This window comes from Streptomyces sp. NPDC005574 (genome assembly GCF_040605435.1).
Taxonomy (GTDB): domain Bacteria; phylum Actinomycetota; class Actinomycetes; order Streptomycetales; family Streptomycetaceae; genus Streptomyces.
The window spans coordinates 1-55,920 of sequence record NZ_JBEXCW010000036.1; the positions used below are offsets into that span (position 1 = coordinate 1).

The window sequence follows — 55,920 nt, forward strand, 5'->3', positions numbered from 1 at the left end:
GCGTCGTCGGTGGCGGCCACGCTGGTGGCGGGTGAGCGGGCGCTGAAGGTGGTGGCGCTGATCGCCCGGATCGAGGAGGAGGGCACGGCGCTCGCCTCGGTGGTCCGCGGGGTGATGGAGGTCATCCGGGGCGTCGAACGGGCGCTGAAGGCGCTGAAGGAGATCCGGGGCGTCGCGTCGGTGGCCAAGATGGCCAAGGAGGGCGCGAAGTTTTCGGCGTTCGCGACGCTCCTGGAGGACCCGGGCGCGTTCAAGGACCCGGAGAAACTCGCCGGCATCCTGGCCGAGGGCGCGGTCATGGGCGTCGGCCTCGGCATCCTCGGCAAGGCCCTCGGCAAGGGCCTCAAAGCCCTGAAGCCCAGCGAACTGTCCAAGCTCGCCAAGGCATTGAAGTTGGACGGCTCTGGCTTGTCCCGCCTTACGCTGCGTCCCTCAGAAGTGGATGAACTACCTGCCTCCATCCGGTCGATGCTCAAGAAGTGCGACCTCGACCCGATCGATGTCGCAACCGGCGACATGTTGCTGCCACAGGTCGACGCCCGACTACCCGGGGCACTCCCCTTGGTGCTGGGACGAACGCACCTGTCCTCATACCGCTGGGGCGGCTGGTTCGGCCCCACCTGGGCCTCCGTGCTCGACCAGCGTCTCCAGGCCGATGACGGCGGCGTCATCTACGCTGCGCCCGACGGCGCGCGTCTGATCTTCCCCCTCCCCGCAGCCGACACCACAGAGCCCGCATTTCCGAAAACCGGCACTCGGGTGACATTGGCCTGGGACGCCGAAGTCGACGGAGCACTGCGCCTGACAGATCCTGATACCGGACTCGCCCACGTCTTCCATTCACCGCAACCCGTCACCGAGGGGGACGCGGTCGACCTGCCGCTGCAGTTCATCGAAGACCGCAACGGGCAGCGGATCAGCATCACTTACTCAGTGGACGGCTCTCCGACCGAGATCGTTCACTCGGGTGGCTATCGCATAGCGATCGAGCACCACACTCGCCTGCCGCGGATCGCGGCGCTCCATCTCCTCGACCCCGAACACCCGCATGCAGCGGGCACGCGGCTCGTTTCCTTTGGCTACAACGCCGCGGGTCATCTCACCGAGGTCACCAACTCCTCGGACCAGCCCATGCGGTTCACCTACGACGAGGCAGGACGGATCACCTCCTGGACCGACCGCAACGAAACCGTTTACACGTACACGTACGACGAGTATGGCCGTGTGGTTCGTACCCGGGGCAGTGGAGGCTTCCTGTCAGGCGCTCTCGCCTACGATGAGGCGACCCGCACCACCACGGTCACCAACTCCCTGGGACACGCAACCCGGTACGAGCACAACGAGGCGCTGCGCCTCATCCGAGAAACAGACGCGCTCGGCCACACCACGCTCCGGGAATGGGACGCCAGCCACCGGCTGGCGGCAATCACCGACCCCCTTGGACACACCACCCGCTTCTCCTACGACGAGTACGACCGGGTGATCTCCATCGTGCGCGCCGACGGCCGCGAGGCCCGCGCCGAGTACAACCGGTTCGGTCTGCCCACCACGGTGACCGGTCCCGACGGTGCGACATGGCACCAGGAGTACGACGAGTGCGGTAACCGCACTACTGTGACCGACCCCATCGGCACGACCACCCGGTTCTCGTACGGGGCCACCGGTCACCTCGCTGAGCTGACCGATGCCCTGGGCAACACCACCCGCATACGGTGCAACCTCGCCGGGCTACCCATCGAGGTCACCGATCCTCTCGGCGGGGTGACGCGCTACGAGCGCGACATATTCGGCCGTCGTACCGCCATCACGGACGTCCTGGGCGCCACAACACGCCTGGCCTGGACGGTCGAAGGTCATCTGATCCGCCGGGTTGCCCCGGACGGCGCCACCGAGTCGTGGACCTACGACGGTGAAGGGAACCTCGCCTCCCAAGTCGATGCCATGGACGCTGTCTCCCGCATCGAGTACACGCACTTCGACCTGGCCACGGCTCGCACCGGCCCGGACGGAACCCGCTACGCATTCGCCTACGACACCGAGCGACGCCTGATATCGGTCACCAACCCACAGGGTCTGGCCTGGAACTACGACTACGACCCCGCAGGACGCCTCGTCTCTGAGACGGATTTCGACGGGCGAACCATCACCTACACATACGACCCGGCAGGCCGACTCACCTCCCACATCAACGCCTTGGGGCAGACCGTCAGCTACCAGCGCGACGCATTGGGCGACGTTGTACGCAAGGACGCCGCAGGAGCCGTCACGACCTACGCTTACGACCCCGCAGGACAGCTGATCCAGGCAAGCTGCCCGGATGTGGTTTTGGACCTCACGCGCGATCCGCTCGGACTCGTGGTGGCGGAGACCGTCAACGGCCACACGACTACCAACGCGTACGACGTTCTCGGACGCCGCACCCGGCGGATGACCCCCGGTGGCGCCATCAGCAGTTGGAGTTACGACGCGGCAGGTCGGTGCACGACGCTCACCGCCGGCCGACACACCATAGGCTTTGACCATGATGCCGCGGGCCGTGAATCGGCTCGCCATATCGGGGCAACCCTCACGCTGGCAAACTGCTTCGACCTCCGAGGCCGTCTGACGGCCCAGGCGCTCACTGACGCCGAGGGGCGCAGCGTTCAGCGGCGCGACTACGGGTACCGGCCCGACGGCAGCCTGGTGGGTCTCGACGACCAACTGAACGGCAGTCGCCGCTTCGACCTCGACCTCGCGGGCCGTGTAATTGCGGTTAACGCCGACAACTGGACCGAACGCTACGCCTACGACGAGGCGGGCAATCAGATCGAGGCTTCGTGGCCCGAAGGGCATCCAGGCCACGAAGCCGCCGGCACTCGCACCTACAACGGCACCCGCATCACGCGTGCCGGAAGTGTTCGCTACGAACACGACGTCCTTGGGCGTACCACTCTGCGCCAGAAGACCCGGCTATCCCGCAAGCCGGACATGTGGCGCTATGTCTGGGACGTCGAAGACCGCCTCACCTCCGTCATCACTCCGGATGGCACACGCTGGCGTTATGTCTACGACCCGCTCGGCCGTCGCATCGCGAAACAACGCCTGGAAGAGGCCGGTGAGTCCGTCGTCGAGGAGGTGCGCTTCACCTGGGACGGCAACACGCTCTGCGAACAAACCACTGCCGCTGGCGACTCGCCGAACACCGTCACGCTCACGTGGGACCACCGGGGGCTGCATCCCATTGCCCAGAGCGAGCGTATTACCGCCGACGAAACGTGCCAGAGCGAGATCGACTCGCGCTTTTTCGCGATCGTCACCGACCTCGTCGGCACGCCCACCGAACTCGTGGACGAGGTCGGCGACATCGTCTGGCGAACGCGCAGCACGCTCTGGGGCACTACCGCCTGGACCTCAGGCAGCAGCGCATACACACCCCTTAGATTTCCTGGGCAGTACTTCGACCCCGAGACGGGCCTGCACTACAACCACTTCCGCCATTACGACCCCGAGACCGCCCGCTATCTCACCCCTGACCCCCTCGGCCTCTCCCCAGCCCCGAACCCCGTTGCCTACGTCCACAATCCCCACACCTGGGCGGATCCCCTCGGGCTGAAGTGCACCAGCCTGCCGGAGGGGCACACCTCACAGCCGGCCTTCACCAACGACCCCTACAACCCGCGCGTCGTCGATCAGCGGATCCAGGACATGCGCAAGTTGTACGGGATCAAAGAGCCCCCTCCCGCGCCCTCCTCCGGAGGAATGATCGGCGTCAACGGTACGCAGGTGACGAGCAAGACAATGTGGAACCATGGGCCATACCGAATCGATGTGGAGAATCCCAATCCCGGCCAGCGAGCGGGACAGCTTCACTTCCAGGACCAGAGCAATCCCACCGCCAAGTATCAGTACGATTTCGGCACTGGAAAATTCGAGGGACTCCCGCGTTCGATCGAGAAGGAAGTCGGAAAGAACGCCGGGTTCCTGGCGGGGATAGACAAGGGGCTGCGCATGCTGGGGGAAGAGCGACCGTGAGGACCAACATCAGGATGTCCCAGTTCCTCGAAGCGGTGCAGCCGCGCGCCCGGGACGAGGACGTGCCCGACGCGTTCCGCTCCATCGTCCGTGCGGGCTGGACGACGGACGGCGACGCGCAACTCCTGGCAGCCCTGCGTTCCGGCTACTCCGGGGGTGGCCGCACGGAGTTCGACGACGCCATCCACTACGAGGCCACGGTGAACGGCCGGGGCATGATGGATTACGACCTCCCGACGTCGGGCCCGGAGCGGCTTGAAGAGCTGCTGCGTCGGTCCCTCGGCTACGTCTGCACGGGTCTGTTGGCTGTGCCCCCGACGCTGCCGTGGCCGATGCTCGGATACGTTTCCCTGGCAGCGGGAGGGCTGGAGGACGACGTACTCACCGCGCACGTCACTTTCTGCTCCCGACGTCCGGATCAACTTCCCTACGTCGGCGACGTGGATGCCTATACGCACGAGGCGTTGCTGGAGGTTTCCCAGGAAGAAGCAGTAACCCTCCTCGGGAATGGGAGATGACCCCTCGTCGCCGCCGCCCGGGAGCCTCGGCACCGGTCCCCGAGTGCACGAGACGGGGCAGCGAGCGCTACGCCGCCGCGATCGGTGGCGGACCCTGGGATCTGCAGGACTGGCTCTATCAGGCCGACCCCGAATCCGACTCCCGTGGCTGGGCCTGGTGGGACCTGACGCAGACAGGCGAAAGGGAGGCGCGTATCTGGGTGGACTCGTGGGGAGAGTCCTTCTTCGCCTGTGACGAACTTCGATGGCTTGCCTACGTGTCCGGCGGTGAAGACGTGAGTGGCCCCACCCTCGTGCGAGTCAGCGACTGGGTTGCTGGGACTGCGTCGTGACGTCTCGACGCCCCGTCCACGCACACTCAAACGTGCCGGGAAGTGTTGTGCTCAGCGTCCTGGAGGTCTTCCCGGTTCGGGACCCGCACACCCGCGTATGTGTGGTGCGGTGCATCGAGGGGACGGCTGCGCTGGGTATGGAATTCCTGGTCGTTTTTCCCGGGGAGGAAAGGGTGGAGGACCCGCCTCGGTCGAGGTTGGAGAAGATCGAGTGGTACGGCAAATCTGTGGAGCAGTTGGACACCGTGCACTCCGGGAAAGTCACCCTGCTCGGCTACTCGGCCGAACTGCTGGCCCCTGGAAGTATGCTGAACCATTTCCAGGTGGACGACCAGGTCGACGCTGGAGCGCTAACGGTATGACCGTTGAGGATCACCTTGTCAATCCCGAGGCGCTCCGTTCGCTCTACGAGCACCCCTTGGACTGGAGTCAGGTCAGAATCCGGTCGATCAATCTGAACTGGCGCGGACCGACGGTTGCCCTACGTGTCGACCTGCCCGCTTTTCCGGTTTCCCCGCCGGTCGAGTGGATCGAGGCGGGTGTGGACACCGTGCAGTGCCAGCTCCAGTTCCTGGCGGTGGAGGGCATCAGTCTGACCGAGTGGACGACGCCCGCTGTCGGCAGCCTGGACGTGGCGCCGTGGGGCACAGAGCGACGTATGCGGGTGACTTTCCGAGGCCGTGGGGCGGCGGTGCAATTCGACTGCAACGAATCGGTCCGCATCGGCCACGTGAGCGCCTTCGAGTCCCACCCGGACGGATCGGACGATGTTCCTCACCTCTTCGTGAGCAAGGTCGACGCCCGACGCTTCTCCGCCCTCCCCGCGACCCATGAGAAGACCTTCTATGCCCGCTGACTGGACACGACTCCTCGCATCACCGGAATTCCTCGGACCGCTGTACGACGGGAATCCACCGCCGCCGGAGGTCTGCGACCTCTTCTATGTGCACATCGATGAACGCGCGCATTCGGTGACGCTGGGTTTCGATACGCGGGTGTTTCCGTCGATTCCCGCTCCGGGGTGGGAGGAGCAGGGGCTCAATGCCTTCGAGTTCCACCTGGTCTTCACCGGAGTCGAGCGGCTTCGGGTCACAGGGTGGGGTGCCGGTGAAGCGCGATCGATCGACCTCTCAGTCACCGCAGACGGAGGTCTCCGGGTGCTTCTCGGGACGGAGAGCTCAGGCGTCACGTTCCGAGCCGAGACGCTGCGTATGGCGAAAACTCGCGCCTACCCGGCCTCGGACATTCCGTGAGGCGGACGATGGCGACGGGCCGAGGACATGAGCAAAGTCGAACCACAGGCGGGCTGACCATGACCTTCCGTAAATGGGAGACGCGCTACTTTCCCGCTGGGGAGCTCGTCAAGGCTGCCGAGCCGATCACCGGATTCGACGAGCCGGAGGACCGCCTGCTCGCTGACCACCCGCGAATGCGCCGCATCCTGGTGCGCGGACGCCCTGGTTGGCCGCCGCATGGCTATTACCTGCACTGGAGCGATGGATCCGACCTGGATGCCCTCGACAGACGCGTGGCTTCAGGTACGGCGACCGAAGCGGACTTCGCCGGCGCCGGCGGCGGGGAGCCTCTCGATGTCACGCATCCGGCCTGTGGCACTGACCTCCGCGTGGTCGCTCTCGATGTCGTTCTCCCCCTGTTCCCTGACGGCACAAAGCGCTCGCGCGCCCACTCGTATCGAACGGCGTGTCCGGTGTGCGGAAACCGCCTCACCGGCAACGTACTTGAGTTCATCGCGCCCACAACGCCGTGAGTCCAGGCGTCCGGTGCCAGGGCAGGGGGAGTCATGTACCGGTGAGGAGAGTTCCACGAACGCGTCGACCTTCAAGGCGGCCGTACGCGAGCAGCAAGGTCACGTCGACGACCTGACCGCCCCCACCCACACCGTGGGCGGAGGCGGTCGCCGGGCCGCCGTTACGGCAGTGCGTGCACGTGTGGGCCCACCGTGTTGGACCACGCACTGCCCGCCGTCGCGTCCCAGTTCGTGGACCAGGTCATCGCGCCCCGCAGGCCGGGGTACGTCTTGGACGGCTTGAACGAGCCGCAGCCCGTGCCCTTCGTCAGGCAGTCCAGGGCGTTGTTCACGACGGTCGGGGAGACGTAGCCGCTGCCCGCGCCGCTCGTGGAGGCCGGCAGGCCGAGGCCCACCTGGGACGGGGCGAGGCCGCCCTCCAGCTGGATGCAGGCCAGGGCGGTCAGGAAGTCCACCGAGCCCTGGCTGTACACCTTGCCGTCGCAGCCGAGCATCGAACCGCTGTTGTAGTACTGCATGTTGACGACCGTGAGGATGTCCTTCACGTTCAGCGCGGTCTGGAAGTACCCGTTGGACGTCGACTGCATGTCGATCGTCTGCGGAGCCATCGTGAGGACGAACGACGATCCGGCCTTCCCGGCGAGGGAGCGCAGCGCCTGCGTCATGTACGTCGGGTTGAGCCCGTTCTCCAGGTCGATGTCGACGCCGTCGAAGCCGTACGTCTGCATCAGGGAGTACACGGAGTTCGCGAAGTTCGTCGCCGACGTCGTGTCGTTGATGGACACCGTGCCGTTCTGGCCGCCGACCGACACGATGACCTTCTTGCCCGCCGCCTGCTTCGCCTTGATGTCCGCCTTGAACTGGTCGACGGTGTAGCCGCCCAGCCCGGCGGAGTCCAGGTTGAAGGTCACGGCCCCCGGCGTCGTCGTGGCGTCCGCGAAGGCCACCGCGATGATGTCGTACTGGGAGGACACGGCGGAGATCTTCTGGACCGTCGCCCCGTTGTTGAAGTTCTGCCAGTAGCCGGTGACCGCGTGCTTGGGAACCGTCCCGCCGCCGCCCGTGCCGGTCGCGGTCGTCGTCCCCGTCACCGCGGCCGACTTCGCCGACTCACCGGCCGAGTTGGTGGCGGTGACCTGGAAGGAGTACGACGTGGACGCGGCGAGTCCGGTCACCGTCGCCGAGGTGCCCGACACGGCCGTCACCTTCGTGCCGTTGCGGTACACGTTGTACCCGGTGGCGCCCGAGACCGTGTTCCAGGCCAGGGAGACGGAGGAGGAGCTGGTGCCCGACACGTTCAGGCCGCCCGGGACCGCGGGGACCGTCGGCGCGGGGTCGCCGCCACCGCCGCCGTCGGGGCCGTACACCGACAGGTCGTCGGCGTAGTAGGCGGCCTGCCCGTACCAGCCGTGCGTGTAGACCGTCACCGACGTCGTCGAGGCGCCCGTGCTGAAGGACGTCGTGAGCTGCTTCCAGGAGGAGGAGTCCGGGGTCCACGTCGACACGTCGGTCGTACCGGTGCCGGTCGCGCCCAGGTAGGCGTACCCGCCCTGCACCCACGCGCTCAGCGTGTACGTCGAGTTGGGCTTGACGGCCACCGTCTGGGTGCACTGGGCGTTGTCCTGCCCGGCCGGAGTCGCCTTCAGCGCGGCCGAGCCGCCGTGCACGGGCGAGGACACCGTCGCGCCGCTGCCCGCGGTGCAGGTCCAGTTGCTCAGGCCGGACTCGAAGCCGGCGTTCTTCGCGTTGTTGACGTCCGCGGCGGACGCCTGGCCCGTGCCGGCCATGGAGAGGGCGAGGGCGGCGGTGACCGCCCCCGCCCACAAACGGGCGCGTCTGGGTATGCCTGGTGCGCGGTCCACAAGGGCCTCCGGAGGTGGGGGAGGGAACGAGGACGGTGGCCACCGCTGGCGCCATAGTTGGTCCAGACCAATTCCCTTGTCAAGGGGTGCAGTTCACCTCACTTGTCACCCCATCTGGGGTGGAATCCGCCTCTTTCGAATTTCCAAGAGGGGCAGGAAGTCAAACAAACGCTGTTCTCCGGTCACAGGGGCGTGGTTACAGTGCTGAGGTAGTCACGCAGTGAAGTCATCGGTGCGTGCCGGAGGAAAACCGGCGCGGACCGTCGGGCATGGAACGGGGAGCTGCGCGTGCCAACTGCCATTGCCGTGACCAGTGCCGACATGGCGCTGCCACCGCAGGACGAGCGAACGCTGCCCGCCGCCGTCCTGCGGGACCTCGACACGCAGCCGCTCGAACAGTCGCTGACGGCCGTCCAGTCGCTGATCGACCAGTACGGGTACGTGATCGTCGTGTGCTCCCGCGCCGTCCCCGAGGCGGTGGGGCGACGGCTGCACACCGTCCGCTCCCTCCTGGAGAGCGACCGGATCGCCCTGTTCCGACCCGATCTGCCACCGCTCGGACTCGCCGTCCTGGCACGCCAGTTGAGGCAGCTCGCCTCCTGCGACCTGAGCCCGGGCGTCCTCGCCTCGGCCGGGCGGCTGCTGACCCACTACCTCCACGCCGGCGCGCTGCTGGGCTCCGTCGCCCGGCTCGACCGGGTCGCCGTCAACCTCACGTCACACGCGAGGTCGTGGGTGCCCGGCAGCCAGTTCGGCGTGATCGCCCACCCCGAGCCGCAGTTGACGAGGATCGGCCCCGAAGCCGCCCTCGCGGGACCTGAGTTCGGCACGTCGATGCTGGTCGCGAAGGGGCAGTTGCAGTCCGACTGGATCACCGCGACCCTGGCCAGGACCTGGAACGTCCAGGGTCTGCGCGAGGTCCCGCTGCCGGCCGAGTCGGCGCTGTGGTGGGGGACCGGCAGGCTGATCGAGTTCTGCGCGTTCCTGCCCGATCTGCCCGTCCTCTACCAACTCGTCACGTCCGTACGGCAGTCCGTGTGCCACTGGTGCGGCCTCGACGTCATCGGTGACCGCTGCGTCTTCTGCTCCGCGACGGCCCCCGAACCCCCGGCACTGCCCCCGTCCTCCGCGTCCTCCGCGTCCTCCGCCTCAGGATCCTCCACGCCTTCCGTGTCGTCCCGGACCACCGCGTCCACCGAGTCCACCGCGTCCACCGCGTCCACCGCGTATTCCGTGCACGAGAACCAGCTGCCCGCCGGCTGAGCCGGACCCCCGGCCCGTCCCGCACCCCCGACTCCGCTCGACCGAAACCCCCAATGAGGTTGTACGGTTCATGAACTCCCGTCAGCGCCGCGGCGTGATACTCCTGCTCCTGTCGGTCCTGTGCGCGCTGGGCGCGTTCGCCGGCGTGCTGTCCGTCATCGACGACGTGAAGTCCAAGGTCGGCCCCGAGGTCACGGCGTACCGGCTGAAGTCCGACGTGAAGCCGTACACCGGACTGACCGCGGCGCAGTTCGAGAAGACGAGCATGCCGAAACGGTGGCTGCCGAAGACCGCCGTCACCGACCTCGCCGCGATCCGGGGCAAGATCGCCGTGACCACGCTGCGCGAGGGCTCCCTGCTGCAGAGCGACATGATCGTCGACCAGCCCGCCCTCCAGCCCGGGCAGCAGGAGGTCGCCATCATGATCGACGCGGCGACCGGCGTCGCCGGCAAGATCACACCGGGCTCCACGGTCAACGTGTACGCCACCTTCGAGGGCGCGCGGGAGGGCGACCCCGCCCAGTCGAAGATCATCGTCACCAACGCCAGGGTCATCGACGTCGGTGAACTGACCGCGCTCCAGCCCGACGCCGACAACCGCGCCCAGCAGGCCACCGAGGCCGTACCGATCACCTTCGCGCTCGCCACCATCGACGCCCAGCGCATCACGTACGCCGAGTCCTTCGCCAAGCGGGTCCGCCTCGCGCTGGTGGCCCCCGGCGGCAACACCACGGTGCCGGACAAGGACCGCACCTACGAACTCGTGACGGACAAGTGAGAGGCCGCCATGCCCACGAGGATCCTCCCGGCAGTCGGCGACGCGGACGCGGTCCGCTCCCTCACGACTCTGCTCAGCCAGCTCCCGGACGCCGAACCGGTGTCCGCGGTGACCGACTCCACCCAGCTCATCGACACCCTCGGCCGGCTCGCCGCCGAGTCCATCGACGAACTGCCCGAGGTCGTGATCGTCCACGAGCGCATCGGCCCGGTCCCGGCCCTGGAGCTCATCCGCGAAGTCGCCCTGCGCTTCCCTGCGGTGGGCGTCATCCTCGTCACCTCCGACGTCAGCGCCGGCCTCTTCCAGGCCGCCATGGACTACGGCGCCCGCGGCCTGATCGCCCTCCCGATCGGCTACGAGGAACTGGCCAGCCGCGTCCAGGCGGTCTCCCAGTGGTCGGCGGGCGTACGCCGCCATCTGGGCCACGGCGGGGACGTGTTCACCGGCGTCGGCGGCACCGTCGTCACGGTCAGCGGCGCCAAGGGCGGTGTCGGTGCCACCCTGACGGCCATCCAACTCGCCCTCGCCGCACAGGCGTCGGGCCGCCCCACCGCGCTGGTCGACATGGACCTCCAGACCGGGGACATCGCCTCCTACCTCGACGTGCAGTTCCGCCGCTCCGTCGTGGACCTGGCCGCGATCACCGACATCTCCCCGCGCGTCCTGGCCGACGCCGTCTTCCGCCACGACACCGGGCTCGCCCTGCTGCTGGCCCCCGGTGAGGGCGAGCGCGGCGAGGAGGTCACCGACCGGGCCGCCCGCCAGATCATCAGCGCCCTGCGCTCCCGCTACGAGGTCGTCGTCGTCGACTGCGGCGCCCAGCTCGGCGGCGCCGGCGCGGCCGCCGTGGAGATGGCCGACACGGCCCTGCTGCTCACCACCCCCGACGTCCTCGCCGTCCGGGGAGCCAAACGCACGGTCCGGATGTGGGACCGGCTCCAGATCCGCAAGGCCGAGGAGACGACCGTCGTCGTCAACCGCCACACACGCGGCACGGAGATCCAGCCCGCGCTGATCCGGAAGATCACCGGCACGGCCGTCGCCGGCGTCGCGATCCCGGCCAACTTCAAGGAACTCCAGAGCACCGTCGACGCCGGCCGCATCCACGAACTGGACGGCAGGAGCACGGTGCGCCAGGCGCTGTGGGGCCTCGCGGCCGAACTGGGCCTGGTCAAGGCCCCCGAGGGCGACCGCAAAGGCGGCCGGTTCCGGGGCGAACGCGGCGCGGGGAGCGGGCGGCGCCGCCGGGACGGAGGAGGGTAGCGATGACAGCGACGCGTACGGCCCCCCACGGGCGGGACCGGGGCCAGGTCACCGTCGAGTTCCTCGGCATGACCCCGCTCATCCTGCTGACCCTGGTGCTGATGTGGCAGTTCGTCCTGCTGGGGTACACCTTCACGCTCGCGGGGAATGCTGCGGACGAGGCGGTGCGGGCGGGGACGGCCGCGAAGCCGGGAGCGCGACAGGCCGCGTGCGTCCAGGCGGGCACGGACAAACTGCCGGGCGCCTGGAGCGGCACGGTGACGTGCGGGGGCGGCGGCGGCTACGTCACGGCCGACGTCACGCTGAAGGTCCCCGTCCTCTTCCCCGGCTCGATCGGCTTCCCCTTCGAGGTCAAGGGCCACGCGGGCGCCGTAGAGGAGGCGAAGGACTGAGATGCCGTACGACGGGAGAAGGCGCGTCCGGGACAGCGGCGGTGCCGGTGCCGGTGCCGATGTCGACGTAGGCGGCGGGCGCCGGGACGACCGCCGGGGCCGAGTCCGCCGCGCGGCCCGCGACCGGGGTCAGGTCGCCCTCGAATACCTCGGGTTCATCCCGATCCTGGTCCTCGTCGCCATGGCGGGCGTGCAGATCGGCCTGATCGCCTACACCGCGCAGCAGGCCGGCACCGCCGCCCGGGCCGGCGCGCGCAGCGCCTCGCTCCAACTCAGCGCCGAGCAGGGCTGCCAGGAGGCCGTCAGCAGCTGGCTGACCACCAGTTGCAGCCCGTCGTACGGCGGTGACGAGGTGACGGTCACCGCGACGCTGTCCATCCCGTCCATCGTGCCCGGCTGGGACTTCGGTGACGCCCACAAGACCGCCACCATGCCGCTCGACCACTGAGGAACGCACCATGAGCCTGCGCGCACGCATCAACTCCCCGGAGGAGAACGGCAGCCGGGGCGAGGACGGCCACCTGGTCGCCTCCTACCGGGCCAAACTCCTGGAGGAGATCGACCTCGCGGAGATGAGCGCGCTGGCGGCGGCCGAACGCAGGGCCCGCCTGGAGCGGGTGCTCGGCCACATCATCAGCCGCGAGGGCCCGGTCCTGTCCACCGTCGAACGCTCGCAGCTGATCCGCAGGGTCGTCGACGAGGCCCTCGGCCTCGGCATCCTGGAGCCGCTGCTCGAAGACGCGTCGATCACCGAGATCATGGTGAACGGCCCCGACGCGATCTTCGTCGAACGCGGCGGCCGGGTCGAGCAGTTGCCGCTCCGCTTCCCCTCGCACGACCAGCTGATGCAGACGATCGAGCGGATCGTCTCCACCGTCAACCGCCGGGTCGACGAGTCGAACCCGATGGTCGACGCACGGCTGCCGTCCGGCGAACGCGTCAACGTGATCGTCCCGCCGCTGTCGCTCACCGGCGCCACGCTCACCATCCGCCGCTTCCCGCGCTCCTTCACGCTCAGCGAACTCGTCGGCTTCGGCTCGCTCGACGAGCAGATGCTGTACCTGCTGGCGGGCCTGGTGCAGGCCAAGTTCAACATCATCGTCTCCGGCGCCACCGGCACCGGGAAGACGACCCTGCTCAACGCCCTCTCCGGCCTGATCCCCGAACACGAGCGCATCATCACCATCGAGGACTCCGCCGAACTCCAGCTCCAGCAGGGGCACGTGATCCGCCTGGAGTCGCGGCCGCCGAACGTCGAGGGCAAGGGCCGGGTCACCATCCGCGACCTGGTCCGCAACTCGCTGCGGATGCGCCCCGACCGCATCGTGGTCGGCGAGGTCCGCGGCGGCGAGTCGCTGGACATGCTCCAGGCGATGTCCACCGGCCACGACGGCTCGCTCGCCACCGTCCACGCCAACAGCGCCGAGGACGCCCTCATGCGCCTCAAGACCCTCGCCTCCATGTCCGAGGTCGGGATTCCCTTCGAGGCGCTGCACGACCAGATCAACAGCGCGGTCGACGTCATCATCCAGCTCACCCGCTTCCCCGACGGCGCCCGCCGCGTCACCGAGGTCGCGGTGCTCGACAGCCACGGCGGCGAGCCGTACCGCCTCGTCACCGTCGCCCGCTTCGAAGCCCAGCCGATGGCCGCGGACGGCCTGATCCACGGCACCTTCCGGTACCACCCGCTCCCGCGCCGCAGCGCCGACCGCCTCTACATGGCGAGCCAGCCCATACCCCAGGCGTTCGGCGTGGCCCACTCCGCGGACCAGCTCGCCATCCGAGAAGCCAGGTAGGACCGCCCTCATGGAACTCGACAACCTCGTCACGCTCACCACCGGCGTCACCCTGCTGACCTGCGTCCTGGCCGTCGTGGGCGTCCACGTCTACGCCAGGGGCAGGGCACAGCGGGCGGCCCTGGTCGACCGGCTCACGGCCGCCGGCCAGCTCCCGGCCGGCAGCGGCCGCCGCCGCCGCTTCCGCAACCTGGACCGCCGGCTGCGCCGTACGGACCTCGGCCGCAAACTCGAACTGCGGCTCGCCGCCACCGGACTGGACGTGACACCGGGGGAGTTCTTCGCCGCGATGCTCGCCGTCGTCGCCGGACTGTGGCTGGTCGGCCAGGCGACCCTCGCGCCCTTCTTCGGCCCGATCGCCGGACTGCTCGGCATCTGGGCGGCGCTTCAGTTCCTCGCCTGGCAGCGCCAGAAACGTATCGAACGCTTCATCAACCAACTCCCCGAGCTGGCCCGCATCCTGGCCAACGCCACCCACGCGGGACTGGCGCTGCGCACCGCGATCGGCATGGCGGCGGAGGAACTCGAAGCCCCGGCCGGCGAGGAACTGGGCAAGGTCGCGAACCAGTTGGCGATCGGCGCCTCCATGGACGACGCCCTCGGCGAGCTCGCGGAACGCCTGCCGTCGCGCGAGCTGGTGGTCCTCGTGACGACGCTCGTGCTGTCGGCCCGGGCGGGCGGCCAGGTGGTGAGCGCGCTGCGGAACCTGACCGAGACCCTGGAGGAACGCAAGGAGACGCGACGGGAGGTGCGCACCCAGCTGTCGCAGGTGAACATGACGTCGTACGCCGTACCCGCCCTCGGCATCGGCTCGTTGTTCCTGATGAACGGCGTGAAGGACGGCGCCCTGGACCGTATGACGGGCTCCCCGGTCGGACAGGGCGCGGTGATCGTCGCGTTCTCCCTGTACGCGGTCGGCTTCCTCCTCATCCGCCGCCTGTCCCGCATCGACGTCTGACACCGAGGAGGATCGAGACGATGGCACTCCTGCTGGCAGCCGCGATGGGCCTCAGCGTGTGGGGCATCTTCGCCGGCATCCGCATGTACCGGGCCGACGCCAAACTCCCCGGAGACCTGGTACTGGCCCTCGAGGTCGGCGCGACCCGCACCGGCGCGGTCGACTCCCTGATCGACCGCCTCGGTATGCGGTACGCGCCCGCGGTGCTGCGCCTCATGGGCCCCCGGCGGGTGGCGCGCTACCGCCGCAGGATCGACCTGGCGGGCAACCCGGGCGGCCTCACGATCGACCGCTACGCGGCCCGCCGGGCGGTCTACGGCTTCCTCGGCGGCGTCGGCGGCCTGGTGTTCCTCTTCAAGGGCAACCTCCTGCTCGCGCTGGTGCTGTTCGCGTTCGGCGCGTTCTGGACGGAGGTCGGGATCTGGTCGGCGATCCGCATCCGCAAGGACGTCATCGAGCGGACCCTGCCGGACTTCCTGGACGTCCTCGCGGTGGTGGTGAGCGCGGGCCTCGGCTTCCGGCAGGCCCTGGACCGGGTCGCCCTCAAGTACGAGGGGCCGTGGGCGGACGAACTGCGCATCACCCTGCGCCAGATGGACCTCGGCATGAGCCGCCGCCAGGCGTTCGCGGAACTGCGCCGCCGCAACGACTCCGAACAGGTCGCGATGTTCGTGACGGCGTTGCAGCAGGGGGAGGAACTGGGCGCGCCGATCGTGGACACGCTGGTCGCCCTGGCCAAGGACATGCGCCGTACCGACGCGCAGAACGCCCGCCGCAAGGCGGCCCGCGCGGTGCCCAAGGCCACCCTGATGATCACCACGTTCATGGTCCCGGCCACGATGCTCCTGCTCGGCGCGGGACTCCTCCTCGGCTCCGGAACCGACTTCGGCTCCATCACGGGCAAGTAGGGGGCGGGGGAGGACTCATGCCGACAAAGATCCCGCAGCCACCCTTACACCCCGATCCCGCCGCCGCCACCGTCCCCGTCCCCGTCCCCGTCCAGATCAACGCCGTGCAGGCGATGTGCCGCCAGGTCTTCGGCTTCCGCCTGGCGATGATCGCCGTGGCCGCCCCCGCCGCCCTCCTCAACGCCGCCCCCGGCCTCGGCACGCGGCTGGTCAGCGCGGCGGTGATCGTCACCTTCATGGCGTCCTACGCCCTCTTCCGGGACTGGGAACGCTTCGGCCCGCTCCTCCTGCGCCACCCCACCCTCCTGGCCGCGGACACCCTCTTCGGCTCACTGCTCCTCGTCTCGGCGGGCCCCGACACCACCCTCGCCTACGTCAGCGTCTGCACCCCGCTGCTCGCCGGCATCGTCTACGGCTGGCGAGGCGCCGCCGTCTTCGCCTCCCTCCAGTCGCTGATCCTCCTGCTCGTCCGGGCGACCCTCCGGGACCCGCACACCGGCCTCGCCGAGCTGCTGTTGCTGCCGGGCATCTGTGTCATCACGGGCGCGATCGGCTCGACGTCGCGCAACCTGGTGCTCCGCTTCGGCGCGGCGACGCAGGCGCTGACGGCCGTACAGGCGCGGCTGGCGGTCACCGAGGCCGTCGCCGCCGAACGAGCCCGTCTGGCCCGCGAGATGCACGACTCGGTCGCGAAGACCCTCTACGGCGTGGCCATGGCGGCGGACGGCCTGGCGGCCTCCACGGGCGCGGCCGACCTCGACCCGGCGGTGGTGAGACAGCAGGCCGAACTGGTGGCCCGGGCGGCCCGCCGAGCCGCCGCGGAGTCCCGCGAACTCCTGACCGACTTGCGCCGCGCGCCGGACAGCGCCCAGGCCACGGACGTACTGGGCGAACTGGCGTGCCGTACGGCCGACTTCGCCACCCGGACCGGACTGCCGACCACCTACACCCCCACCGGTGAGGGCGAGGCGCCCCCGGTGACTCCCGCGGTCGCCCGCCAGCTCCTCACGATCACGACCGAGGCCCTGGAGAATGCCCACCGCCACGCGCACGCCAGCCACGTCGACGTCAGCGCCGGCGTCCACGGCGGCCTCCTCAGCATCAGCGTCTACGACGACGGCTGCGGGCTGCCCGCCGACACCACCCTCGAACAGCTGTGCAGGACGGGCCACTTCGGACTGGTCGGCATAGTCGAGCGGGCCGCGTCGGTCGGCGCCCGCATCCGCATCGGCCGGGGCGCCCATCCCCAGGGGACGGAAATTCGCGTGGACGTACCTCTGAAGTCCCTGACGACGACGGCGTCGTACCCATGAACCCGCGAACGTGACGAGGGATTCGTCGCACGAACCGAGAGGAGGCCGCGCCATGCAGCACCATCCCCCACACCCACACCCACACCAGCCCCGGCCCTCGTCCGAGCCCTTCCCCGCGGCGGCTCCCGCCGGCCCCGTACAAGTCCTGGTCGCCGACGACAACCCGGTGGTCCGCGCGGGCCTCACGGCGCTGCTGTCCGGCCGGCCGGACATGACGGTCGTGGCGGAGGCCGCCGACGGCCGCGCGGCCTGTCTGGCGGCCCGGCGGCACCGCCCCGACGTGATCCTCCTGGACGTCCGCATGCCCGGCGTGGACGGCCTCGCGGCCCTCCCGCACCTCGCAGGGATCGCCCCCGTCCTGATGCTGACGTACAGCGGCGATCCGGAGATCGTCGAGGAGGCCCTCCGCGGAGGGGCGGGCGGATACCTGGTGCACGGAGAGTTCACGACCGAGCAGCTGGTGACGGCCGTGAAGGACGTCCGGCAGGGCCGAGCCCACTTCACCCCCACGGCGGCGGACGTCCTGCTGGCCCAACTCCGGCGATCCAACCCTTCGCATGTGCAACCAGCGGGGTATGACGCGCTGGCGCGTACTACGCTGTCACGGATACCGAGTCCGCCGACTTCGCCGGAAGCCCTTTCGCGACTGCAACCAGATATGGGACAGTCTTCTCCTGAGTGGACGAGTGGCCGTCCGGCCGCTCCGGACAGGTCGCTGTTCCAACTGAGCACGAGGGAGGCGGAGATCATGGACCACATCGCGTCGGGGATGACGAACCAGCAGATCGCCGCCGTCTGTTTCATCAGCGAGAAGACGGTCAAGAACCACATCAACCGAATTTTCGCGAAGCTGGGGAGCACGAGCCGCACCGAGTCGGTCGCCAAGTGGCTGGGCACGGCCTCCAACGCGCCACGGGGTGTGCTGTGAACCGTGACCTGGCCCGGAATTGGGCCCTGAGGCCCTCCTCCGCGCCTGGCCCCTCGGCGTACGGTGCGCAGGGCACCACAGAGACTTGCCGGCCACCCGGAGGGGAACACCATGAGCAACTGGATCAACACCACAGTCGCGTACCTTCAGACCCGGGCCGCCCGCGACGACAGGGGCCAGACCGCGGTGGAGTACCTGGGCATCATCGCGGTGGTGGTGGCGATCGTGCTGGCGATCACGGGCACGAGCATCGGACAGACGATCTACGACGCGATCACCGCGCAGATCGCCAAGGTGACCGGCTGACACGACTCCACCGGCCCGGCGACGCAGGGCAGGCTTTCCCCATCTACATCATGGTGGTGGCGGGCCTGCTCTTTCTCGCGTTCGCCTACCTGGCCGTCGGCCAGGCCGCGGCCAACCGGAACGGAGCGCAGACGGCGGCCGACGCGGCGGCCCTCGCGGCGGCCCTGGACACGCGGGACGCGCTGAGGGACGAGTGGGTCGACAAGATCGCCGACCCGGCTGCCTGGCAGGCCATCTTCGACGGCGGCGGAGTGCTGTTCGACGGATGCGCGCGGGCGGCACAGCTGGCCGCTCAGAACGAGGCCACCGCGCAGTGCGCGCAGAAGTACGGGCTGCCACCGGGCTACACGGTCGACGTCACGGCGAACAAGTCCGTCGGCGACTCGATCGTGCCCGGCACCGAGGACACCTACTCCAAGGCCACGGCCACCGCCGTGATCGAGCCGCGCTGCTCGTTCAAGCCTCCCGGGGAAGACGCCGACGAGGACACCCTGCCGACGCTCACCTGCAAAGGCGAGGAGTGGATCCTGAAGCCGGACGATCTCACCGATCTTCCGAAGCCCGAGGACCTCTTCGACGTCCATCTGGCCGACTGACGTGCGAACGACGAGTGATGAAGGAGGCGGAGCGATGAGCATCCGGTTCACGGCGGAGGCCCGCAGGGGGATGGTCGCGCTGGCCGTGGCGGCAGGTCTGGCCCTGGGCGTGACCGGCTGCGGCGGGGGCGGCGCCGGCGACGACAAGAAGCCGGAGACGACTGCCTCCGCGTCCAAGGGCAGTGGTTCCGGGTCCGGTCCCAGCGCCCAGGAAGGCCAGTCGGAGGAACCCCTGGCCGAGTTGAAGGGCTCGGACGGATTGCTTCTCCAGATCACGTCCGCCCAACGCGACTCCGGTGGCTTCGTCACCGTGAACGGCAACCTGAAGAACGACGGCGCCCAGAGCGCCGTGGTGCCGGCGGCCCTGAGCGGCAACGAGACCGAGATCATCCGGAACGGCAGGTCGCTCGGCGGAGCCACGCTCGTCGACTCGAAGGGCAAGAAGCGCTACTACGTCCTGCGCGACACCGACGGCCGCCCGCTGACGACGACGGGCTTCTCCACCATCAGGCCGGGTGACAGCGTGACCGTCTTCATGCAGTTCCCCGCTCCACCCACCGACATCGGCGAAGTCACCTTCCAACTGCCGACGTTCGCCTCCGCCACCATCCAGATCTCCGGGTGAGGCGGACCATGACCCGCACCTCTCCCCGGGCCGCGGCGCCTCGCCTCGCGCTGGCGCTGGCGGCGACCTCGGCCCTTGTCGCCGCCCAACTGGTGGGCGCCGTACCGGCCGGTGCCGACGACGACCCGAGCGTCCCCCCGGGCACCGAACCCACCGCCGCAGCCCCCGTACAGGTGGACGCGAACGACCCGGACCTGAAGCTGCCCGAGGGAGCCACCCTGGCGGCCGCGAAGGTCCTCGACATCAAGCAGGTCGTGGAGGACCAGAGCGGCGACGAACGCCGGGAGGACACCAACGCGGACGTGAAGTTCGCCCTCCAGGCGGAGGTGCTGTTCGGCAAGGACAGTGCCAAGCTCGGCGCGGAGGCCAAGGCCCGCATCGGGGGCATCGCCGACGAGATCAGGAACCAGCACGCGACGCAGATCAGGGTCTTCGGCTTCACGGACGACCTCGGCTCCTCGGCCCACGGCGACGTCCTGTCCAAGCAGCGCGCCAACGCCGTACAGGACGTCCTGGACCAGGAACTGAACGACTCCGGGGTCACCTTCGAGGTGCGCGGATACGGCGAGCAGTACCCGATCTCGTCCAACGCGACGGAAGAGGGCCGTAAGAAGAACCGAAGGGTGGAGGTGTCCTTCCCCCGCTCGGACAACTGAGCCGACCGGGGACGGCCCTACTCCACGACGACGTCCACCCGCACCCCGACCCGCACTCCCCATCCGGCCATCGCCCCCGCCTCCGCCTCCAGCACATGCCGGGACCGCAGGCGGGGCAGCCCGAGGCGGCCGGGTTTCATGGTGCGTACGGCGATGACGTCGAGGTGGCGATCGAGGTAGGCGACGTCGATGGGCATCCGCATACGGAAGGTGTGCACGCTGCCGGCGGGGGAGAGCAGCATCGCCCCGTCGAGGTGATCACGCCCCAACAGCCCTCTGGTGCGGGCCCGGTAGGAACTCGCGATCTCCAACGGAACGGAGAAGTCGGCTTCCTCCCCCCGCACGACCAGGCTCCCCCACCCGTCCCGCCACCGCCGCCTCATACCCACCCCTCCCGTAGCGCAGCCCGCACGAACCGAACGTAGCGGGTGCCAGCGGGCCGAATTGATGCGGCCACGCTCCGCTGACTAACGTGACGACGCTCAAGCGCCGCCTCGCCGACCGGGAGTTGCCCGTGACCCGCCGCCTCACCCTCCTCGCAACGCTCGCCCTGACCGCGACAGCGACCGTGTCACTGTCGGGGTGCGGGGGCGCCGACGATTCCGCGGACAAGAGCGGCGACAGGGCCTCGACGGCCGACTCGGGAGCCGAGAGGTCGGCCTCGCCCTCCCGGAGCGCATCGGAGGCCACGGGCCGCCCGAGGCTCGACCTGCCGTCGGACCTCTCGTACACCTTCGACTGGCCCAAGACGGGCGACAAGGAGAAGGACGCGGTCCTGGCCGACAGTGAGCAGTCCATCCAGGCCGTCGACCTGGCGATCGTGCATCAGGACGCGCTCGACCATGCCTACCTCTCCTACTACGAGGGCGAAGCAGCGGCCGGTACGCAGAAGTTCATCCAGAACTACGTGGACCACAAAGCGAGCATTACGGGCGCCTACCGCTTCTATGACCCCGACCTGGCCGTCAACGAGGACGGGACCGCCTCCCTCAGCTATTGCGAGGACCAAGGCAAGGCATTCGTGAAGTACCTGCCCGACAAAGTCAAGAAGACCAGGGTCACCAGCGACAGTTATGTCATGTACCACACGTCACTCAAGCAGAACGACAAGGGCGTCTGGGAAGTGCGGGAAATCCTCTCCCAGATCGGAAGTGCCAAGTGCCAGCCCTGAGCGGGGCGTCATCGGTACAGCTGGACAGCGGTGGCTCGCGGAAGCACCGCCTCTTTGAACGGGAGAAGACAGTGACCCTCCGATCGCCCGGCGTCGCGGGAATCGCACTGACCGTCGCCGGGGTCTTGTCGCTGTCCGCCTGCGGTGGCGCCGACAGCCCCCAGCGACACGACAACGACAAGGTCGGGGCGCCGGCGGCATCGACCGCGTCCACACCGGCAGCAGTCGTCCGCCCGAGGATCGAGCTGCCGTCGGACGTCACGTATGACTTCGAGTGGCGGAAGACGGGTGACACGGACAAGGACGCAGTCCTCAACGACGCCGAACAGCGCATCAGGGCGGTGGACATGGCGATCGCGGAGCAGAAACCGCTCCACGCGGCGTACCGCTTCTACTCGGAGGGGACAGCTGCCGCCGGCAGCCAGGCTTACATCCAGGAGTTCGTCGACCACAAAGCACGCACCACCGGCCTGACCCGCTTCTACAAGGAGAGCGTCACGGTCAAGGGAGACGGCACGGCAACCCTTGTGTATTGCGAGGATCAGAACAGAGCTTTCAACAGGTTCCTGAGCACCGGGAAAACGGATGTCACCCCGGTGACGAAGAACAATTATGTGATCTACTCCAGCATTCTGCGTAGGAGCAACGGGAACGTATGGGTTACCGAGCACCTGAACTCGCAGAGAGGAAGTGCAAAATGCCGGCCTGCGTGACCAGCCGCCCCACCCTTCTCGGAGTGGTGGCGCTGGCTGCCGTCGCGGCCCTGTCGCTCTCCGCATGCGGAAGTGCTGACGACTCTGAGGGCGACAGCAATGAGCGTTTTCAGCGCTGCCTCTCCAGGGTGAGGATGGCCTTGGCGATTGACGTCATTCGATTCGGGCTGCATCGCGATCTTCTGAAGATCCGCCAGGACTTGAGTCGTGCCATTCCGCGTTCGACGGGCGCTCGGGACGTGGCCAGTGCGCGGTTGACCGTCCGTTCTGTCGGGGTCAGCTGCCCGCCGGGTGGGCGTCTGCGCCCGGTGGTGACCCAGGGTCCGGCGCCGGTGTAGGCGCGGTCGGCCAGGATGGGGACGCCCTGCCGTTCGCAGATCCGGATGATCCGATGAGTGCGGGCCGCGGTCAGGTCGTGGCACCGGCCCGGCAAGGCCGGCGAGATCCACAGCACGTGCCCGGTTGGGTCGGTCACGACCTGCACGTTCACACCGTGGCGGCGGTGCTTGTGCGAGTAGTCGGCCCGGCCGTCGCCCACGCGGTCGCACTCGGCGAGCGTTCCGTCGAGCAGGACGTACTCCGGTTCGTGCTCGCGCAGAGACTTGAGCAGGCCCGGCGCCCGGCCAGCGAGAAGGCTGATCACTGCGGTGGTGTAGGCGTGGGCGGTACCCACCGAGATGCCGAAGCCGGCCGCGATCCTGGCCAGGGTGTCGTGCTTGCGCAGGTACACCAGAGCGACGAGCGCACGTTGGTGCGGCGGGAGCTTGCAGCGGCGGTCACCCTCGCGGGTGACGATGAGCATGGTGACCCACTCGACCAACGCGTGGGGCAGATCAAGTGCGGCAGGATAAGGAACCAACGAGGCACCTGCGCTGATGAGTTGAGACTTCGAACACCTCCCTCAACGGCACGGGTGCCTCGTGCGTTGCGGCCCACCTCGCCGTCACCCCATCGGTGGACACTCTGAAAAGCCTCAATGACAAGGTTGCAGCGGTCGGTACGGGTGGCGAGACCTCGACTTCGCCGACAGCTACCCCTTCAAGGGCAATCAATAGGCCGGCCATCGCGCTTCCCCCGGATCTGGACTTGGTATTCGAAGGGGCGACGACCGGTGATCCGGTGAAGGATGCCGTGTTGGCCGACAGTGCTGAGCGCATGCGAGCCGTCGATGCCGCGATCGCCGGCACAGACCCGGGGGCAAGGCAATCGCCTACTACAACACCGGCAAAGCCCGCGAGGCGGCGCTGACTTGGGTGGCCGAGTTCGAACGAGCGGGTGCCACGTTGGCGGGTGAGGCTCGGTACTACGACCGCAAGGTGACGCTCAACGGCAAGGCCTCGGCCGTCCTCACGTTCTGCGCGGATGAGAGCAAGGGTTGGAGCAAGGGCAGGAAGACGATGGAGATCGCCAGGACACCGGTCACCGGGAACAGCTACGTTCTGTACAACACGAGGCTGGACCGGGACTCCGACGGTGTCTGGCAGACGTCTCAGATCATTTCCACCAGGGGAGCGGCTCAGTGAGGTCTTCTCAGCAACATGATGGTTGCGGTGGGTGATCGCCCGGCGTGCGCGGGGTGGTGACCTGGCGTCAGATATGCATGAAGCCCCTGATAGAAACACGTCTGCCAAGATCACGTTCCGTATAACCAAAGGCTCCAGATGCCGTACGCCGGGCCGCATCCACGCTGGAGAACGTCATGCTTCGTGATCGGGGTCGAGCACCACCATAAACCTGTTGCCTTCCGGATCCGTCATCAGGGCCTGCATGCAATCGTGAGGTTCCACGAGAGAGGCGCCCTTGGCGATCAGCGTCTGAACCTGTTCGGCGACCGTTCCGACGAGGACCGTGACGACCGGTAGTACAGCCGGAGATTCCGCTTCGCCGATGCTGTACCCACCCCAACCCGGGATGCTGCCCCAGAACTTGATCATTTTCTCTGGGTCTACTGCTTCAAAATGAACGTGCATGCTGCTGTCTCACTTTCATCTGTGCGACCGAAGCCGAAAACGGCCTACCGAATCAATCCGGCAGGCCGTTACGGGTGAACGAACTTCAGCAGTCAATCACGGTGTTGCCCGTGTCTGCGATTCCGGGTTCGCTGAAGCGTCCCTGGTACTCGACCTGCAAGGTCACCTGAGTGTTGTACGTCTCCTTCTCTCCATCATGCACGCACGTGAGCCCTGGAGTGGTGTAGCGCCCGCTGCACTTGGTCCACCCGCTGTCCTTGTGCTTCACCGCGCGCCAGTATCCGTCGCGCACGTACTCCTGAAGATCGACCTGGACCCGGCACTGGTCGGGTGCCGGAGTTGAGCAACCCGTGTAATGGCCCTGGGCGTACAGCGGGCCGCCATGGGTGACCTGGAACGGTTTCTCACCCTGGAACGTGCACCACACGGGAAAGGCAGCAGTCTTCGCGACGGCCCTTCCCGTGCTGCCGCTCGGAGCAGCCGACGCCGTGGCAGCCGACACCAGCAGGGCCCCCGCCGCGAGAAGCGGGACGATAAAACGCGCCTTCATTTCTCCCCCTAAGAACAATCGAACACGTGTCGAACCGCTACCCTCATGGGTTCACAGGCGCCGCACAAGTTCCGTGGCCCGAAATTTCCGCTGTTTGTCCGGTTCCCAGTCGTGGAATTGGCCGTTGCCTCCCATCCGCTGGCGGCGGGCCCGTAGAAAACGACGAAGCACGCGCTGGCCCGAGCTGACAGGGGCTTGTCGTGACGGTTCGTGATCTTCGGGCTGTGCGGTCGTGTTCCAGTTGCAGGAGGACGAGGGCGGCTCGCGCGATGCGGGTGATGGCCGATGGGTCGAGGCTGACCCCGCACAGGGCCTTGAAGGTGACCTTCAGTAAGGCGTTGGCGCGTTCGGCGACCGCGTGGACGCCACGGATCACGGCGTTGAACGCCCTGTCGGCTTCGGCGAGTTCACTGCCCCTGGGCTTCTTTACCGGGTGGCGGAAGCCGTCGCCTGCATTCTCGTAGCCGAGGTCGGTCAAGGTGGGGATGCCCAGGGTGGCGGCGAGCCGGTTGAGGGCATCGACCAGGCCGTGGGCGCGGGCGCAGGTGGTGTCGTGCTCTCGGCCGGGGTGGACCGGGGAGACCCACAGCGGCCAGCCGTTCGGGGCGGCGATGACCTGCACGTTCCCGCCGTGGTGCTTGTGCTTGCCCGACCACCAAAGATCCGCGCCATTGGGGCCGGTGGCGGCCACCCGGTCGGTACGGATCACGGTGCCGTCCAGGTTGAGGTGGGTGTACCCGGCCGCTGCTGGCCGTTCCAGCGCGGTGGACAGGTCGGGCGCGTGGTCGGCGAGCACCGTCAGCCCCTCGTGCAGATAGCGGTAGGCGGTCGGCGGCGAAATGCCGTTGTCCCGGGCGAGCTGGGCCAGCCGGGTACCGTCGACGAACCAGCGCAGCACGAACACCGCCTGCCGGAAAGCGCCCAGCACGCGAGTGCCCCTGCGGGTCCCGAGCAGCTCACGATGCTCGCGCAGCAGCTTCGCGAGGTGCTCGGCGGTCGCTCTGCGGACGTCCAGGACAGCGGTGTAGGTGATACTGGAGGGCACTTGGAGCCTCTGGTTATACGGAACGTGATCTTGGTAGACGTGTTCCTATCAGGGGCTTCATGCATATCTGACGCCAGGTCACCGTCCCGCGTGCGCCGGGCGATCACGCACCGCAACCATCACGTTGCTGAGAAGACCTCAGTGCCAGCCGTAGAGAACACGTCGGCGTGCCTTCGCCTGGCCGGCGGGCGTCGCGGAACGTTCCCGAAGGTCGTGGCTGAGTCCGAGTGGTGACTCGGGGAGCCGCTTGCGTCGTGGGCATCCCTCCGGTTGAGGTCTCCTTTGCTTGTTCATAAGTGGAACCGTCAGCTCAGCGCACCATGCGACGAAGACAGCGTCCAGTTACGGAACTGTTACGGGTCAAGCGGAGCCTCCAAGGGGTGATTTGGTCCCATACACCCCTAGGTCGACCCGAGTCACCCTGGTGTCGTCCCGTGTCGCTGGATAGCGTTGGTTCGCTCAAGAGAAGCCTCGCCGACCGGGAGTTGACCGTGACCCGCCGCCCCACCCTCCTCGCAGCGATCGCGCTGACCGCCGCTGCGGCCCTGTCGCTGTCCGCGTGCGGAAGCGACGACGACTCCAAGGACAAGAGCAACGACAAGATCGCTGGAGTCGGCACGGAAAGTAGCGCGTCGGCGTCCCCCAGTGCGAGCGCATCCAAGACCGCCGGCCGACCGAAGATCACCTTCCCGTCCGACGCGAAGAACGTCTTCGAGTACCAGAAGACAGGTGACGCGGCGAAGGACGCGGCCCTCGCGGACAGCACGCTGAGCGTGAACTCGGTGGACGAGGCGATCTTCAAGGCGAGTACCGGGACGAAAGCCCTCGGTTTCTACAACACCGAACGTGCTCTCAGTGGGTCGATCACTTATGTTCTGGGCTATATCAACAAGAAGCACACGTGGGTCGGCGAAACCCGGTACTTCGACTACAAGGTGACCCTCTCGGGAAGCGGCAAGGCATACGTCACCTACTGCTCGGACGAGAGCAAGTCCTTCATCAAGGAGAAGAAGACCGGCAAGGTCAAGAACACGCCGACAACGGCCAACAGTTACGTGCTTTACAACAGCAAGCTCGTCAAGAACGCCGAAGGCGTGTGGCAGACCACTGACGTGGCGTCGAACCGGGGGAACAAGGCGTGCCAGCCATAGCGAAGTCGGTAAGGATCACCACTCTTCTCACCTTCGTCTGCTTTTCCTTGTTCGCCGCGCCTACGGCCCATGCAGGCGGGCGCGACGAAGACAGTAATGTCAATGAGACCGAACAGAGTGCCAAGACCGGCGACGACGGCACCGTCTCCGTCACCGTCGGCGGTGTCGTCTTCGATCGTTCGAAGAACGGCAGTGGCAACTCGACGGGTGCGCTGTCGTCGACCACCTCGTGGACGCCGCCCGCGTGCTGGTATGCGCCTAAGTACACGCCCGAGGGGCTGCAGAAGTATCTGGAGCCGATCTGGGCGGCTGACTCGACGGGTTACGAGTGGGACGCCGAGCAGCGGAAGAAGTACGTCAACAAGGACGAACCCGATAGGGACTTCAACAAGGACAAGACCGGCAAGGGATTCTGGTGGGGTCCGTACGTCAACAAGGACTTTCCGCCGGGCTGGGACTCCTGCACCAAGGACTACTTCTGGGTGGACAAGGGTGACCCCCCGCCGGCCGGCATAACGAACGCCGTGACTCCGGAAATCCTGGCCGAACTCGCGTACGCCGAAATCCGCGTCCCGGGCACGAAGGTGACGCTGGCGCCCGCAGCCGCCACCAAGGTGAACCTTCCGACGTGGGCCTGGCTGGACGGCGCCCAGTTCAAGCCGGTCTCCGTCACGGCGTCGGTGCCGGCCATCGCTCTCAAGGCGACGGCGACCGCGGAGCCGGTCTCGCTGAAGATCGAGCCGGGTACCGGAGACGCCGTGACGTATCCGGCGTCCGGGGTCTGCCCGATCGACCACGGTCGTATCGGCGAGCCGTACGCCAAGGGCAAGGCCGACGAAACCCCTGCCTGTGGCGTCAAGTACCTGCGTTCCTCGGGCAAGGGAACGTACCCCCTGAGGGCGACGGTCACCTGGAAGATCGACTGGACCGGCAGCGGCGGCGCGGGCGGCGACCTGCCCGACGGCTCCTTCGGTGCCACGCAGGATGTCGTCGTACAGGAGATCCAGGCCATCAACCACTGACCGGCGTACGGGCGCGGTGCCACGGATGAGTGAGCACCGCGCCCGTCCACCGCGCGCACTGGCCGGCCTCACCGACCCGGAAGTTGACCCTGAACCGCCGTTCCACCCTTATCGCAGCGATCGCGCTGACCGCGGCTGCGGCCCTGTCGCTGTCCGCGTGCGGTAGCGATCACAACCCTGGGGAGCAGGGCGGCGACAGGCCCTCGGTCGGTGGCGCCGCGGGCGGCGCGTCGGCGTCCCCGAGAACGAGCGCGTCACCTTCCTTCGGCCGTCCGGCCGTCCAGCTGCCGTCTGACGTCACGGACACGTACGAGGGCTGGAAGACCGGCGAAGAGGCCGAGGACGCGGTGCTGTCGGACGCCGCCCGACGTATCGACGCGACGAACGACGCCATCCTGCGGGGCGACACAGGAGCGCCGGGGCTCTCGTTCTACTACCGGGACAAGGCGTTGTCGGATGCGGTGGCGTGGGTGCAGGCGTACCTGGACGCCAACCTCACCTTCACAGGCACCACGCGCTACTACGCGCCGAAGGTCACCCTGTCCGGCGGTACCGCCGCCTCCGTCGTCTACTGCTCGGACGAGAGCAAGGGCTTCAACAAGAACCGCAGGACCGGCAAGGTCGACAGGACGCCGACGGACGACAGCCCTTACGTGCTGTACAACACGCGCCTTGAGAAGAGCGGGAAGGGCGTGTGGCAGACCACCCGCCTGACCTCGAAGCGGGGCGGCGCCGATGGGTGTCAGCCCTGACGTCGCCGCCACCCGACGGAGTGAAATACCCGCGGCCCTGTGGCAATGGCTTCTCCCCCGGGGCTCCTTGGGTGCCACGCGAGAAGCCTTCGCGCATGAGATCCGCTTCCCCGTGAACGACGGTTGACGTCGTCACGACAGCAAAGCCGAAACGGCTAAAGTCCCCTACTCATGCCTGGGCGCAGGGTGAGAGGGGACTGGTGCATGGCGGATCGACTGGCCGTCGACGGGGATGAGCTCAAGCACTTCATGAAGTTGCTGAACAAGTCGAGCGAATCCCTGAAGGGGCTGCGCAGGGCGCTCGCCGACGCGACCGTCACCGGGCTCGGCACGGATGATCTGGACTCCGCGTGCGAGGACTTCCAGCAGGACTGGAAGTACGGCACCGAGCAGATCGGCGAACAGACCGAGGGCCTCGCCGACATCATCGGTAAGAGCAAGGACAGTTACGCCGAGGTGGACAGGGCGCTGGAGGAAGCGCTGAGGAAGACCCGAAGCGGCCAGGGCGGCGGTACGAAGTGACGGTGAATTCGGGTCTGGAACCCTCCTCCTTCCCTGACTCCGCCGCTGTCCGCAACGGCAACCTGCCGCAAGGGCTGAAGTCCTCCCCGTCCATTCCGAACCCGAGCTATCCACACCTGGGGTTCAACCCCACGCCAGGCAGCGTCGACACGGTCGGCGACCTCCACAAGAAGCTCGCGAACTGTGCCAAGACCCTGGAAGAGGCGCACGGTCTCGTCACCAAGCTGCTCGACGGCAGCTACTGGAAAGGTGACGCCGCTGTCGCCTTCCGGGAGCAGCTGGACGGGGGGCCGCTGCCTCTGAATCTGAAGAACGCCGCGCATTCCCTCCACAAGGCGGCACGTCAACTCGACCGCTGGAAAGGCGAACTCGACGACTTCCAGCGCCGTGCTGCGAAGCTCGAATCGGACGCGAAGGACGCGCAGGCCGCCCTGGACGCGGCCAAGGGGCGCGCGACCAAGGCGAAAGCCGACGCCGGCGCGGACAAGAAGAGCGGCCATCATGACGAGGCCCAGAAAGCACTGACACACGCCAACGCGGGCGTCGCCGCAGCCCAAGCAGAACTCGACAAAGTCATCGGCAAAGCGAAGAGACTGGCCGAGGAACACAAGGACAAAGCGGAATATCGCGCGGGCAGGATCCGGGACGCGACCAAGAAGTTGGCGCCGCACGAGCCCGGTGAGTGGGACACGTTCACCGACTGGCTGGGTGACAATCTCCCGGACGTCTTGAGTGCGTGTGCGGCCGTGCTCGGAGTCATCGCGCTGCTCGGGCTTACCGCAATTGCCCCCTGGATGCTTTTCCTGGCAGCCGGACTGTTGAGCGGCGTCGCCTTCGGGCTGCGGGTCAGCGATCCCGAGGTCATGGCGTCCCTGAACGACGGCTTCACCAAGGGCGAGTTGGATCTCGACTTCTGGAGCAACACGCTTGGAGTCGCGGGTGACTTCCTGGGCATGCTGCCGGGTTTGGGCGTCGTACTCAAGGGCGGGTATCTCGGATTCCGTGCCGCCGGAGAGTCCGGGCAGATTCTGTCGCTCGCCGGAGAGGGCGACGAGGTGCTGACGCTGGGGCAGAGGATCGCCAGGGCCGGGACCAACGCGGGGACGTCAATCAAGTCGATGGGGACGTCGATCAAAACGGAGGCCGCCGCTGCCGGGGGCGCGGTGAGCCTCCTGGCCCACCCCAGAGTTTTCGGCGGACGCCTGGCGCCGGTTGTAGAGAAGATCGACATGCCCGCGACGCTGCTGGGGGCCGGTACCGCCGTCTACGGCGTCGCCAGCAGCGCAGTGGACAGTCTGGACAGCGATGCGGCCAGCGTGGCCGGCAGCCTGCTGGACGGACCCAGAACCCTGGGCGTCGATCTCCCCGCGACAGTGGGCGCCCTGCACTTCCTGCTGCGCGGAGCGGGGGAGGCGTCGTGAACATTGCTCCTTATGACATCGACGCGTCGGCCCGGAGCCAGGACGCCGACATCTGGTTTGCGCTGCCCCCGGGCTTCGTCCCGCTTCCGCTGAGGGAGTTGACGCAGGCCGGGACCCCTGAGGCGCAGGCGGCGTACCCCGACGACACTCTGCGGCCGCTCATCGAGGCGCTTCCCGATGAGGCGTCACGGCAGCGGCTGCTGGTTGACCTCGGTCCGCTCCTCCGGACGGCCCAACTGCTCGTGGAGATCGGCACCGTCCACTGCTCGCTCGGCATGCACGCCGACGACGAGGGAGATGGCGGCGTGCTGCTGTCCCTGTTCACGCTCACCTGGCGGGCGACGAGCTGGGCACCTCGCGGTGTACTTGCGGCGCGTGCCGTCGCCAACGTGGAGGGCGCCGAGCACATCGAGATCCTTGCCCCGCCATGCGGCCCGGCGGCCCTGCTGCAGACCCGTCTGGCGGGGCCAGCGGAGGCAGGACCTGCCGCGCGACGTCGGCTGGTCCAGGTCACCGGCTGTGTTCCCTGCCCCGACGGCCGACGGATCGCCATCCTGACACTGGCGACGACGGCGGTGGAGCATTCGAAGCGGTATCGAGCGCTGCTCAGGGACATCGTCGGCGCGGTCAGTTTCGACAACCCGCTTCCGGAAGCATTCGGCGCATCATCCGAACCATCCAGCGACGTATTCGGCGAGGACTGACATGCCTACCTTGCACCAGCCCACAGCCTGGGACGATCCGGCCACCCGCCGTGCCTGGACGCAGCTGCTCATCTGTACGGTACTCGGCCAGCTTCTGTGGCCGGCGGCCTGGGTCGGCCTGCTCGCGTGGTACGTGATCATGTCCACCAAGTGGACGCTGTGGCTCTTCTTCGTTCCGATGGCCTACACGTTCTACCGGACGTTCCTGCAGGGCGCGTACTGGAAAGGCGCGTTCCGTTCGCGGCGGATCCTGCGGGAGTACCCCTGGCAGGTGCACGAGACCCCGGAGAGCGGCATCGGCAACCTTCCCGGTGTTCGGAACGGTTGTGCCTGGCTCCGGTTCCCACACCCCACGGAGCCAAATCAGCCGGTGACGATGGTGATGCACTCCCACGTTCGCGCCGTCTGGTGGGGCGGGCGGCTGGGAAAACGGGCGAAGCCCGAACGCAGAGCACAGGTACGGGAGATCTGGTGCGCCGGCGACCCTCGCCTCGCCGCGGTGATCGCCGTTCCGGGACCGCGCCACCTTTACGTGATCTCCCAGCGACCGGGCTACGCCGAGGCCACCTCCCACGACGCGAGGGGAGCCGAAGCGCAGCCCCTGTGACGGCCTCGCTCCATCTCTCCGCGCTCACCGTCGTCCGCCGGGCTGGCGGCTCTCGTTTCAGCCGCGGACCTGTTGTCCGAACGTGGGCCGACGGGTAGGAAGTCCCCATGACTGCACTAGGTGCCGTGTTCCGGCCTCAGCTTCCTCCTGAGCGGTTGCGTGACGTCGTTCTGATCGCTGATCAGAGTGGGCTGGGGGAGCTGTGGCTGTGGGAGGACTGTTTTCGGGAGGGTGGGGTGTCCGCCGCGGCCGCCGCGCTCGCGTGGAGTGAGCGGGTGCGGGTCGGGGTCGGGTTGCTGCCCGTGCCGTTGCGCAACGTCGCCGTGACCGCGATGGAGGCCGCCTCGCTGCACCGCATGTTTCCCGGACGTGCCGTGGTCGCCGTCGGGCACGGGGTGCAGGACTGGATGGGGCAGGTCGGGGCGCGTGTCGAGTCGCCGCTGACGCTCCTGCGGGAGCATCTCGACGCGCTGCGCGGCCTGTTGGGCGGAGCGCGCGTCACCACCGACGGCCGGTACGTGAAGCTGGACGACGTCGCCCTCGACTGGCCGCCCGAGGGTCCCGTCGAGGTGCTGGCCGGTGCCACCGGGCCGCGCTCGCTGCGGCTGTCCGGTGAGGCCGCCGACGGGACCGTCCTGACCTCCTCCACCACGCCCGACGGTGTGCGCGAGGCGCGTCGGCTGATCGACGCGGGGCGGGCCGCAGCCGGCCGTACCGGCGAACCGCACCGGGTGGTCGTCAATCTGCTCGCCGCCACCGGACCGGACGCTGCCGCCCGGCTGCGCGCGGAACTCGTGGCCGAGGGCGTCGGCTCGGTGCCCGACCTCGGGGTCGCCGGGGACGCGGCTGCCGTGGCGAAGGCGGTGCAGCGGCTCGCGGAGGCCGGTGCCGACACCGTCGTCCTCCAGCCGACCGGCGACGAACCGGACCCCGAGGGGTTCGTGCGCTTCGCGGCCGAGCAGGTACGGCCCCTGGTGCCGTGATGACCGACCACCCGGAGCGCGTACGACTGCGCGGTGTGATCCACGCCGACCTTGAAGCCTTTCTCACCTTCGAACACGACGAGGAGGCCGTACGGCGGTCCCGGTTCACCCCCCGGCCCCGTGACGCCTTCCTCACCCACTGGAAGTCCGCGATCCTCGGGGACGACACCTGCCTCGTGCGCACGGTCACCGTGGACGAGGAGCCCGCCGGGCACATCGTCGCCTGGTGGGAGGGAGACGAGGCGGACAGCCGCCGCCGTTTCGTCGGGTACTGGCTCGGGCGGCCCTACTGGGGTCGCGGCATCGGTGCCGAGGCCCTCGGCCTGTTCCTGCGTGAGGAGGTCAACCGGCCCCTGTACGCCGACCCCTTCGCCGGCAACACGGCCTCCGTACGCCTCCTGGAGAAACTCGGCTTCCAGCGTTCGGGCATCGTGCGGCACGGCGAGGACGAGCACCTCCTGCTCGTTCTGCCGGCCCCCGCACCCGCACCACCACCCCCGCGCACCTCGTGACCGCGCCCCCGGCACCCGTCATCCCGGCCGCCGGTCTCCCACCGCCCCGTCCGCCAGTTCCCGCAGGATGTCCATGTGGCCCGCGTGTCTCGCCGTCTCCTCGATCATGTGGACCAGGACCCAGCGCAGCGACACGGCGTGTTCCCGCCAGGTGGGCCGGCCCAAATCGTCCAGGGACCGGACGGCGATGACGGCGTCGGCGGCGGCCCGCGCACGACCGTAGAACTCGACGATCTGCGCGGTCGTCTCGCCCTGGTCCGCGCGCATGTCCTCGTCGCTCTCCGGGTCGAACCACAGGGGCTCCACCTCGCCGCCGAAGCTCTCCACGAACCAGCCGTACTCGACGGACGCCAGGTGCTTGACCAGGCCGAGCAGGCTCGTCCCGGACGGCGTCATCGGGCGGCGGAGCGCCTCGTCGTCCAGTCCCTCCAGCTTCCACAGCACCGCGTCCCGGTGGCGGTCGAGGCCGTCGCGCAGAATCTCCTTCTCGCCGCCCGTGTACGGCCTGGTGGGCGAGGCTGAAGGGGCCGGGGCGGGTGTGGGCGCGGGGTCGGGGGTACCGGTCGTGTCGGGTCGCGTCATGCTCCGAAAATTATCAGCGGCCACTGACATCGCCCTGGGACGATCACCCGCATGGCCTCCGACCACGCGACCCACGAGCCGTCCGACCGGACACCCGGCGACGCCGCCCACCAAGCCCCCGGCCACCTCGCCCACCACGCCCCCGGCGCTGCCACCCACCAGGCACCAGGTGACGCCATGCACCCCGCCCCCGGCCACCCCGCCCCCGGCCATCTCACCCATCAGGAGTCCGGCCGAGCCGCACGCCCCGCGTCCCGCAGCTTCGAGGACTTCCTAGCCGAGGGTGCCGCCGTGCCCACCGCGGGGTGGGACTTCTCGTGGTTCGAAGGGCGGGCCACCGAGGCGCGGCCCTCGTGGGGCTACGCGGTGTCGATGGCCGAGCGCCTGACCGGCGCGGATGCCGTGCTGGACATCCAGACCGGGGGAGGGGAGGTCCTCGACTTTGCCCTCGGCAGGCTCCTCCACGCACCCCCGCTCACCGACCCCACCCACGCGCCCCCGCTCACCGACCCCGCGCAGAGCACGCACCCCCGAGCCCCTCTCCTCACCGTCGCCACCGAAGGCTGGCCGCCCAATGTCGCCAAGGCCACCGCCCTGCTGCGCCCGCGCGGGGTGGCCGTCGTCGCGTCGCCCGAGGACGCCGCCCTGCCCTTCGCGGACGGCGCCTTCGACCTCGTCGTCAGCCGTCATCCCGTGCGGCCCCACTGGCGGGAGATCGTCCGGGTGTTGCGGCCCGGCGGCACGTACTTCGCCCAGCACGTGGGTCCCGCCAGCGCCTTCGAGCTGGTCGAGCACTTCCTCGGTCCCCTGTCGGAGGGGCAGCACGGTGCCCGCCACCCCGACCGTGAGCGTGCGGAGGCGGAGGCGGCCGGCCTGGAGATCGTGGACCTGCGTGCAGAACGGCTCCGCATGGAGTTTTACGACATCGCGGCCGTCGTGCACTTCCTGCGCAAGGTGATCTGGATGGTGCCCGGCTTCACGGTCGAGGCATACGAGGCCCAACTCCGTTCGCTGCACGAGCGGATCCGGTCGGAGGGCCGCTTCGTCGCGCACAGCTCCCGCCACCTGGTCGAAGCCCGCCGGGCGACACCGGCCGACTGACGAGCGCAGGCCGACTGATGAGCGCGACTGACGAGCGCAGGCCGACTGACGAGCGCGACTGACGAGAGCCGACCGACTGACGAGCACCGGGCGAGCCCTCGCCGCAGGGCGGCCCTCGCCGTAGGGCGATAGTCGGTCAATGCGTTAGCAAAAGGAGCATTATTCGCCTTTCGCCGCGCCCCCTGACTGTCCGACATCCGCGACATTTCCCCAAGAAGCCCACAGGGTTTCCGCATCGTTATCCCGAAGGCTCGCGCCGACGGCGAGCCGTCCCGTAGGTTCAGACCAAGGTAATTCGCGTCAGCAAAGCTGCGCGGGCGGCACCGCGTGGCGGAGGGGGCTGCGCGGTGCCGCGTCCCACCGCCGGAGGCCGACCCGGCGTCAAGTGGGCGACGGCGCTCCGGTTCACCCGGAGGGGGGACGCGCGGGGTCCCCGCCGGGCGAGGTCCAAGGTGTGGCAAACCCTCGGAATCCATCCCTATCTCCCGTGGATCGCCTGAGATTCCGTTGTGAACGGGACGCGTGTCCAATTGAATCTGAGTCAAGGGCGACCATCGCCGCGTTGCCGTACGACTGCGGAGAGTAGTTGTGGCATGCCGATGCACGCAGCATCACTCACGAAGGGTTATGGTGGAAACCCCCCCTCGGGCCGGTCCGTCTCCCCCCCACGGACCGGCCCGTTTTTTGTGCCCGGACAGGTCCCGGACGTCGCCCGCACCCCTTGCGCGCGCCTTTGCATCCCTGACCCCGCGAGCCCCGCCACCCCCCATCCGCACACCTTCAACTCCCTGGCCCCGCGCCCGCGTCGCCGCGCCGCAGCGCACCCGGTCGCGGGGCCCCGGCGGGCAGGCCGCCGTAGCCCTCCGCGCCGCCCCGATCCGGCGCACAGGCCCCGCAGGGGTAGGCTTCGCCCCCGGGGAACGCCATACGGAGCCCCCGGACCGCCATACGGACAGGGATCGCCCTCGGCCGCGCCAGAGCCGGTCGAAGCCGCGCCTGTCCGATCCGTACGGAGGGGCTGACAATCACGTGAACCTGCGCGACAAGCTGCGCGGCCTGCTGGTCAGGCTGTACGCACGCCGGGTGGAAGGCCACCTGGACCACGCTCAGGTGCCCAAGCACATCGGCGTCATCATGGACGGCAACCGGCGCTGGGCGAAGGCCGCGGGTTCCACCACGGTCCACGGTCACCGGGCGGGCGCCGAGAAGATCGAGGAGTTCCTCGGCTGGTGCTCCGAGACGGACGTCGAGGTCGTCACCCTCTGGCTGCTGTCGACGGACAACTTCGACCGGCCGCAGGACGAACTCGGCCCGCTGCTCGGAATCATCGAGGACGTCGTACGGACCCTGGCGGCCGACGGGCGCTGGCGGGTGCACCACGTCGGCACGCCCGACCTGCTGCCGTCGCCGATGCAGACGGCGCTGAAGGAGGCCGAGGAGTCCACGGCGCACATCGACGGAATACTGGTGAACGTCGCCATCGGCTACGGCGGCCGCCAGGAGATCGTCGACGCGGTGCGCTCGATGATCCTCGACGCCGACGACAAGGGCAGCTCGATGGAGGACCTCGCCGAGTCCGTCACCGTCGACGCGATCAGCCGGCACCTCTACACCGGCGCCCAGCCCGACCCCGACCTCGTGATCCGCACCAGCGGCGAGCAGCGGCTGTCCGGTTTCATGCTGTGGCAGACGGCCCACGCGGAGTACTACTTCTGTGAGGTCTTCTGGCCGGCCTTCCGCAAGGTCGACTTCCTGCGGGCCCTGCGCGACTACGCCGCCCGCCACCGCCGCTACGGCGGATGACCCGGAAAACCCCTCGTAGAGGGCAACATCTGCCCCGTTCGGGACGGAAGTAACACGGAGTTCACCGGAGCGCCGTCATATGCCGTGGCATGGCGGCGCATGTTCGAGGGCATAACCCAAGCAGGTCGATGCCCGAACCACGGGTGTCGGATCTCAGCGGACGGCACGGGGCCGTCCGCCCGGGAGGCCCTTTGCACCAGCTCGACCGTGCGGTTCTGGCACGGAAGAAGCAGTGGAGGGCCGGTCCCCGGCCCGCGCATCGCGGCCGACGACCGGTCCAGCTCCACTCCGTCGCTCCCCGACCTCATCCGAGGGGGTACGTCCTTCCGTGGTGACCAGCACAAAGCGCCGTATGCCAGACCGGCGCACCTATGTTCTCGACACCAGCGTTCTGCTGGCCGACCCGAACGCCCTGAACCGCTTCGACGAGCATGAAGTCGTGCTCCCCATCGTCGTGGTCACGGAGCTGGAGGCAAAGCGGCACCATCCCGAGCTCGGCTACTTCGCCCGGCAGGCGCTGCGCCTGCTCGACGAGTTCCGGGTCCGGCACGGTCGCCTCGACGCCCCCATCCCGATCGGGGACCTCGGCGGGACCGTCCGTGTCGAGCTCAACCACTCGGACCCCAGCGTGCTGCCCAGCGGCTACCGCCTGGGGGACAACGACTCCCGCATCCTCGCGGTCGCCCGCAACCTGCAGGCCGAGGGGTACGACGTCACGGTCGTGTCGAAGGACCTCCCGCTCAGGATCAAGGCGTCCTCGGTCGGGCTCCTCGCCGAGGAGTACCGCGCGGAGCTCGCCATCACGGGCTCGTCCGGCTGGACCGGCATGTCCGAACTGACCCTGGCCGGCGAACAGGTGGACCTTCTCTTCGAGGAGGGGCGCGCCCAAGTACCCGAGGCCGCCGAACTCCCCGTGCACACGGGCCTGATGATCCAGTCGGAGCGGGGCAAGGCCCTCGGGCGGGTCACGCCCGAGGGCGACGTCCGTCTGGTGCGCGGCGATCGCGAGGCGTTCGGCATCAAGGGCCGCAGCGCCGAGCAGCGCATCGCGCTGGACATCCTCCTCGACCCGGACATCGGCATCGTGTCGATGGGCGGCCGGGCGGGCACCGGCAAGTCGGCGCTCGCGCTGTGCGCGGGCCTGGAGGCGGTCCTGGAGCGCCGCCAGCACCAGAAGGTGATGGTCTTCCGGCCGCTGTACGCGGTGGGCGGGCAGGAGCTGGGCTATCTGCCGGGCTCCGAGTCCGAGAAGATGAGCCCCTGGGCGCAGGCGGTCTTCGACACGCTGTCCGCGGTCACCAGCCGCGAGGTCATCGAGGAGGTCACCGCGCGCGGGATGCTGGAGGTCCTGCCGCTCACGCACATCCGCGGCCGCTCACTGCACGACGCGTTCGTGATCGTGGACGAGGCGCAGTCCCTGGAACGGAATGTCCTGCTGACCGTTCTGTCCCGGATCGGCTCGAATTCGCGGGTCGTTCTGACCCACGATGTCGCGCAGCGGGACAACCTGCGGGTCGGCCGATACGACGGTGTCGTCGCCGTCGTGGAGAAACTGAAGGGGCATCCGCTCTTCGCGCACGTCACGCTGACGCGGTCCGAGAGGTCCCAGATCGCGGCACTTGTGACCGAAATGCTGGAGGACGGGCACATCTGATCCGAGCGCCCAACTAGGCGCAGCGGTCCGTTGGTTGGCGCCGCCCGGTGAAAGGCCAAGAGCCTAGCCGGGCGGCGCCGGCGTGTGTGGGCGTTTCTTGAAATCCCCGGGGACAAACGGCATGTGAGCTTTCACACGCAACTCGGAATTGCCTCGCGGCGTCGGGTTACGGCTAGAGTCTCAGTCCTGTCAGGCCCCGCATACGACACATCTGTACCCCCAGCGGTACGGCACCACAGAGCCACCAGGTCCAACTCCATAGCGTCGTCGTATGCCGCCCGTGCACCACGCGGTGCTCCCCCAGGGGGAGTTGCCCACCGGGCCCGTGCCTCCCGTGACCCTTAGGTGGGAGGCCAGCGTCAGTGGGCACGATTGCGTCCGCCAGGGTCACCGAAGCGGACGATGCTGGAAGGAAAACCGTGTGAGCCGGATTTCGGTCCGGGGATTCGCAGTGGCTTCGGCCACCGCGGTCACCGCTGTCGGTAGCGTCGTCGGAGTTGCCTCGGGCAGCACCGCCCAGCCCAACGACGCCGAGGCGACGGCAACCGACCTGACGCTCCTCGCGGACATGCCGACGGGCGAGCAGGCCCAGGTGCAGACCGCGTCCCTGACTCAGCAGGCGAACGTCCAGGCCATCGCCGCCGACGCGAGCGCCAAGAAGGACGCCGAGGAGGCTGCCCGCAAGGCGGCCGCTCAGACGGCGATCCAGAAGAAGGACGCTGCCGAGAAGGCCGCCGAAGCCGCCAAGAAGGCGGCCAAGGAGCGTGCCGAGACGAAGGTCGCGGCCAGCCGCAGCTCCGCCAGCTTCCCGGTCCAGACCTCGTACACCGTGGCGCAGGTCCAGGCGATGGCGGCGCAGATCGTCGGCAGTGGCCAGTTCCAGTGCTTCAGCAACATCGTGAACCACGAGTCCACCTGGAACTACAAGGCCGTCAACGCCTCCTCCGGCGCCTACGGTCTCGTCCAGGCGCTGCCGGGTTCCAAGATGTCGTCCGTCGGCGCGGACTGGCAGACCAACCCGGCCACCCAGATCAAGTGGGGCCTGAACTACATGAACGAGCGGTACGGCAGCCCGTGTGACGCCTGGGCGTTCTGGCAGGCCAACAACTACTACTAGGCCGTCCGGACTCCGGTCCCCGCTCAACCTCGCGAAGCCCCTCCCCGTCCTAGGGGGAGGGGCTTTGGCCATGTACGGTCGGACGCGACGACTCCAGGGGGAGTAGTGGGGAGAGACGGGGGAAGAGGACCGATCATGTCGCGAGTGCCAGGGTGGCTCGGCCGTATCGGCGCCGGACTGACCGAGATGGGTGAGAGGTTGGACGAGCGTCGCGCCGAGGCGGAGCGGGAGCACGACGAGGACGGCGCGCAGCCCCCCGAGGAGGCGGTGCTTCCGGACCACGTGACCGTCGTCGCGGCCCGGCCGGACCCCGCCCAGGCGGTTCCGTGGGGCATGCGGGTCGCGGCCGAGGCGGGCTGGCGGCTGCTGATCCTGGCGGGCACGGTCTGGGTGCTGATGCGGGTCATCAGCGCCGTTCAACTCGTGGTCCTCGCCTTCGTCGGCGCGCTGCTGATCACGGCGCTGCTCCAGCCGACGGTGGAGCGGCTGCGGCGGATCGGGTTCCCGCGCGGCCTGGCCACGGCGCTCACGGCGATACTCGGGTTCGTCGTCATGGGGCTGATCGGCTGGTTCGTGACCTGGCAGGTCATGGAGAACATCGACAACCTCTCCAGCCAGGTCCAGGACGGCATCGACGAGCTGCGCAAGTGGCTGCTCCACAGCCCCTTCCACGTCACCGACAAGCAGATCAACCAGATCGCCAAGAACCTGCGCGAGGCGATCGGCTCCAACACGGACGCCATCACGTCGGTCGGCCTGGAGGGCGTGACCGTCGTCGTGGAGGCCCTGACCGGCATCCTCCTGACCATCTTCTCCACCCTCTTCCTGCTCTACGACGGCCGGCGCATCTGGGAGTGGACGCTGAAGCTGGTGCCCGCCGCAGCCCGGCCCGGTGTCGCCGGAGCGGGTCCGCGGGCCTGGCGCACGCTGACGGCGTACGTCCGCGGCACGGTGCTGGTGGCGCTCATCGACGCGATCTTCATCGGCCTGGGCATCTACTTCCTGGACGTGCCGATGGCCGTCCCGCTGGCCGTGTTCATCTTCCTGTTCGCGTTCATCCCGCTGGTCGGCGCGGTGGTCTCGGGGGCGCTCGCGGTGGTGGTGGCGCTGGTCACCCAGGGTGTCTTCACCGCGGTCATGACCCTGGCGGTCGTACTGGCCGTGCAGCAGATCGAGGGCCACATCCTGCAGCCGTTCATCCTCGGCCGGGCCGTGCGGGTGCACCCGCTGGCGGTGGTGCTGTCGGTGGCGGCGGGCGGCATGATCGCCGGCATCGGCGGCGCGGTGGTGGCGGTGCCGCTGGTCGCCGTGACCAACACGGTCGTGGGCTATCTGCGGTCGTACTCACGGGAGTCGGCGCTCCGGTACTCGCCCAAGCCGCACGGCGCGACGGCGGTGGACTCGGCGCCCGCGGACGCCGACGCGCAGGCGGCGGCGCCGTCGGACGCGCGGCCGGTGCGAACGGGCCCGCAGCCGTCCGAGCCGACGGCGTAACCGTCGCGGCCCGCCCGGGCCGGGAAGCGGGAAGGCGAAGAGCAACGCGAAGGGGTCCCGTCCACCGAGGGTGGACGGGACCCCTTCGCGTGCGCCGCGTGGTGTGCGGGTTACTCCGGCAGCGACGCCAGGACCGCTTCGGCGTCCAGCGTCGTGCCGACCGCCTGGATCACCGAGGCGATCTTGAACGCCTCCTGGACCACCTCGCGTTCGACGCCCGCCTTGCGGAGCACCTGCTCGTGGGAGTCGAGGCACAGACCGCAGCCGTTGACGGCGGACACGGCGAACGACCACAGCTCGAAGTCGACCTTGTCGACACCGGGGTTGCCGATGACGTTCATCCGCAGACCGGCTCGCAGGGTGCCGTACTCGTGGTCCGAGAGGAGGTGGCGGGTGCGGTAGAAGACGTTGTTCATCGCCATCACGGCCGCCGCGGACTTGGCGGCGGTGAAGGCCTCCGGCGACAGGTTCGCCTTCGCCTCCGGCGCCAGCTCGCGCAGCACGATCGGCGAGCGCGAGGCGATCGCGGTGGCCAGCACCGTGCCCCACAGCTGCTGTGCGGGCAGGTCGGAGTTGCCGATGACGGACCCGAGGTTGAGCTTCAGGTCCTTGGCGTAGTCCGGCAGGGCGGACTTCAGGGCGTCCAGCGACATGTCAGGTCACTCCCCGGCCAGCAGCTTGACCGGGTCGAGCGTCTCGTCGCCCTGGCTCCAGTTGCACGGGCACAGCTCGTCGGTCTGGAGCGCGTCCAGGACCCGCAGGACCTCCTTCGGGTTACGGCCCACCGAACCCGCGGTCACCATCGAGAACTGGATCTCGTTGTTCTGGTCGACGACGAAGACGGCGCGCTTGGCGAAGCCGTCCTCGCCCTCGATGCCGAGGTCACGCATGAGTTCGTGACGGGAGTCGGCCATCATCGGGAACGGCAGGTCGCGCAGGTCGTCGTGGTCCTTGCGCCAGGCGTGGTGCACGAACTCGGAGTCACCGGAGAAGCCGAGGACCTGGGCGTCACGGTCGGCGAACTCCTCGTTCAGCCTGCCGAAGGCGGCGATCTCGGTCGGGCACACGAAGGTGAAGTCCTTGGGCCACGCGAAGACGACCTTCCACTGACCCTCGTAGGTCTTGTGGTTGATCTGCTGGAACTCCTTGCCCTTCTCCAGCGAGACACAGGCGGTCAGATCGAACTCGGGGAACTTGTCACCGACAGTGAGCACACGCTCTCCTTGCAGCGAAGAAGCACCCCCGGAACAGGGGTGCGTCTCAGGTTTTGGACAGCTGCGATCCTGACACAAGGTGCATTGATACGAGAAATAGCTACACTCGGTCAGGTTGATCGACTACGGCTATCAGTGACTGCGAGTAAGAGGTACGGCCATGCTCCCCGCCCACCCCCACGGGCGCAGGCCCCCGAGCCTCGCGCAGCTGCGCGCCTTCGCCGCCGTGGCCGAGCACCTGCACTTCCGTGACGCGGCCGCCGCGATCGGCATGAGCCAGCCCGCCTTGTCGGGTGCCGTCTCCGCACTGGAGGAGATGCTCGGCCTGACCCTCCTGGAGCGGACCACCCGCAAGGTGCTGCTGTCACCCGCCGGCGGCCGGATCGCCGTACGCGCCAAGGCGGTGCTGGCCGAGGTCGCGGCGCTGCTGGAGGAGGCCGAGGCCGTCCGGGTGCCGTTCACCGGGACCCTGCGGCTCGGCGTCATCCCGACCGTCGCGCCCTATCTGCTGCCCACCGTGCTGCGGCTGGTCCACGACCGCTACCCGGACCTCGACCTCCAGGTCCACGAGGAGCAGACCGCGAACCTGGTGGAGGGGCTCACCTCCGGCCGGCTCGACCTGCTGCTGCTCGCCGTCCCCCTCGGCGTGCCCGGGGTGGCCGAACTACCGCTGTTCGACGAGGACTTCGTGCTCGTCACACCGCTCGACCACCCGCTCGGCGGCCGGACGGGCATCCCGCGCGAGGCGCTGCGTGAGCTGAACCTGCTGCTCCTGGACGAGGGGCACTGTCTGCGCGACCAGGCCCTCGACATCTGCCGGGAGGCGGGCCGCGCCGACGCGCCGGTCACCACCACCGCCGCCGGTCTGGCCACTCTGGTCCAACTGGTCGCGGGCGGCCTCGGGGTGACCCTGCTCCCGCGCACCGCCCTCAGGGTGGAGGCCACCCGCAGCGACCGGCTGCGCACCGGATACTTCGCCGAGCCCGCACCCGCCCGCCGGGTCGCCCTCGCCATGCGGACCGGCGCGGCACGCGGCGTGGAGTACGGCGAACTGGCGGCCGCACTGCGGGAGGCGCTGCGTCCGCTGCCCGTACGGGTGCTCGACCAGGACGACTGAAAGCCGCCCCGATCGTTCAAATGAGCCCCGGACAAAGCCTTTTGAGAGACGTCGCGGGGCAACTTCCGTCAGCCGGGGACAGGTAGCGGGAGTCCGCCCGGGACATGCGCACGGACTGCTACACATTCCCTCCTCAGCGTTACGCGTCAGGCGTATGTGCGACAGGTCAAGGGGAGTGATGTCGGGCCTTCGCGATCCCCTCGACCGGGTCGGCCAGGACCTGCTGGCGCCGACCCTGATCGCCTGCGGGCGGGCGGAGTTCACCGGGGAGCTGCGGGTCTTCGGTGATCCCGGTGGCGTCTTCCATCTGCGCGGGGGTCTCGTCGTCGCGGTCGAGAGCCCCGGCGCGCCGGGCCCCGAGGCGCTGCTGCTGCGGTCCGGCCGGGTCAGCGGAGAGGAGTGGGCCGGTCTGGTCCGGGAGTCGGGCGGCTCGCGCTGGCCGGCGGCCGGTCTGATCACCCACGGGTACGCGGGCGCCGCGCAGTTGCGGGTGGTGTGCGCGATGGCCCTGCACGACGCGGCCTTCGCGATCGTCGCCGGCCAGGTGGACAGCTGTGAACGCGTCTCCGCCGACGAGCCGTTCACGCAGCTCGCCCTGGGGGAACCGGCCGCCAGGGTGCTCCAGGACGCGGCCCGCAAACTGTCCGCCGTCCTCGCCATGCCCCAGCCCGTACGCCCGGACCGTGAACGCCCCCGCCCCGCCCCGCTGCCCACCGGCACGCTCACCGGACTCCGGCAGGAACTGCTCGCCCACGCCGACGGCCGCCGTACCGCCCGGGACCTCGCGTTCCGCACCGGCCGCGGGGTCTACACGGTCACCGTCGAGGTCGCCCGGATGCTCGCCGAGGGCCTTCTGGTGTGCGCCCTCGCCCCGCCGCCGATCCCGGTGCTGGCCATTCCCGAGGGCCAGGGCGTGCACCACCGCAAGCCGGAACTGCCCGAGCCCCGCCCGCCCGCACCGTCCCCGACACCCGCCCCGCTGCCCCGCCGTAAGCCCGGCGGATTCTTCCGCACGCGGAACGGAGCCCCCAAGTGAAGCCGACCGGACCCGAACAGAGACAGGGAAGTTGACTGCATGGACCGCAAAGCCCTGGCCATGGAAATGCGCGGCCTGCGTGAGCAGGTCACCGGAATCACCGACACCGCCGTGGCGGCCGCCGACGGACTGCTGATCGCCGCCGACACCGCCGACTCGATCGACCCCGAGGGCCTCGCCGCCCTCGCCGCGGCCGGCCTCGGCCTCGCCCGCCGTACCGCCGAGGCGACCTCACGCGGCGCGCTGCGCCGGACCGTGGCCTACGGCAGCCACGGATGTGCCGCCTTCTACGCGGTCGGCGACACCGCCCTGATGGTGGTGCTGGGCGACGAGGGACTGGACGTGGACCGCCTGCACACGGCGAGTCAGCCGGCCTTGGACCGCATCGACGCGATCCTCACCGAGAAGGCCCCGGAAGGAGTGTGAAGGGATGGCGACCAAGCGTATGTCCGCGAATTTCTCAGATCAGGTGATGGGCCTGGTGAAGGCCCTGCGGTCGGACGCCCCCGAGTGCGTGGCCTCCGGCGCGGTCGACATGTCCACCGGCATGCTGCTGTCGTACGAGACCGTCGACAACCATCCGCCCGAGGTCCTGGACCTGCTGGCGGGAGCGACCCTCGACCTGTTCCAGGGCCGCACGGTCGTCATGATCGAGGACGTCTTCAAGGAGCGCCGGGGAGTGGCGAGCGACAACCACTTCTTCCAGGAGATCCTCGTCAACAGCGAGAACCTGACGCATCTGTTCGTGCGGATGAACGACCAGCAGGACGTCGTCGCCGTCGTCGTGTGCCGCAAGTCGGTGAACGTCGGCATGCTGTTCGCCCAGGTGCGGCGCGTGGTGCGGGAGTACAGCCTCTGAACGCGCCCCCGCCCCCTCCTTCTCCCGGGCGGGAAAGGGAGGGGGCGGGGCCGCCGGTTCACTCGGTGCGCAGCCCGTCGGGCCGCATCAGCCGCAGCAGCGGAGGCAGGCTCAGCAGCGTCACCAACAGGACGACGGAGGCGCCGAAGCCGGCCATCGTCAGCACGCTCGCCCAGTCCACGCTCACCGTGGTGCCCGTCATCTTCAGCAGCGTCGCGCCCAGGGTCAGCCCGACCGCGCCGGCGAGGACCAGGCCGAGCGCGATGGGGATCGCCGTCTGCCACAGCACCGACAGGCTCAGCGTCCGGCGCCGGGTGCCGAAGGCTACCAGCGCCGACAGCAGCCGCTTGCGCTCCCGCAGTTGCTCCAGCTGGGAGACCAGCAGGCTCACCCCGATCAGCGCCAGCACACAGGCGGCGCCGACGAACAGGCCGGTGCGGATGGAGGTGAACCGCTCGGACCGCTCGGTCTCCGTCCACGTCATCGGATCGATCAGCGGGTCGATCCGGGCCACCGTGTTGCGGACGTACTCGTGTGCCAGCGGGACCGCCGGGTCGAGCGAGATGTAGACCTGCGAGCGCAGCTGCGCCGTGGCCTTCGCGGGCAGGGCGGCCGAGGTGATCAGCAAGCCGCCGCGTTCGGCGCCGCCCGGGTCGTTGCGGGCCCCCGCCCGCTTCAGGTCCCGGGGCACCGGCCAGGCGAACGGGGCGTTGCCCTTCTCCCCGGTGTAGGCGGGGTCGAGGTACAGCGTCCGGCCGGGCTCGGCCAGGCCCCGCGTGTCGGAGTCGCCCTCGGAACCGTTGATCGCGAAGGCGTCCCCCTCGCGGCACGAGGGCAGCGTCGCCACCTCGCGCAGGGCAGCGCAGTCGCCCACGGTGAGCTGGACGGTGACCTTCGGGTCCTTGCGGCGGGCGCCGACGAACCCCTCGGACATCGACACCACCCGCCGTACGCCCTGGGTGCGGGTCAGGTCGCCGGTCACCCGGGCCGCCGGGGTCCCGGCCGGGACCTCGACCTCCATCTGCGCCCGGGTCAGGTCCTGCCCGGTGTCCCTGGAGTAGTCCGACTCCACCCCGGCGAACAGCATCTGGAGCGCGATCGCGCCGGCCACCGCCACGGCGATGCCGTTGACCAGGCGGGCCGCGGTGCCGCTGCTCAACTGGAGCCTGCGCACAGCCAGTTGCCAGGCCACCCCGCCGGCGCCGAGCCGGCCGACGACCGCCTCGACGGCCCAGGGCAGCAGCGCGGTGATGCCGACCAGCAGGAGCAGGACACCGCCGGTCACCAGGTACTCGTTGAACGTGCCGTCGTCGCGGCCCTGGCCGAGCATCGGGGAGAGCATCGCGAGCCCGGCCACCGGCAGCAGCAGTCGCCACCACAGCCGGCGCCGCGCCGGCTTCGCCGTACGCACCACGCCGAGCGGTTCGATGACCACCCCGCGCAACGCGAACAGGGTGACCAGCACCGCGGCCGCCGGAAGGGCGATGACGACGAGTGCGGCCAGGGCGGGCGAGGGGTTGAGGTAGCTCGGGAACACACTGATCTGGAACACCTCGGCGGAGCCCGCGATCTCGCGGCCGATCAGGAAGAACCCGGTGCCGAAGACCAGTCCCAGCGCCGCGCCCGCGACCGCCTCGCCGGCCGCGATGCGCCGGACCATGCGGCTGTCGGAGCCGACCAGCCGCAGCGCCGCCAGCCGCCGGTCGCGCCGTTCGCCGCCGAAGCGCACGGCCGCGGCGATGAACACGCCGACCGGCATCAGCAGCACGATGAACACCACGAGGACGAGCAGGACCAGCACCGGGTCGGTGCTCTCCGGACTCGGGTGGGGGTCGCCGAAGTGGTCGATGCGGGCCACGGTCGGCGGCTGGATCTTGCCCGCGAGGTCGTCGGAGCCCGCGTAGTAGGCGAGTTCGTGCGAACCGATCAGTCCCGGCTCCGCGATGGTGCCGGTGATCCGGTACGGCAGCCGCTCGCGCAGCAGCCGGCCCCCGTCGGAGTCGAGCAGTTCCTTCAGCGCGGGGGAGACGACCATGTCACCGGGCGCCGGGAACTTCGCGAGGCCGGGAGGCAGCGGGGCGCGGGCCCCTTCGGGCTGCATCAGCCGGCCGCGGACCTGCTCGTCGCGGTACGTCGTGTCCACGTCGGACACCACGAGGGTGTCGTCGGCCGCGGGCTTGGGGGTGAAGTCGTACGTGTAGTCCAGCCGCGCGTCCTCCCGCTCGCCGCGCACGTTCAGCGCGCTGGGCAGGGCGGTGGTGAGCAGCAGCAGCGCCACCCCCAGTCCCACCCCGACGGCGGTGAGCAGGGCCCGGACCCAGCCCTCGCGCCCACCGCCGAAGGCGAACCGGACCCCCATGGCCAGATCCCTGGACCACTGGCGCACGCTCATATGGCGCGCTCCATGTCGCGGGACCTGCCGTCGCGTACGACGATCTCTCGGTCGGAGTAGGCGGCCACCCGGGCCTCGTGCGTGACGAGCACGACGGCCGCGTTGGCCGAGCGGGCGGCCTCGGTGAGCAGTTCCATGACCCGCTCGCCGTTGAGGGAGTCGAGGGCGCCGGTGGGTTCGTCGGCGAAGACCACGCGCGGGTCGGTGACCAGCGCGCGCGCCACGGCGACCCGCTGCCCCTGGCCGCCGGAGACCTCACCGGGACGCTTGGCGCGCAGGTCGTCGACCTCCAGCCTCTCCATCCAGGTGAGGGCGGCGCGCTCGGCCCGCTTGCGGGGGGTCCCGTTGAGCCGCAGGGGCAGCGCCACGTTCTCGACGCAGGTGAGTTCGGGCACGAGCTGGCCGAACTGGAACACGAACCCGAACTCCGAGCGTCTGAGCGCGCTGCGCTGGGTGTCGCCCATCGTCGCCATCTCGCGTCCGTCGTAGGTGATGGACCCGGAGTCGGGCGGCACGATGCCGGCGAGACAGTGCAGCAGCGTCGACTTGCCGGACCCGGAGGGGCCCATCACGGCGACGACCTCGCCGGGGTGGATGGAGAAGCCGGCGCCGTCGAGGGCGACGGTGGGGCCGTAGGTCTTGCGCAGACCGTCGGCGGCGAGCAGGGAACCAGCCGGATGTGTCACGGGGCCACCGCCTCGGCGAGCTTGTCGAGGCGGGCCGCGGTCAGCTCCAGCCAGCGCAGGTCGGCTTCCAGGTGGAACAGGGCGTGGTCGCAGATCAGTTGATCCGCGAGGTCGCCCTTGCGCTTGCGGTCGGTGAGGATCCGCATGCTGCGCAGGTGCTCGGCGCGCTGGACGTCGAGGATGTCGCGGGCGTCGCGCCGGGTGAGCAGGGCGAGGACGACCTTGGTGTACAGCGTGGACTGGAGGTACGGCTCGGGCTTCTCCGGTGTGGCCAGCCACCGCTGCACGTCGGTGACGCCGGCCTCGGTGATCGCGTACCGCTTCCGTTCCGGGCCGCCGCCCGCCTCGATGCCGTCGACCTCCACGAGGCCGTGCTTCAGCAGCCGCGACATCGTCGAGTAGACCTGGCCGTAGTGCAGCGGCCGGTCGTGACCGAACTTCTCGTCGAAGGCCCGCTTGAGGTCGTAACCGTGGCGGGGCCCGGACTCCAGGAGTCCCAGGAGGGTGTGACCGATGGACATGTGAGCACTGTACATACCGTGTATACGCGCTATGTATACGTGGCGTGCGCAGATCATGGCGGACGGTCGGGGAGCGCAGGTGGGAGGCGATTGTCACGGTTTCGCTACACGGGCAGCCCGGGACGTCAGGGGGTGCGGGGCGGCCGCCCCCTGCGGGGCTGCGGACCCGCCTCGCCGGGCAGCCGGCCCGCCTCCTTCAGGGCCCGCCGCAGCAGGAACTCGATCTGCGCGTTCGCCGACCGCAGTTCGTCGCCGGCCCATCGCGCGAGCGCCTCGTGCACCAGCGGGTCCAGCCGCAGCAGCACCTGCTTGCGCTGCTGCGGCCGGCTCCGCGGGGCCTCGCCCCCGGGGGTGTCCGTCACTGGTAGAGGGTCCCGGTGTTGAGGACCGGCTGCGGTGCCCGGTCGCCGCACAGGACCACCATCAGGTTCGACACCATCGCCGCCTTCCGCTCACTGTCCAGCTCCACGATGTCCCGCTCGGCGATCCGGTCCAGGGCCGCCTCGACCATGCCCACCGCGCCCTCCACGATCTCCCGCCGGGCCGCGACGACCGCTCCGGCCTGCTGGCGCTGGAGCATCGCCGAGGCGATCTCGGGAGCGTACGCGAGGTGGGTGAACCGCGACTCGATGATCTGCACGCCGGCCGCCTCCACGCGCGCGTGCAGTTCGACGGCGAGCTTCTCGGTGATCTCCTCGGCGTTGCCGCGCAGCGACAGGCCGTCCTGCTCGTGCGCGTCGTAGGGGTACTCGATCGCGATGTGCCGTACGGCCGCCTCGGTCTGGGTGGCGACGAACTCCAGGAAGTCGTCCACCTCGAAGCTGGCCTGCGCGGTGTCCTCGACCTTCCACACCACGACCGCGGCGAGCTCGATCGGGTTGCCGTAGGCGTCGTTGACCTTGAGGACGGCGGTCTCGTGGTTGCGCACGCGGGTGGAGAGGCTGGTGCGCGAGGTGAAGGGGTTCACCCAGCGCAGTCCGTCCTCGCGGATCGTCCCCCGGTAGCGGCCGAAGAGCTGGACGACCCGGGCCTCGCCCGGCGCCACCGTGTTCAGCCCGCACATCGCGAGGAACGCGGCGATGCCGACCAGAATGCCGGCGACGATCAGCCCGGCCTTGGGGCCGGACCCGGTCATCGTCGTCGCGGTGGCGATCATCCCGGCGCCGAGCAGCAGCCCGAGCAGCCCGAGCAGCAGTGCGAGCCCGCCGCCGATGCTGTTCGCGGTGAACTCCCGCACCCGGGGTGCGGGCATCTGCGGTACGTCGGGTGCGTCCGCGGGCGCGGTGGATTCGTGTACGGACATGGAGGTCCCCCGTTTCGTGGTCTGCGGAGCCGCTGCCGCCGGGGCGCGGCTCCGGGCGGAGCTCCGGCCCTGCTCGGGTCATAGCTCCGATCTAGCTAAGTGATATCACTTTAGCGCGCTGGGACCCTCTCCGGGCAACCCTCGGACCGGTTTGTTCGTCGGTTCCGTTGACACGGGTGCTGATTCTCACCCCGGCGAAAGACCGGATCGCGGCCCCTTTGTCATAGACAGCGGTGTTAGCTTTCTGAGCTGACCTGGGCCCACGTACGGGCGTGACTGCCGAGTAGGAAGCGGAGCGAAGCGACTCATGGGGCGAGCGGAAGACAGACGAGCGCGGCAGCGCGGTGGTCGCCGCGCTGCGCCGAGGAGCCGTTCCTCACAGGCGGTCATCGAACCGGAGGCGACCGTCGTGGGCCACGGCCGGGCGGCGGCCAGGAAGGGTTCCAAGGCGGGCCGGGGCGCCAAGACCGGCAGCAGCGACAAAAGCCTCATACGCAGGATGTTCACCTGGAAGAAGATCCTGGGCACGTTCTTCGGCCTGTGCCTGCTCGGCATCGGCGGCTTCCTCCTGATGTACCTGATGATCGGCATCCCCGCCGGCAACGCCGACGCCAAGCTCCAGAGCAACGTCTACAAGTACAGCGACGGCACGACCCTGACCCGCGACGGAGACGTCAACCGCGAGGTCGTGGACCTCGCGCAGATCCCCAAGGGCGTCCAGCGGACCTTCGTCGCCGCCGAGAACAAGACCTTCTACAACGACGCCGGCATCGACCTCAAGGGCACCGCGCGCGGTCTGCTCAACACGGTCTCCGGCAAGGGCGCGCAGGGCGGCTCGACGATCACCCAGCAGTACGTCAAGAACTACTACCTGACCCAGGACCAGACCGTCACGCGCAAGCTGAAGGAAATGGTCATCTCGCTCAAGCTGGACCGCGAGAAGTCGAAGGACTACATCCTCGCCGGCTACATCAACACCAGCTACTACGGCCGAGGCTGCTACGGCATCCAGGCCGCCGCCCAGTGCTACTACCGCGTCGACGCCGGCAAGCTCAGCGTCGCGCAGGGCGCCTACCTCGCCGCGCTGCTCCAGGCGCCGAGCCAGTACGACTGGGCCGTCGCCACCGACACCGGCAAGAAGCTGGTCAAGGCGCGCTGGAACTACGTCCTGGACAACATGGTCGGACAGGGCTGGCTGGACAAGTCCGAGCGGGACGGCATGAAGTTCCCCGTGCCCAAGGGGCCCAAGCCCTCGGCCGGCAAGAAGGGCCAGATCGGCTACCTCGTCGACGCGGCGAACAACTCACTCGCCCGCCAGCTCGTCGCGCAGGGCAGCGCCGAGGACGCCAAGCAGGCCGAGGCGATGGTCGAGGCCGGCGGCTGGACCATCACGCTCAACATCGACCGGAAGAAGCAGGCCGCGCTGGAGGCGTCCGTCAAGGGCCAGCTGACCAGCAAGCTGGACAAGAAGAAGCGCAAGGTCGACGGCGACGTACAGGCCGGCGCCGTGTCGGTCGACCCGAAGACGGGCGCGGTCGTCGCGATGTACGGCGGCGTGGACTACCTCAAGCACTTCACGAACAACGCCACCCGCCGCGACTACCAGCCGGCCTCCACCTTCAAGCCGGTCATCCTCGCCGCCGCCCTCGACGAGGGCGCCGAGACGCAGGACGGCACGAAGATCACCGCCAACACGCTCTACGACGGCACCAGCAAACGCCCCGTCAAGGGCAGCGACATCGCCTTCGCCCCCGAGAACGAGGACGACCAGGACTACGGCGAGGTCACCGTCCAGACGGCCATGAACAAGTCCATCAACTCCGTCTTCGCGCAGCTGGGCGTCGACGTCAGCATGGAGAAGGTGCTGAAGGTCGCGGCCGACCTGGGCATGGACACCAGCGGGCTGAAGGCGGTGCCCGCGCAGACCCTGGGCACCATGGGCGCGAGCCCCCTGGAGATGGCCGGCGTCTACGCGACCCTCGACAACCACGGCAAGAAGGTCACCCCGGCCCTCATCAAGTCGGTGCAGAACAGCAGCCGCAAGGTCCAGCTCCCCAACCCCGTCGGGGCCCAGGTCGTCAGCCGCGAGGCCGCCGACTCGGTGACCTCGGTGCTCACCGGCGTGGTCGACGACGGTACGGCGCGGACCTCCGTGCGGGACAACCCCAGGCGCAACGGCCAGAAGGTCGCCGGCAAGACCGGTACCTCCGACAACAACAAGTCGGCCTGGTTCACCGGCTTCACACCGAGCCTGGTCACCTCCGTCGGCCTGTTCGGCGAGAACCCCAAGTCCCACGCCCAGGTGTCCCTGACCGGCGCGACCGGCCTCATCCCGAGCCCCGGCCGCATCAACGGCGGCGGCTACCCCGCGCAGATCTGGGCGACGTACACCTTCGGGGTGCAGACCAAGGTCACCAAGTTCGACCTGGAGACCACCCAGGGCGCCGCGGTCCAGCCGCCCCCCTCGGCGACCCCCTCGAAGTCGCCGACCGCCTCCCCGTCGCAGACCTCGTCCTCCCCGTCACCGTCGTCCGATCCGACGCCCTCCGACACACCCACGTCCGCGCCGCCCACGTCGTCGTCGCCCACGGCCCCGGCGACCAGCGAGGAACCCACGGACCCCGAGACCTCGCCGTCGGGCGACGTCTCGGACGCTCCCCTCGACCCGAACCTCGGGCAGTGAGGGCCGAGCGCGGACGGTGAACACGAGAAGGGCGCCCGGCACAGGCCGGGCGCCCTTCGTCGTCGTCACGCCCACCTCAGGTCCGGTTCACCTCGAACCACACCACCTTGCCGGTGCTCAGCCGGGTCGCGCCCCACCGCCTGGCCAGCTTGTTCACCAGGTACAGCCCGCGCCCGCCCTCGTCCGTGGCGCGCGCCTGCCGCAGCCGGGGCAGCTGCGGCACGTCGTCGCCGACCTCGCACCGCAGCACGTCGGTGCGCAGCAGCCGCAACGTCACCGGCCGCGACGCGTACCGCACGGCGTTGGTCACGACCTCGCTGACCAGCAGCTCCACGGAGTCGCTGAGCTCCTCCAGACCCCAGCGGGACAGCGCCCGCCGCACCAGCCGCCGGGCCTGGCCCGGAGCCGCGTCCTCCGGCTCCAGGAACCAGTACGCCACGTCGCTCGGCGCGATCCCGTCGAAGCGGGCGGCGAGGAGCGCGATGTCGTCGTCCCGGTCACCCGGGCCGAGCATGTCGAGCACCTCGTCGCACAGAGCCTCCAGCGGCGGCGGATGGTCCGGCCCCGTCAGCTGCGCGGTCGCGGCGAGCTTCTCCCGCAACTGCTCTATCCCGGTCCACACGTCCCGCAGCCGCGACTCGACCAGCCCGTCGGTGTACAGCAGCAGGGTGGCCCCGGCGGGCGCGTCCAGCTCCACGGCCTCGAAGTCGACGCCGCCGACACCGATCGGCGCGCCCGGCGGCACCCGCAGCACCTCGGCCCGGCCGCCCAGGTGCAGCAGGACCGGCGGGGGATGCCCGGCGTTGGCGATCGTGATGCGGTGCGAGACCGGGTCGTAGACGGCGTAGAGGCAGGTCGCCATGCGGTCGGTGCCCAGCCGCTGGGCCTGCTCGTCGAGGTGGTGCAGGACCTCCTGCGGGGGCAGGTCGAGGCCGGCCAGCGTCTGCGCGGTGGTGCGCAGCTGGCCCATGATCGCGGCGGAGGTCATGGAGTGCCCCATGACGTCACCGACGACCAGGGCGACCCGGCTGCCGGGCAGCGGGATGGCGTCGTACCAGTCGCCGCCGACTCGCGCGGTCTCGGCGGCCGGCAGATAGCGGGACGCGAGCCGCACCCCGGTCGGGCGGGGCAGCGTCTCGGGCAGCATCGTGCGCTGGAGCTCGTCGGCGATGTACGCCTCCCGCCCGTACAGCACGGCCTTGTCGATGCCGAGCGCGCTGTGCGTGGCCAGCTGCGCCGCCACCAGCAGGTCGTCGGCCTCGAAGGGGATGCGCTCGGGACGGCGCAGGAACAGTGCCGCGCCGATCACCCGGCGCCGGCCGCGCAGCGGGGCGAGGATCGCCCGCTGTCCGCCGGGTACGACGAACTCGCTGCCGTCGCCCAGCAGTTCGGGCAGGGCGGCACGGGCCGCCGGCGTGTCCGTGAAGACCGGCCGAACACCCCGCAGCACCTCGGCGAGAGCGCTGCCGGTGCGCACCTCGCACAGCTCGGTGCCGATCGTGTCGAGCCCCGACGCCTCCGGCGGCTCCTGCTGGAGGACGCCGGCGTACCCCGACTCGGTGTCCCGCTCCTCCGGGATGCGGTCGGTGCGGCGCAGCCGCAGCACGAGCGGCCCCACCGGCCGCTCGTCGCCGACCGGCAGCGGGTCGCGCAGATACACGAGGATCGCGTCGGAGAACGTCGGCACCGTGGCCCGGCACAGCCCCATCACGATCTCGTCGAGGTCGATGCCGCGGGCGATCCGCCGGGTCGCGGCGCCCACGAACCGCAACCGGTCCCCGTCCCGCCGCATCGGCGTGGGACGCCCGGGCGCCAGCCCCTGCCCGGTCCGCCGCTCCTGGCCGGGCTGGCCGGCCTGCCCCGCGGGGAGGCGGTGCTGCTCGGTGCCCGGCTGGGCGGGGATGCTCTCCGGCGCGGGCCGCGGCCGGTGGGTGTCGGGCTCGGCGGCGGACGGCTGCGAGTGCTCGGGGCCCTCTCCGCCGTCCGGGCCGCCCTTCACGCCCTTGCCGGACGCGGCGGGCCCACCGCCCGGCCCGGGGGGCGTGACGGTGCCCGGTGCGGTCGTGCCGGGCCCTGACGGGGTCTCCCCGGTCCGCGCCTGCGCGGGTAAGGCGTTCACCCCCGGGTGCGGCGGGGGAGGCGGCGAGGAGGGCGTCGAGGAGTGCGCCGGGGAACGCAGGAGCGCCCCGCGAGGGTCCGCGGGGTCGGCGCCGGTCTCAGGGCGCTCGTAGGAGATGGGATGCTCCGTCACGCGTGTCGAATCCGTCCGTCCGGGGCTGCACGCCGCGCGCGCAGTTCGTCCCGCAGAAATGCCGATACCCGGAATACGCGTCCCCGGAACGGAATTCCCGCGTGGTCAGAGGCTGTTCCTGTGTCACCGCCGGGTCGTCGGCGGCCCGTACCGGCGTTGCCCTCGTACCCCTCGCTCACGTCCTGCCGCCCCTCGGTGACGATCGGTCAAGCCCAGCGCATGTGAAGGCAGTTGCCGCAGCGTGCCTTGCGGAGGACGATCCTACGTTTGTTGCCCGGGGGCGCAGCAAGGGTCTCACGACGACATGTACGCGGGCGTGCGGTCCCAGTCCTCGGGCAGGGCCGGAACACTCCAGGACGGATCCGGGCGCCAGTGCTGCCAGCCGTCCGAGAACGGCGGGCCCCAGGCGCGGATCACCTCCACCGCGGACCGCCCCGCCTCCCGGACCTGCGCGGCGAGCCGGGCGTCCATCAGACCGTCGCGCTGCGCCTGCGCGAACTCGTCCTCGTCACGCCAGTGCCAACTGCGGTCCGGGTGAACGGAGATGTCCAGAAAGTGATCCTCGGAGTCGACTCCGCCGGCCCACCGGGTCAGCGGCTTCTCCAGGTTCACGTACCAGTTCTTGAACTGCCAGCCCGGGTCCCAGAACAGCCACACCGACCAGGGCCGGCCGGGCAGCGCCAGCTTCAGCACCCCCGTCCCGAACCACCG

General features: G+C 69.3%; 57 protein-coding genes and 1 pseudogene (1 of these 58 only partly in view). 42 read left to right on the forward strand and 16 right to left on the reverse strand.

Going from position 1 to position 55,920, the window contains the following annotated elements; all coding sequences use genetic code 11:
- The first annotated feature begins 114 nt into the window (after window positions 1-114).
- From ABZT03_RS22915 to ABZT03_RS22940, 6 genes are all read left to right on the forward strand, one after another.
- A complete protein-coding gene (locus ABZT03_RS22915) occupies window positions 115-4,011 on the forward strand; it encodes an RHS repeat-associated core domain-containing protein (RefSeq protein ID WP_356042204.1) in 3,897 nt (1,298 codons plus the stop codon).
- Window positions 4,008-4,529, forward strand: a complete 522-nt coding sequence (locus ABZT03_RS22920) for a hypothetical protein (RefSeq protein WP_356042071.1) — start codon at window positions 4,008-4,010, stop codon at window positions 4,527-4,529. The genes ABZT03_RS22915 and ABZT03_RS22920 overlap by 4 nt, the downstream gene beginning before the upstream one ends.
- A gap of 379 nt (window positions 4,530-4,908) precedes the next feature.
- A complete protein-coding gene (locus tag ABZT03_RS22925) occupies window positions 4,909-5,223 on the forward strand; it encodes a hypothetical protein (RefSeq protein ID WP_356042073.1) in 315 nt (104 codons plus the stop codon).
- Entirely contained in the window at window positions 5,220-5,717 is a 498-nt protein-coding gene (locus ABZT03_RS22930) for an Imm50 family immunity protein (RefSeq protein ID WP_356042075.1), read from the forward strand. Before ABZT03_RS22925 ends, ABZT03_RS22930 begins: the two co-directional genes overlap by 4 nt.
- A complete protein-coding gene (locus tag ABZT03_RS22935) occupies window positions 5,707-6,114 on the forward strand; it encodes an Imm50 family immunity protein (RefSeq protein WP_356042077.1) in 408 nt (135 codons plus the stop codon). The genes ABZT03_RS22930 and ABZT03_RS22935 overlap by 11 nt, the downstream gene beginning before the upstream one ends.
- Before the next feature lie 59 nt (window positions 6,115-6,173).
- A complete protein-coding gene (locus ABZT03_RS22940; protein WP_356042079.1) occupies window positions 6,174-6,629 on the forward strand; it encodes a hypothetical protein in 456 nt (151 codons plus the stop codon).
- A gap of 161 nt (window positions 6,630-6,790) precedes the next feature.
- On the opposite strand, the gene ABZT03_RS22945 is transcribed toward ABZT03_RS22940, so the two are convergent.
- The gene (locus ABZT03_RS22945) at window positions 6,791-8,491 is read right to left on the reverse strand and encodes a glycoside hydrolase family 18 protein (protein ID WP_356042081.1); all 1,701 of its coding nucleotides are present in this window, start codon (window positions 8,489-8,491) and stop codon (window positions 6,791-6,793) included.
- A gap of 321 nt (window positions 8,492-8,812) precedes the next feature.
- On the opposite strand from ABZT03_RS22945, the gene ABZT03_RS22950 reads away from it, so the two are divergent.
- The 14 genes from ABZT03_RS22950 to ABZT03_RS23015 all read left to right on the forward strand — a co-directional run bounded on the left by ABZT03_RS22950 (window position 8,813) and on the right by ABZT03_RS23015 (window position 20,273).
- Window positions 8,813-9,754 carry a hypothetical protein gene (locus tag ABZT03_RS22950; protein WP_356042206.1) on the forward strand — a complete coding sequence of 314 codons (942 nt, stop codon included), beginning with the start codon at window positions 8,813-8,815 and terminating at the stop codon, window positions 9,752-9,754.
- 70 nt (window positions 9,755-9,824) lie between these two features.
- On the forward strand, window positions 9,825-10,532 hold the full coding sequence (cpaB, locus tag ABZT03_RS22955) for a Flp pilus assembly protein CpaB (protein WP_356042083.1): 708 nt from the start codon (window positions 9,825-9,827) through the stop codon (window positions 10,530-10,532).
- Between the two features lie 9 nt (window positions 10,533-10,541).
- Window positions 10,542-11,795: an AAA family ATPase gene (locus ABZT03_RS22960; RefSeq protein WP_356042085.1), complete on the forward strand. Its 1,254-nt coding sequence runs from the start codon at window positions 10,542-10,544 to the stop codon at window positions 11,793-11,795.
- 2 nt (window positions 11,796-11,797) lie between these two features.
- Window positions 11,798-12,187, forward strand: coding sequence for a TadE family protein (locus tag ABZT03_RS22965; RefSeq protein WP_356042087.1), 390 nt, complete (start codon window positions 11,798-11,800; stop codon window positions 12,185-12,187).
- A gap of 1 nt (window position 12,188) precedes the next feature.
- Window positions 12,189-12,635: a TadE/TadG family type IV pilus assembly protein gene (locus ABZT03_RS22970; protein WP_356042089.1), complete on the forward strand. Its 447-nt coding sequence runs from the start codon at window positions 12,189-12,191 to the stop codon at window positions 12,633-12,635.
- Between the two features lie 10 nt (window positions 12,636-12,645).
- Window positions 12,646-13,983: a CpaF family protein gene (locus ABZT03_RS22975; RefSeq protein WP_356042090.1), complete on the forward strand. Its 1,338-nt coding sequence runs from the start codon at window positions 12,646-12,648 to the stop codon at window positions 13,981-13,983.
- 10 nt (window positions 13,984-13,993) lie between these two features.
- The gene (locus tag ABZT03_RS22980) at window positions 13,994-14,941 is read left to right on the forward strand and encodes a type II secretion system F family protein (RefSeq protein ID WP_356042091.1); all 948 of its coding nucleotides are present in this window, start codon (window positions 13,994-13,996) and stop codon (window positions 14,939-14,941) included.
- Window positions 14,942-14,961: 20 nt separating this feature from the next.
- Complete coding sequence (locus tag ABZT03_RS22985) at window positions 14,962-15,849, forward strand: DUF5936 domain-containing protein (protein WP_356042092.1); 888 nt, start codon at window positions 14,962-14,964, stop codon at window positions 15,847-15,849.
- Between the two features lie 17 nt (window positions 15,850-15,866).
- Complete coding sequence (locus tag ABZT03_RS22990) at window positions 15,867-17,162, forward strand: histidine kinase (RefSeq protein ID WP_356042093.1); 1,296 nt, start codon at window positions 15,867-15,869, stop codon at window positions 17,160-17,162.
- Between the two features lie 52 nt (window positions 17,163-17,214).
- Window positions 17,215-18,090, forward strand: coding sequence for a response regulator transcription factor (locus ABZT03_RS22995; protein WP_356042094.1), 876 nt, complete (start codon window positions 17,215-17,217; stop codon window positions 18,088-18,090).
- A 111-nt stretch (window positions 18,091-18,201) separates the two neighbouring features.
- Window positions 18,202-18,396, forward strand: a complete 195-nt coding sequence (locus tag ABZT03_RS23000; protein ID WP_356042095.1) for a hypothetical protein — start codon at window positions 18,202-18,204, stop codon at window positions 18,394-18,396.
- A 50-nt stretch (window positions 18,397-18,446) separates the two neighbouring features.
- On the forward strand, window positions 18,447-18,992 hold the full coding sequence (locus ABZT03_RS23005) for a pilus assembly protein TadG-related protein (RefSeq protein WP_356042097.1): 546 nt from the start codon (window positions 18,447-18,449) through the stop codon (window positions 18,990-18,992).
- Window positions 18,993-19,026: 34 nt separating this feature from the next.
- On the forward strand, window positions 19,027-19,617 hold the full coding sequence (locus tag ABZT03_RS23010; protein ID WP_356042098.1) for a hypothetical protein: 591 nt from the start codon (window positions 19,027-19,029) through the stop codon (window positions 19,615-19,617).
- A gap of 8 nt (window positions 19,618-19,625) precedes the next feature.
- A complete protein-coding gene (locus ABZT03_RS23015; protein WP_356042100.1) occupies window positions 19,626-20,273 on the forward strand; it encodes an OmpA family protein in 648 nt (215 codons plus the stop codon).
- 17 nt (window positions 20,274-20,290) lie between these two features.
- Here ABZT03_RS23015 and ABZT03_RS23020 read toward each other — a convergent pair whose 3' ends face one another.
- Window positions 20,291-20,656 carry a DUF192 domain-containing protein gene (locus ABZT03_RS23020; protein WP_356042102.1) on the reverse strand — a complete coding sequence of 122 codons (366 nt, stop codon included), beginning with the start codon at window positions 20,654-20,656 and terminating at the stop codon, window positions 20,291-20,293.
- Window positions 20,657-20,745: 89 nt separating this feature from the next.
- Here ABZT03_RS23020 and ABZT03_RS23025 point away from each other — a divergent pair, with 89 nt between their 5' ends.
- The gene (locus ABZT03_RS23025; RefSeq protein WP_356042104.1) at window positions 20,746-21,444 is read left to right on the forward strand and encodes a hypothetical protein; all 699 of its coding nucleotides are present in this window, start codon (window positions 20,746-20,748) and stop codon (window positions 21,442-21,444) included.
- A 71-nt stretch (window positions 21,445-21,515) separates the two neighbouring features.
- Window positions 21,516-22,157 carry a hypothetical protein gene (locus tag ABZT03_RS23030; protein WP_356042106.1) on the forward strand — a complete coding sequence of 214 codons (642 nt, stop codon included), beginning with the start codon at window positions 21,516-21,518 and terminating at the stop codon, window positions 22,155-22,157.
- 109 nt (window positions 22,158-22,266) lie between these two features.
- Here the strand turns inward: ABZT03_RS23030 and ABZT03_RS23035 are convergent, their stop codons facing one another.
- Window positions 22,267-23,016, reverse strand: coding sequence for a transposase family protein (locus ABZT03_RS23035; RefSeq protein ID WP_356042108.1), 750 nt, complete (start codon window positions 23,014-23,016; stop codon window positions 22,267-22,269).
- A 394-nt stretch (window positions 23,017-23,410) separates the two neighbouring features.
- On the opposite strand from ABZT03_RS23035, the gene ABZT03_RS23040 reads away from it, so the two are divergent.
- Complete coding sequence (locus tag ABZT03_RS23040) at window positions 23,411-23,680, forward strand: hypothetical protein (RefSeq protein ID WP_356042110.1); 270 nt, start codon at window positions 23,411-23,413, stop codon at window positions 23,678-23,680.
- A 174-nt stretch (window positions 23,681-23,854) separates the two neighbouring features.
- Here ABZT03_RS23040 and ABZT03_RS23045 read toward each other — a convergent pair whose 3' ends face one another.
- The 3 genes and pseudogenes from ABZT03_RS23045 to ABZT03_RS23055 form a co-directional block, all read right to left on the reverse strand.
- Window positions 23,855-24,091 carry a VOC family protein gene (locus ABZT03_RS23045; RefSeq protein WP_356042112.1) on the reverse strand — a complete coding sequence of 79 codons (237 nt, stop codon included), beginning with the start codon at window positions 24,089-24,091 and terminating at the stop codon, window positions 23,855-23,857.
- Between the two features lie 121 nt (window positions 24,092-24,212).
- Window positions 24,213-24,677 (reverse strand): hypothetical protein, encoded by a 465-nt coding sequence (locus ABZT03_RS23050; protein ID WP_356042114.1) that lies wholly within the window; start codon window positions 24,675-24,677, stop codon window positions 24,213-24,215.
- A gap of 223 nt (window positions 24,678-24,900) precedes the next feature.
- A pseudogene (locus ABZT03_RS23055) lies at window positions 24,901-25,722 on the reverse strand (transposase family protein); the annotation flags it as partial.
- A 491-nt stretch (window positions 25,723-26,213) separates the two neighbouring features.
- On the opposite strand from ABZT03_RS23055, the gene ABZT03_RS23060 reads away from it, so the two are divergent.
- The 9 genes from ABZT03_RS23060 to ABZT03_RS23100 all read left to right on the forward strand — a co-directional run bounded on the left by ABZT03_RS23060 (window position 26,214) and on the right by ABZT03_RS23100 (window position 33,396).
- Window positions 26,214-26,873 (forward strand): hypothetical protein, encoded by a 660-nt coding sequence (locus tag ABZT03_RS23060; RefSeq protein WP_356042208.1) that lies wholly within the window; start codon window positions 26,214-26,216, stop codon window positions 26,871-26,873.
- Window positions 26,861-27,895: a hypothetical protein gene (locus tag ABZT03_RS23065; RefSeq protein WP_356042116.1), complete on the forward strand. Its 1,035-nt coding sequence runs from the start codon at window positions 26,861-26,863 to the stop codon at window positions 27,893-27,895. Before ABZT03_RS23060 ends, ABZT03_RS23065 begins: the two co-directional genes overlap by 13 nt.
- 29 nt (window positions 27,896-27,924) lie before the next feature.
- On the forward strand, window positions 27,925-28,647 hold the full coding sequence (locus ABZT03_RS23070) for a hypothetical protein (protein ID WP_356042118.1): 723 nt from the start codon (window positions 27,925-27,927) through the stop codon (window positions 28,645-28,647).
- A gap of 204 nt (window positions 28,648-28,851) precedes the next feature.
- The gene (locus ABZT03_RS23075; RefSeq protein WP_356042120.1) at window positions 28,852-29,169 is read left to right on the forward strand and encodes a type VII secretion target; all 318 of its coding nucleotides are present in this window, start codon (window positions 28,852-28,854) and stop codon (window positions 29,167-29,169) included.
- Window positions 29,170-29,171: 2 nt separating this feature from the next.
- Window positions 29,172-30,590: a hypothetical protein gene (locus tag ABZT03_RS23080; protein WP_356042122.1), complete on the forward strand. Its 1,419-nt coding sequence runs from the start codon at window positions 29,172-29,174 to the stop codon at window positions 30,588-30,590.
- A complete protein-coding gene (locus ABZT03_RS23085) occupies window positions 30,587-31,294 on the forward strand; it encodes a hypothetical protein (RefSeq protein ID WP_356042124.1) in 708 nt (235 codons plus the stop codon). Before ABZT03_RS23080 ends, ABZT03_RS23085 begins: the two co-directional genes overlap by 4 nt.
- 1 nt (window position 31,295) lies before the next feature.
- Window positions 31,296-31,901, forward strand: coding sequence for a hypothetical protein (locus ABZT03_RS23090; RefSeq protein WP_356042126.1), 606 nt, complete (start codon window positions 31,296-31,298; stop codon window positions 31,899-31,901).
- A 107-nt stretch (window positions 31,902-32,008) separates the two neighbouring features.
- On the forward strand, window positions 32,009-32,884 hold the full coding sequence (locus ABZT03_RS23095) for an LLM class flavin-dependent oxidoreductase (protein ID WP_356042128.1): 876 nt from the start codon (window positions 32,009-32,011) through the stop codon (window positions 32,882-32,884).
- Window positions 32,884-33,396 carry a GNAT family N-acetyltransferase gene (locus tag ABZT03_RS23100; RefSeq protein WP_356042129.1) on the forward strand — a complete coding sequence of 171 codons (513 nt, stop codon included), beginning with the start codon at window positions 32,884-32,886 and terminating at the stop codon, window positions 33,394-33,396. The genes ABZT03_RS23095 and ABZT03_RS23100 overlap by 1 nt, the downstream gene beginning before the upstream one ends.
- 18 nt (window positions 33,397-33,414) lie before the next feature.
- Here the strand turns inward: ABZT03_RS23100 and ABZT03_RS23105 are convergent, their stop codons facing one another.
- Window positions 33,415-33,978: a DinB family protein gene (locus ABZT03_RS23105; RefSeq protein ID WP_356042131.1), complete on the reverse strand. Its 564-nt coding sequence runs from the start codon at window positions 33,976-33,978 to the stop codon at window positions 33,415-33,417.
- Window positions 33,979-34,029: 51 nt separating this feature from the next.
- On the opposite strand from ABZT03_RS23105, the gene ABZT03_RS23110 reads away from it, so the two are divergent.
- The 5 genes from ABZT03_RS23110 (at window position 34,030) to ABZT03_RS23130 (ending at window position 41,147) form a co-directional block, all read left to right on the forward strand.
- On the forward strand, window positions 34,030-35,079 hold the full coding sequence (locus ABZT03_RS23110) for a class I SAM-dependent methyltransferase (protein ID WP_356042133.1): 1,050 nt from the start codon (window positions 34,030-34,032) through the stop codon (window positions 35,077-35,079).
- A 1,029-nt stretch (window positions 35,080-36,108) separates the two neighbouring features.
- Window positions 36,109-36,882: an isoprenyl transferase gene (locus ABZT03_RS23115; RefSeq protein ID WP_356042134.1), complete on the forward strand. Its 774-nt coding sequence runs from the start codon at window positions 36,109-36,111 to the stop codon at window positions 36,880-36,882.
- Window positions 36,883-37,210: 328 nt separating this feature from the next.
- Entirely contained in the window at window positions 37,211-38,536 is a 1,326-nt protein-coding gene (locus ABZT03_RS23120) for a PhoH family protein (RefSeq protein WP_356042136.1), read from the forward strand.
- 421 nt (window positions 38,537-38,957) lie between these two features.
- Complete coding sequence (locus ABZT03_RS23125; protein ID WP_356042138.1) at window positions 38,958-39,653, forward strand: transglycosylase SLT domain-containing protein; 696 nt, start codon at window positions 38,958-38,960, stop codon at window positions 39,651-39,653.
- 135 nt (window positions 39,654-39,788) lie between these two features.
- Window positions 39,789-41,147, forward strand: coding sequence for an AI-2E family transporter (locus ABZT03_RS23130; protein ID WP_356042140.1), 1,359 nt, complete (start codon window positions 39,789-39,791; stop codon window positions 41,145-41,147).
- Between the two features lie 110 nt (window positions 41,148-41,257).
- Here the strand turns inward: ABZT03_RS23130 and ABZT03_RS23135 are convergent, their stop codons facing one another.
- Together ABZT03_RS23135 and ABZT03_RS23140 are read right to left on the reverse strand one after the other, a co-directional pair.
- Window positions 41,258-41,800, reverse strand: a complete 543-nt coding sequence (locus tag ABZT03_RS23135; protein WP_356042142.1) for an alkyl hydroperoxide reductase — start codon at window positions 41,798-41,800, stop codon at window positions 41,258-41,260.
- 6 nt (window positions 41,801-41,806) lie between these two features.
- Window positions 41,807-42,361, reverse strand: a complete 555-nt coding sequence (locus ABZT03_RS23140; RefSeq protein ID WP_356042144.1) for a peroxiredoxin — start codon at window positions 42,359-42,361, stop codon at window positions 41,807-41,809.
- 160 nt (window positions 42,362-42,521) lie between these two features.
- Here ABZT03_RS23140 and ABZT03_RS23145 point away from each other — a divergent pair, with 160 nt between their 5' ends.
- From ABZT03_RS23145 to ABZT03_RS23160, 4 genes are all read left to right on the forward strand, one after another.
- On the forward strand, window positions 42,522-43,478 hold the full coding sequence (locus ABZT03_RS23145) for a hydrogen peroxide-inducible genes activator (RefSeq protein ID WP_356042146.1): 957 nt from the start codon (window positions 42,522-42,524) through the stop codon (window positions 43,476-43,478).
- Between the two features lie 178 nt (window positions 43,479-43,656).
- Window positions 43,657-44,514 (forward strand): MarR family transcriptional regulator, encoded by an 858-nt coding sequence (locus ABZT03_RS23150; RefSeq protein WP_356042148.1) that lies wholly within the window; start codon window positions 43,657-43,659, stop codon window positions 44,512-44,514.
- 39 nt (window positions 44,515-44,553) lie between these two features.
- Entirely contained in the window at window positions 44,554-44,940 is a 387-nt protein-coding gene (locus tag ABZT03_RS23155; RefSeq protein WP_356042150.1) for a roadblock/LC7 domain-containing protein, read from the forward strand.
- Between the two features lie 4 nt (window positions 44,941-44,944).
- Window positions 44,945-45,373 carry a hypothetical protein gene (locus ABZT03_RS23160; RefSeq protein ID WP_356042152.1) on the forward strand — a complete coding sequence of 143 codons (429 nt, stop codon included), beginning with the start codon at window positions 44,945-44,947 and terminating at the stop codon, window positions 45,371-45,373.
- A 58-nt stretch (window positions 45,374-45,431) separates the two neighbouring features.
- Here ABZT03_RS23160 and ABZT03_RS23165 read toward each other — a convergent pair whose 3' ends face one another.
- From ABZT03_RS23165 to ABZT03_RS23185, 5 genes are all read right to left on the reverse strand, one after another.
- A complete protein-coding gene (locus ABZT03_RS23165) occupies window positions 45,432-47,765 on the reverse strand; it encodes an FtsX-like permease family protein (RefSeq protein WP_356042154.1) in 2,334 nt (777 codons plus the stop codon).
- Entirely contained in the window at window positions 47,762-48,451 is a 690-nt protein-coding gene (locus ABZT03_RS23170) for an ABC transporter ATP-binding protein (protein WP_356042156.1), read from the reverse strand. The genes ABZT03_RS23165 and ABZT03_RS23170 overlap by 4 nt, the downstream gene beginning before the upstream one ends.
- Window positions 48,448-48,972 carry a PadR family transcriptional regulator gene (locus tag ABZT03_RS23175; protein WP_356042158.1) on the reverse strand — a complete coding sequence of 175 codons (525 nt, stop codon included), beginning with the start codon at window positions 48,970-48,972 and terminating at the stop codon, window positions 48,448-48,450. Before ABZT03_RS23175 ends, ABZT03_RS23170 begins: the two co-directional genes overlap by 4 nt.
- Before the next feature lie 125 nt (window positions 48,973-49,097).
- Entirely contained in the window at window positions 49,098-49,334 is a 237-nt protein-coding gene (locus ABZT03_RS23180) for a hypothetical protein (RefSeq protein WP_356042160.1), read from the reverse strand.
- A complete protein-coding gene (locus ABZT03_RS23185) occupies window positions 49,331-50,275 on the reverse strand; it encodes an SPFH domain-containing protein (protein ID WP_356042162.1) in 945 nt (314 codons plus the stop codon). The genes ABZT03_RS23180 and ABZT03_RS23185 overlap by 4 nt, the downstream gene beginning before the upstream one ends.
- A gap of 307 nt (window positions 50,276-50,582) precedes the next feature.
- On the opposite strand from ABZT03_RS23185, the gene ABZT03_RS23190 reads away from it, so the two are divergent.
- Entirely contained in the window at window positions 50,583-52,958 is a 2,376-nt protein-coding gene (locus tag ABZT03_RS23190; protein ID WP_356042164.1) for a transglycosylase domain-containing protein, read from the forward strand.
- Window positions 52,959-53,034: 76 nt separating this feature from the next.
- Here ABZT03_RS23190 and ABZT03_RS23195 read toward each other — a convergent pair whose 3' ends face one another.
- Together ABZT03_RS23195 and ABZT03_RS23200 are read right to left on the reverse strand one after the other, a co-directional pair.
- A complete protein-coding gene (locus ABZT03_RS23195; protein WP_356042165.1) occupies window positions 53,035-55,209 on the reverse strand; it encodes a SpoIIE family protein phosphatase in 2,175 nt (724 codons plus the stop codon).
- A gap of 294 nt (window positions 55,210-55,503) precedes the next feature.
- Window positions 55,504-55,920, reverse strand: the 3' portion of a protein-coding gene (locus tag ABZT03_RS23200; RefSeq protein WP_356042210.1) for a DUF402 domain-containing protein. The gene runs 249 nt beyond the window's last position; only the last 417 of its 666 coding nucleotides appear in the window; its start codon lies beyond the right edge, outside the window; its stop codon occupies window positions 55,504-55,506.

Bases quoted from the DNA above. Each gene is read 5' to 3' on its own strand.
- ABZT03_RS22915 (WP_356042204.1), top strand. From the start codon at position 115: ATGGAGGTCATCCGGGGCGTCGAACGGGCGCTGAAGGCGCTGAAGGAG.
- ABZT03_RS22930 (WP_356042075.1), top strand. From the start codon at position 5,220: ATGACCGTTGAGGATCACCTTGTCAATCCCGAGGCGCTCCGTTCGCTC.
- ABZT03_RS22935 (WP_356042077.1), top strand. From the start codon at position 5,707: ATGCCCGCTGACTGGACACGACTCCTCGCATCACCGGAATTCCTCGGA.
- ABZT03_RS22940 (WP_356042079.1), top strand. From the start codon at position 6,174: ATGACCTTCCGTAAATGGGAGACGCGCTACTTTCCCGCTGGGGAGCTC.
- ABZT03_RS22950 (WP_356042206.1), top strand. From the start codon at position 8,813: ATGGCGCTGCCACCGCAGGACGAGCGAACGCTGCCCGCCGCCGTCCTG.
- cpaB (WP_356042083.1), top strand. From the start codon at position 9,825: ATGAACTCCCGTCAGCGCCGCGGCGTGATACTCCTGCTCCTGTCGGTC.
- ABZT03_RS22960 (WP_356042085.1), top strand. From the start codon at position 10,542: ATGCCCACGAGGATCCTCCCGGCAGTCGGCGACGCGGACGCGGTCCGC.
- ABZT03_RS22965 (WP_356042087.1), top strand. From the start codon at position 11,798: ATGACAGCGACGCGTACGGCCCCCCACGGGCGGGACCGGGGCCAGGTC.
- ABZT03_RS22970 (WP_356042089.1), top strand. From the start codon at position 12,189: ATGCCGTACGACGGGAGAAGGCGCGTCCGGGACAGCGGCGGTGCCGGT.
- ABZT03_RS22975 (WP_356042090.1), top strand. From the start codon at position 12,646: ATGAGCCTGCGCGCACGCATCAACTCCCCGGAGGAGAACGGCAGCCGG.
- ABZT03_RS22980 (WP_356042091.1), top strand. From the start codon at position 13,994: ATGGAACTCGACAACCTCGTCACGCTCACCACCGGCGTCACCCTGCTG.
- ABZT03_RS22985 (WP_356042092.1), top strand. From the start codon at position 14,962: ATGGCACTCCTGCTGGCAGCCGCGATGGGCCTCAGCGTGTGGGGCATC.
- ABZT03_RS22990 (WP_356042093.1), top strand. From the start codon at position 15,867: ATGCCGACAAAGATCCCGCAGCCACCCTTACACCCCGATCCCGCCGCC.
- ABZT03_RS22995 (WP_356042094.1), top strand. From the start codon at position 17,215: ATGCAGCACCATCCCCCACACCCACACCCACACCAGCCCCGGCCCTCG.
- ABZT03_RS23000 (WP_356042095.1), top strand. From the start codon at position 18,202: ATGAGCAACTGGATCAACACCACAGTCGCGTACCTTCAGACCCGGGCC.
- ABZT03_RS23005 (WP_356042097.1), top strand. From the start codon at position 18,447: ATGGTGGTGGCGGGCCTGCTCTTTCTCGCGTTCGCCTACCTGGCCGTC.
- ABZT03_RS23010 (WP_356042098.1), top strand. From the start codon at position 19,027: ATGAGCATCCGGTTCACGGCGGAGGCCCGCAGGGGGATGGTCGCGCTG.
- ABZT03_RS23015 (WP_356042100.1), top strand. From the start codon at position 19,626: ATGACCCGCACCTCTCCCCGGGCCGCGGCGCCTCGCCTCGCGCTGGCG.
- ABZT03_RS23020 (WP_356042102.1), bottom strand. From the start codon at position 20,656: ATGAGGCGGCGGTGGCGGGACGGGTGGGGGAGCCTGGTCGTGCGGGGG.
- ABZT03_RS23045 (WP_356042112.1), bottom strand. From the start codon at position 24,091: ATGATCAAGTTCTGGGGCAGCATCCCGGGTTGGGGTGGGTACAGCATC.
- ABZT03_RS23050 (WP_356042114.1), bottom strand. From the start codon at position 24,677: ATGAAGGCGCGTTTTATCGTCCCGCTTCTCGCGGCGGGGGCCCTGCTG.
- ABZT03_RS23075 (WP_356042120.1), top strand. From the start codon at position 28,852: ATGGCGGATCGACTGGCCGTCGACGGGGATGAGCTCAAGCACTTCATG.
- ABZT03_RS23090 (WP_356042126.1), top strand. From the start codon at position 31,296: ATGCCTACCTTGCACCAGCCCACAGCCTGGGACGATCCGGCCACCCGC.
- ABZT03_RS23095 (WP_356042128.1), top strand. From the start codon at position 32,009: ATGACTGCACTAGGTGCCGTGTTCCGGCCTCAGCTTCCTCCTGAGCGG.
- ABZT03_RS23100 (WP_356042129.1), top strand. From the start codon at position 32,884: ATGACCGACCACCCGGAGCGCGTACGACTGCGCGGTGTGATCCACGCC.
- ABZT03_RS23105 (WP_356042131.1), bottom strand. From the start codon at position 33,978: ATGACGCGACCCGACACGACCGGTACCCCCGACCCCGCGCCCACACCC.
- ABZT03_RS23110 (WP_356042133.1), top strand. From the start codon at position 34,030: ATGGCCTCCGACCACGCGACCCACGAGCCGTCCGACCGGACACCCGGC.
- ABZT03_RS23130 (WP_356042140.1), top strand. From the start codon at position 39,789: ATGTCGCGAGTGCCAGGGTGGCTCGGCCGTATCGGCGCCGGACTGACC.
- ABZT03_RS23135 (WP_356042142.1), bottom strand. From the start codon at position 41,800: ATGTCGCTGGACGCCCTGAAGTCCGCCCTGCCGGACTACGCCAAGGAC.
- ABZT03_RS23145 (WP_356042146.1), top strand. From the start codon at position 42,522: ATGCTCCCCGCCCACCCCCACGGGCGCAGGCCCCCGAGCCTCGCGCAG.
- ABZT03_RS23150 (WP_356042148.1), top strand. From the start codon at position 43,657: ATGTCGGGCCTTCGCGATCCCCTCGACCGGGTCGGCCAGGACCTGCTG.
- ABZT03_RS23155 (WP_356042150.1), top strand. From the start codon at position 44,554: ATGGACCGCAAAGCCCTGGCCATGGAAATGCGCGGCCTGCGTGAGCAG.
- ABZT03_RS23160 (WP_356042152.1), top strand. From the start codon at position 44,945: ATGGCGACCAAGCGTATGTCCGCGAATTTCTCAGATCAGGTGATGGGC.
- ABZT03_RS23165 (WP_356042154.1), bottom strand. From the start codon at position 47,765: ATGAGCGTGCGCCAGTGGTCCAGGGATCTGGCCATGGGGGTCCGGTTC.
- ABZT03_RS23175 (WP_356042158.1), bottom strand. From the start codon at position 48,972: ATGTCCATCGGTCACACCCTCCTGGGACTCCTGGAGTCCGGGCCCCGC.
- ABZT03_RS23185 (WP_356042162.1), bottom strand. From the start codon at position 50,275: ATGTCCGTACACGAATCCACCGCGCCCGCGGACGCACCCGACGTACCG.
- ABZT03_RS23190 (WP_356042164.1), top strand. From the start codon at position 50,583: ATGGGGCGAGCGGAAGACAGACGAGCGCGGCAGCGCGGTGGTCGCCGC.